A 57,671-nucleotide genomic window follows, 5' to 3' on the forward strand; every position below is an offset into this window, starting at 1 on the left:
GGTGCTGGCGGCGGGCCTGATCAGCGAGCGGCGCACGGTCCGTAGGCATCGCGCCGTACCGGATCTACCGGACGATGACGGCGTCGGGCCCATCGGCGGGCGGGTCTCGACGGTCATCACGGCGTCGGATGGCGTAGCGCTGTACGTCGAGGAGACCACCCAGGAGCCACGGCCGAGTGCGGCGGACGGCGCCGGTGCGCCGACCCTGGTCTTCGTCCACGGCTTCTGCGTGAACAGCGACTCGTGGGTGTTCCAGCACCGTGCGCTGCGGGATCTGGGGCCGATGGTGTTCTACGACCAGCGGGCACATGGGCGTTCCGGGCCGTCCGAGGCAGGAAACTGCACCATCGACCAGCTCGCCGCAGACCTGCACCAGGTGCTGACCGAGCGGGTTCCCACGGGGCCGATCGTGCTGATCGGCCATTCGATGGGCGGTATGACGATCATGGCGTTGGCGGGCACCCATCCCGAGCTGTTCCGGGACAGGGTGGTGGGGGTGGCGCTGCTGTCGACCAGCGCGGGCGATCTGCCCCGGCTGACCTTCGGTGTGCCGTCACTGCTCGCCGGAGGGGTCCATCGGGTGCTGCCGCCACTGCTGGGCGGCATGCAGCGTGCGCCCGTGCTGTTCGAGCGGGCGCGTCGGCGTGGCAGTGACTTCTCCTGGGAGATCACCCGCCGCATCGCCTTCGGCTCGACCGAGGTGCCGCCGTCGGTCGTCTCGTTCCTCGAGACGATGGTCGGGGACACACCGATCCCGGTGATGGCGGCGTTCATGTCCACCCTCCTCGACCATGACAAGGTAGCGGCCGTGGCGGGTCTTCGCGGCACCCCGACTGTCATCCTGGTCGGCGACGGTGATCTCATGACACCGGTCGAGCACAGCCGTGTCCTCGCCCGTCTGCTGCCCGACGCCGAGCTGCGGATCGAGCCCGGCCCCGGGCACGCGATCATGCTGGAATGCCCTGACGTCACCAACGAGGTCATCCGCGGCCTGGTGGAACGTGTCCGGGTACCCGCGGCACCGGGTCCCCGGGCAAGTGAGCCCGTGACCTGAGCGGTAGGCGCCCCGGGGTGCGCCGCCCGCCGCCCGCGCCGCACCGCCCGTGCTCGAACCGGCCGGGCCACGACCAGGAACGGACCCGACCCGATGACCACGCCCGCCACGCCCGGCACATCCGCCACGTCGGCGCAGCCGCCTCCCACGCCGGTCGCCCCGGAGATCGTGGCCGAGGATCCTGACGGCATGCGGGCGATCGGAGCACGGCTCGCACCGGTGCTGCAGCCCGGTGACCTGATCATTCTCGACGGTCCGCTGGGCGCCGGGAAGACGGTCTTCGTGCAGGGCCTTGCGGCGGGCCTGGGGGTTCGGGGGCAGGTCACCTCACCGACGTTCGTCCTGGCCCGAGTCCACCCGGATGGCCGTCTGCCGCTGGTCCACGTGGACGCCTATCGGCTGGGCGGGGTGGCGGAGGTGGACGATCTCGACCTGGACGCCGACCTCGCACGGTCGGTCACCGTCGTCGAGTGGGGCTCCGGGTTGGTGGAGCAGCTGGCGGGTGCCCATCTGCGGATCGAGATAAGCCGGCCCGCGGGTGACGAGGCGGGCGAGGTACGACGGGTGCGTCTGCGCCCAGCCGGGGCCGACTGGGCGCGGCGTCTGGCTTCGCTCGGCCTGGCGCCGCGCTGACCTGCACGTTCGTCCCAACCCGCGGAGGCAGCCCCTCCCTCCGCGGGCGTTAGCCGGCTGGTGCCATCGGCGGGACCGTGTGGACGTCCGCTCTGCGGGGGACCTGCTCTGGTGCCCGTGTTCGTCCGGGTCAAAGTCGTCGACCTGTTGACGTCGGGTGGTCGGCTGCCGCGGTGGGCCGGTCGGCGCCTGCCGGGCGCCGGGCGATGCGGAGAGGAAGCGCCTCGCCGCGGCGTGCGGCGGCGCGACTCGGGCTACGTGCCGCGGGCGGCGCAGCCCGCGAAGTAGTCCATGCCGTGGCGTCCTGAGGGCGCCCGGCGGCGGCGGATCGGGGGACTGACCGGTGTCGAGGCCCTCGGGTGCGGTGAACCGGGCCGCCCGCGCGGGCGGCACCCGCCGGCCCGGGGTGGCCCGCCGGGGCGGTAGCACCTTTTCGGGTGGGCATGTTCGGGTAAGCGGGAAAGTGATTCCGGGAACATTCGGCCTTCTTGCCGGTAGTTAATCCCCGACGAGTTCCGGAATGAGGGCTGTCACCGCAGGTGAACCATGGCTCAGCGCTCGGTGTCCTAGATCATGTTAAGATCGCGTATCCCCCGGTTAATGCCCGGTCCAGGCCTGCTCCCCATACCGCCTCGTGGCTGGTTGTGTCGCGGCAAGCGGCCCGTAAGGACAAACAGTCAACGTTCCGTAGTTGATGAGTTGTTCCGCTATATTGGCGGCGTAGGCGCGAAGTTCATGCATGCGGCGGCCCACCCGTGTCATGACCGCGAGGATCCGTTGATGGCCAGTTGTGGCCGTGAGAGGGGCGCGCGTGCGCAGCAGCACCGCTGTCGACCTTGTAGAGGCTCCGGCTGAGCGCTCGGCCCGGTCCCGTAGGACCCGAAGCGACTTCCTGGCCAGCCGGCGTGACCTTCTCGACGCGGTGGGGCGACTCCTCGCGCGCAACGGACGCCGTTTCAGCCTGGTGGATCTCGCGGCCGAGGCCGGAGTGTCGACGGCGACCGCCTACCGGCACTTCACAGACGTCCACGACGCACTGGACGTCTACTACCTGCAGCTCATCGACGTCCTGGTGACCGACATCCGGGCCCTGTCGACCGGCGACGACCACCTCGGCAACTTCGAGGTGGTCTGCGAGGTCTGGGTCCGCTCGGTCGCCCGGTGGGGGCGGGCCGCGGTGCACGTGCGCTCCGCGCAGGGCTACCTCGCCCGGCTGCGGGGGCAGGACGACCTGGTCTCCAGGCTGCACGAGGTGCTCGCACCAGTGCTGGTCGGGCTGGCCGAGACCGGCGTGCTGCCGCCGCAGGAGGCCGAGTACGCGGTCCTGCTGTGGGCTTCGGTCTTCGACGAGCGTGTGATCGTCGACCTGCTGGACACTCTCGGCTGGTCGGTGGAGCAGGTCGCGCAGAAGCTGACCGCCTCGGCGCTGCGAATGCTCGGCTACACCGGCTGGAGCCCGTTGCGATCGTCGTTCCCGCCGGCGCCCGGCGTTCCCGCGCACAGCCCGGCGGCACCGCAGCTGCCCGCCGTCGCGGCGCCCACCGTCGCGGCGCCTGCCGGCCCGCTGTCGGGCTCCGCTCGCCTGGGCCGTCCGCCGCGGACCACGGGCGTTGTCACCTCGTCGGTTCACGGCCGTGCGGGTCTGCCGCCGATCGCGGGCCTGCCGTCGATCGGCGTCGATCCGCGGATCCGGCACCGTCCCTCGGGTGGCCCGGCCCGCCGCAGCCACTGAGCCGGGTACACCGAGGCCGGCACACCGGCCGCCGACCGTCGGCCGGTTGTCCGTTGTGATTTCCTGGATCGGTCGGCGGGGGGCGGACCGCTCCGCGTGCGGCGGCCGGTCGCGGTTCGTTCACGGCTCGCCCGCGTTCAGCGGCGGCGTCTCGCACGGCATTCTCTGAATTTCCGCAGATATTCCTGACGGTCATATCCTTGTTTTCTGGCCGTGCCGGTGTGCGTGGATGTTCGGAAACGCGCTCCCGGCGGTCGGCGGAAATTCCTGCGGATGGCGTCGGCCGGCCCGTGTTTCGGGCGCCGTGGGAAGTCGGGGCAGGCGCCCGGAGGTCCTGGTACGCCGGCGGCCGGGTAGATGGTTCGGGTACGGATCGATCGGGTGCCCGGGCGCCGGGCGTGCCGGGCGCCAGGGGTGTCCGGCGGGTCCGTAGTCTGGACCGATGCTGGTCCTGGCGCTGGACACCTCGACGGCGGCCTGCACGGTCGCGCTGGTCGAGCTGGGCGCACCGGCCTCGGTGGCCGTCGGGTCGGGGCCCGAGCGGGTGCTCGCGCAGAGATGTGTGTGGGACGCCCGCCGCCATGGTGAGCTGCTGGCGCCCATGATGAGCGCCGTCCTCACCGAAGCCCGGGTCCGGCCGCCCGACGTGGCCGCGGTCGTCGTCGGCGTGGGCCCGGGGCCCTTCACCAGCCTTCGGGTGGGCATGGTGACCGGGTCGGCCTTCGCGGCGGCGCTCGGTATCCCGGCACACGGCGTCTGCTCGCTGGACGGAATCGGCCTCGGGACCGCGGGCCCGGTGGGAGTCGTGACCGACGCCCGCCGTCGCGAGGTGTTCTGGGCTCGCTACCAGGATGGAGCGCGCCAGGGGGAGCCTGCCGTCGGCGCGCCCGCCGCCGTCGCGGCGGATCTGCTCGCTGCAGGGGTGCGCCGGGTGGTGGGTCCCGGTGTCGCGCTGTATCCCGAGGCCTTCGCCTCCTTCGAGCCCGTGACGCGCCTCGTCGGTGAGTCCGGTCAGCCCGATGCCGGTCCGGCTGGTCCGGCTGGTCCGGCCGGGGCGTCGATCTGTCCGGCGCCGCCGCTACTCGTCCGGGTCGCGGCGGCGGCCATCCTCGATGGCCGTGCACCGGGACCGCTGGTGCCGCTCTACCTGCGGCGGCCCGACGCGGCCGAGCCTCGTCCGCCCAAGACCGTCACGGCGGCAACGGAGGCCGGGGCTGGCGACCCGGCGGCCGCCGGGGCGACGGTGGGTTGACCGCGGTGGCTGTGAGTCCGTCTCCAGGCACCGGCGACGTCGAACTGCTGCCCATGCGTTGGTGGCATCTGGCCGGGATCGCATCGATCGAGCGGCGGGTCTTCGACCTCGATCCGTGGTCGGCCGAGCTCTTCTGGTCCGAGCTTGCGCAGGGTGACAGCCGGAACTATCTGGTGGCGGTCTCGGCCGGGTCGATCGTCGGATATTCGGGTCTCGCCCTGCAGGGGGACGAGTCCTACATCCAGACCATCGGTGTCGTGCCGGAGATGCGTGGCCGCCGTCTCGGAGCCCGGCTGATGATCGCCCAGCTCCGGGAGGCTCGCCGTCGTGGTGCGCGCAGCTGCGGGCTGGAGGTCCGGACGGACAACGTCGCGGCCCGCGCCCTGTACGCCAGCCTGGGCTTCGTGGATCTCGGTGTCCGCCGGGGCTACTACCAGCCCTCGGGTGGGGACGCGTATGTCATGAGGGCCCGCCCGATCGACACCGTCGGGTATGGGGCGTTGCTGGACCGCATCGAGGCGACGATCGCCCGGGACAGGGCGGCATCGTGACGGTTCGCACCGGGGTGACGGTTCGCACCGGGGCGGTGGGTCGAACCTGGGTGGTGGGTCGAACCTGGGTGGCGGTTCGCTGGGTGGCCGGTCGCGCGTCGGCGCCGCCGGTGGTGGTGGGAGGCGAAGGATGACGAGCAGGGACAGCCCGCTCGTGCTTGGCATCGAGACGTCCTGCGACGAGACCGGGGTCGGCCTGGTCCGCGGCGGGGTCCTGCTCGCCGACGCGCTCGCGTCGTCGGTCGACGAGCACGCCCGCTACGGAGGTGTCGTCCCCGAGATCGCGGCCCGCGCGCACCTGGAGGCGATGGTCCCGACGATCGAGCGGGCGCTGGGCCAGGCCGGCCTGCGGCACCGCGATGTGGACGCCGTCGCGGTGACAGCGGGACCAGGACTGGCCGGGGCGCTGCTGGTGGGCGTCGCGGCGGCGAAGGCGTATGCGCTCGCCCTCGGCGTCCCGCTGCACGGCGTGCATCACCTCGCCGCCCACGTCGCCGTGGACACGCTGGAGCACGGCCCGCTGCCGCGTCCGTCCGTGGCACTGCTGGTTTCCGGGGGGCACAGCTCGCTGCTGCTGGTACCCGATCTCGCGACCGAACCGGTGGTGCCGCTCGGTGCCACGGTGGACGACGCCGCGGGCGAGGCCTACGACAAGGTCGCTCGCCTGCTCGGCATGCCGTTCCCGGGGGGCCCGCCGATCGACGCGGCGGCTCGGGCGGGACGGGCGGACATTCCCTTCCCCCGCGCCAAGGCCGGGGACGGAACCTTCGATTTCTCCTTCTCCGGCCTCAAGACGGCCGTGGCGCGCTGGGTCGAGGCACGGCGGCGGTCCGGGGAGCCGGTGCCGGTGGCGGACGTCGCGGCGTCGTTCCAGGAGGCGGTCGCGGACGTGCTGACCGCGAAGGCGGTCGCCGCCTGCCGTGCGCACGACGTCGACACGCTGGTGATCGGCGGGGGAGTCGCCGCGAACAGCCGGCTGCGGGCGCTTGCGGCCCTGCGGTGTGAGGCCGCGGGAATCACCCTGCGGGTGCCGCGGCCGGGCCTGTGTACCGACAACGGCGCGATGGTGGCCGCGCTCGGCTCGCTGCGGGTGGAAGCAGGTGTGGCACCGTCGTCGCTGGAGCTTGCGGCGACCTCCGCCCTGGCGCTCTGAGCGGATCTCCGGATGGCGACGGCGCCGGGGCGACTGCGAGGTTCCGCCCGGATCGCGGTCCTGCCTGGACCGCGATCCGCCGGCGGAAGGTCCGGTCTGTGGCGGCGACGGCTCAGTCGCTCGTGGCGCGGCGCCGGGCGGCCTGCTCGGCGGAGTCGAGGGAAGCCGCGAAGAGGTCCTTGAACTCCGCGAGCGCCGGGTTGACCGGCGCGAGGGTCATCACGACGGTGATGAACTCGATGTTGTCGGCGCCGAGGGCTTCGAAGGCGTGCCGCAGGTAGGGAACCTGGTGGTCCCAGCCCTCCTTGGGGGTGCCGGGCGCGTAGGAACCACCCTGCGCGGTCACGACGGTGACCTTCTTGCCGGCGAGCACACCGCCACCGGCCTCACCGGGCGTGGTGCGCCCCATGACGATGATCTGGTCCAGCCAGGCCTTGATCGTCGACGGGTACGAGTAGTTGTACATCGGGACGGAGATCACGTACTCGTCCGCCTTCTCGACCTCGCCGAGGTACTCCTCGCGGACCCGCACGGCCTCGGCCTGCTCCGGGGTGAGCTGTTCGGGGTCGGTGTAGCCGCTGGACACCAGCGTCCAGCTCAGGTGCGGGGGAGGGGTGGCGGCCAGGTCGCGGTGCGTTACCGAACCTTCCGGGTTGTGCTCGCGCCAGGCCTCGACGTAGGCCGCGGCGACGCTTCGGGAGACCGACCCCTGCGGCGCGAAGCTGGAGTCGACGTGAAGCAGATTGGGCACCAGGAACTCCTTGATCGTCATTGCGTGGATCGGGGTGGCTACCCCGGAGCGCCGTGGCCGGCGCTCGCGCGGTGAGGAACGACTGGCGACGGGCTCCCGGGCAGACGCGGACACGTCGCCCGGGCGGCTCCGCGCCGGCATGGCACGTCTGCGCCGCTGCCTCCGCCCTGCCGTCTGTCGCGTAGATGTCCATGCAGATGATTGCTCCACCAAATAATCTGTGTCAACACCTATCTGCGTGGCAGACGAGTCGTTGATGATCGGCTAGGCAACTGATCGGGGTACTGTGTGAGCGTGGAGCGGTCGTTGGGTGGTGCCTCCGCGGTGCCTTCGTCGGCCGATGCACGGTGCTCGGAGTCGGCTACGGACCGGCTGGAGGTCGGCCCGCCTGCCGGTGGCTCCGGCTGTGCTCCGCGCGATGACTGCGGTTCGGCGGATGGCGCCGATCTTGATCTGCCTGCCAGCGTGCGCCACGACCTGCGGTGGATCGTCGGTCAGATCCACCACGGCTACCTGGCGGCCTCGGTGGCCGCGGTCGGTCAGCTTCCCGGTGGCATGAAGGGGTTCTACGTCCTCGAATCGGCGGTCGAGGGGGTGGCCCACAACCAGATCGAGGTGGCCCGCCGCTTCAACATCGACCGGACCGTGATGGTGCGGCTCATCGACGAGATGGAGCGCGCCGGGCTGGTGGAGCGGCGTCCGGTGCCGACCGACCGGCGGGCGCGGATGATCGTCGCCACGGAGCTGGGTGTCGGCGAGTACCACCGGGCGCGGGGCGCGTTACGTGCCGTCGACGACCATGTTCTGGCGCCGCTGGCACCTGCGGACCGGGATGCCTTCGTCGCCTTCGCGCGCCTCGTCTCGGAGCATCTGGTCGCGATGGACCCGACCAAGGGGGCCGCGGCCTGTGTGGCCGCCGAGGCGACGATGCGAGCCGCGGCGGCGACCGAGGGTGACGCCTGCGAGCCGGCCCCTGATTCCGCCGGTGGCGGGCCCCGGGCGCGGGGATGACGGCCTGGGCATGGTGACTACGACCTGGATGTGGGAGGCCCGCGCGGCGGAGGGCCGATTGGCCGACCTCGAGGCCTGGGCCCTGGGTGCCGTGCGTGACCAGGAGGCCGAGATCTACCTGGGGCGCGAGGCGTCGGCGGGTCTTGTTGTGATCCTGCTGCACGTCGGTGGCGGTGGTCCGGAAGCTGACACGGTCGGGCCGCCGTTGCCGGACCCTCCTGTCGGGCTGGTGACAGGCACGGTGCACGCCTGGCAGTTCGAGCGGGCCGATTCCCGTCTTGACAGATCCGACCGTCTTGGTTGACGTCCGTGGTGCGGGTGCTAAGTTGGCACTCGGCACTTGCGAGTGCCAGCGACAGGCGCCTGTTCACCCGCGACGGCAGGCCGCCAGGGTCGCTCTCTCATCCAGCGAAGGAAGGGGGAGGTCGATCGTGACGACCACCGCCACCAAGGTTGCAATCAAGCCGCTCGAGGACCGGATCGTCGTCCAGCCTTCGGACGCCGAGACGACCACCGCGTCCGGCATCGTGATCCCGGACACGGCGAAGGAGAAGCCCCAGGAGGGGACTGTCCTGGCCGTGGGCCCGGGTCGTTTCGAGGACGGCAAGCGCGTCCCGCTCGACGTCAAGGTCGGCGACGTCGTGCTCTACAGCAAGTACGGCGGCACCGAGGTCAAGTACTCCGGCGAAGAGTACCTGGTGCTCTCCGCCCGGGACGTCCTCGCGATCATCGAGAAGTAGGACTGGTCGCCGGCAACAGCAGGCGGGGCGTGTCCCACCGGTGGTCCCCGGTATCCACCGGGGCCCCGGCGGGGCACGCCCTTCTTGTTTCGCCAGGCCGCCGTGTCGGAGGGACACGCAGGTATGCCGAAGATTCTGACGTTCAACGAGGACGCGCGCCGCTCGCTTGAGCAGGGTGTCAACGCCCTCGCGGACGCCGTCAAGGTGACGATCGGTCCGCGTGGCCGCAACGTCGTCATCGACAAGTCGTACGGCGCGCCGACGATCACCAACGATGGTGTGACGATCGCGCGCGAGGTCGAGCTGGACGACCCCTACCAGAACCTGGGGGCGCAGCTCGCCAAGGAAGTCGCCACCAAGACCAACGACGTGGCCGGTGACGGCACGACGACCGCGACGGTGCTGGCCCAGGAGATGGTGCGCCAGGGCCTCAAGCTGGTCACCGCGGGCGCCTCCCCGCTGTCGCTCAAGGCCGGCATCGAGGCGGCCGTCGAGGCTGTCTCGTCGGCGCTGCTGAAGGCGGCGATCGAGGTCGACTCGAAGGAGACGATCGCCCAGGTCGCCGCCATCTCGGCGCAGGACGTCCAGGTCGGTGAGCTCATCGCCGAGGCGATGGACAAGATCGGCAAGGACGGTGTGATCACCATCGAGGAGAGCCAGACCATGGGTCTGGACCTCGAGCTCACCGAGGGCATGCAGTTCGACAAGGGCTACATCTCGCCCTACTTCGTGACCGACCAGGAGAGCATGGAGGCGGTCCTCGAGGACGCCTACGTGCTGCTGCACCCTGGCAAGATCGGCGCCCTGAACGACATCCTGCCCCTGCTCGAGCAGGTGGTGCAGGAGCGCAAGCCGCTGCTGATCATCGCGGAGGATGTCGAGGGCGAGGCGCTGTCCACCCTCGTCGTCAACGCCGTGCGCAAGACCTTCACAGTCGTCGCGGTGAAGGCCCCCGGCTTCGGGGACCGCCGCAAGGCGATGCTGCAGGACCTCGCGGTCCTCACCGGCGGTCAGGTCGTCGCTGCCGAGGTCGGCCTCAAGCTCGACTCGGTCACGCTGGCCGACCTCGGCCGGGCCCGGCGGATCGTCGTCGACAAGGACACCACCACCATCGTCGACGGTGGTGGCGACGCCGACACCGTCGGTGAGCGGGTCCGCCAGATCAAGCAGGAGATCGAGCTCTCGGACTCCGACTGGGACCGGGAGAAGCTCCAGGAGCGGCTGGCCAAGCTCGCCGGCGGGGTCGCGGTCATCCGCGTCGGCGCCGCGACGGAGGTCGAGCTCAAGGAGAAGAAGCACCGCCTCGAGGACGCGGTCTCCGCGACCCGTGCCGCGGTCGAGGAAGGCATCGTGGCGGGCGGCGGGACCGCGCTCGTGGACGCCGCCGCCGTGCTCGAGGGCGACCTCGGGCTCACCGGTGACGAGCGGTCCGGCGTGCAGATCGTGCGCCGGTCGCTGGACGCGCCGCTTACCTGGATCGCGCGGAACGCCGGTCTCGAGGGCGCGGTGATCGTGTCCAAGGTCCGCGAGACCGAAACCGGTGTCGGCTTCAACGCGGCCACCGGCGACTACGGCGACCTCGTCGCAGCTGGTGTGGTGGACCCGGTCAAGGTCACCCGCTCCGCGGTGGCGAACGCCGCGTCCATCGCCGCGCTGCTCATCACCACCGAGAGCCTGGTGGCGGAGAAGCCGGAGGCGCCCGCGGCGGCCCAGGGCCACTCCCACTCCCACGGTGGGCACGGGCACTCGCACTCGCACGGGCCGGGCTTCTGACCCGTCCCGGCAGCAGCGGGTCGCCCACCCGCCGGCACCGGCGAGGTAGCACCGTGGCCGAGGCCCGGTCGGTCATCAGGACCGGCCGGGCCTCGGTCGTTCTCCGGTGGCTATCGCCGGTGTGCACGAGCGCCACCGGTGCGCACGAGCAAGGTCGCGCCGGGCGCCACCCGGGTCAGGCACCCGACACCTGATCACGGGGCGCTCACCCGTCGCGGGTGGTCGCCGGGGATGGGTGGTGATGTCCGAACAGGGGGCAGCCAATCGGCCAGCCGAGGGCCGGGGAGTGCTTCTGTGGCAGGAGTGCTTCTGGCTCAGGGGAGTGCACCGGGGCCGTGGGGTTCCCTGGAAACGCGAGATCCCCGGGCCCGTCCTGGCGTGGCATAGGACGGGCCCGGGGATCTCGGTACTCGGTGATCGAACCTTTCAGCAGGCCGGTGCGAGACCGGGCCGCGCCGTCGTGTGACGGGCCGCGCCTCGCCGGGTGCGCCCGGTCAGGACGGCCTCCCGTTCGGACTCACTCATTCCACCCCAGACGCCGTACGGTTCCCGGGCCGCAAGGGCATGCTCTCCGCAGGCCCGGATGACCGGACAACGTGCGCAGATGGCCTTCGCCGCGGCTTCCCTCGCGGCTCGGGCCGGGCCGCGCTCGCCCTCGGGATGGAAGAAGAGCTCGGTGCTCTCGCCTCGGCAGGCGCCGTGGAGCTGCCACTCCCACTTCTCCGCACCGGGGCCTGGAAGTCGTCGGACGTCGGTCATAGGTCTGACCCCCCCTTTCGACCTGAGCGGCTGGCGCCGCGACTACCCGGTCACCGTAGCCGCCCGCCGTCGACTGGAGATCTTGGAATTTCACCCGGTCGGCCGGCGCCGCGCCCCCGCTGCCGCCCGCTTTGCCCGGTATCTGGTCTGCCTGGCAACTGGCCTGGTCTGCCTGGCATCTGGCCACGGGTGGACTACCGCGGTGTGATCCGCGCCTGAGCAGCCGTGGCCCGCACGTGCACGGACGACGACCGCCGGTGGCGCCGACAGGGAACGCGAGGACGGCACGACCAGGTCTGACCCGTGGACGTCCGACCGCCGGCACCGACGACGACACGAGACCACCATCGATCACGGGTGCCTCGCGCTCCGCCGGCAGCATCGACCTACCCGCCAACCGGGCGCTAACACGAGCTGACGTCGAACACGAGCCGACGTCGGGATTCACCTGACTTGCCGGGAGAGGTTCGCTTGGGAGAGCGAGAGGTTCGCCTGGGAGCGCGCCAGCTGCTCAGGGCACGCGCGCACGCCCGCCTGGCCTGGCCAGCGCGGACGAAGGGCGACTGGCATCTGTGCCGGCCAGGACAGGGCCCGGCCGGCATGCGGGCGGCATCGGTCGGCACGGGCTGGCTGGCCACGAGGCCCGCCAGCGCGGCCGCCTGGTCAGCGGGCGGCTGAGCCGGTCACCGCGTGTCCGCCTCGGACGCGGTGGAGGCCTCGTAGGCGCCATCCGCGAATCCGCGTGCGTAATCCCAGCTCACGTAGCAGGCGGGATCCGGAGCGTAGGCAGGCTCGTGCACCCGGGTGCGGCCCTCGTCGAGAAGGTGCCGCAGGTTCCCGGCAAGCAGGTCCCAGTCGAAGTAGTGCGGCTCGGCGCACCCCTCGCAGTCGACGACAAGTCCCCGGAAGCCACGCGGTTCGAGCAGCGTCCGGAAGACGTCGAGGTCGCCCAGCTCGGCGAGGATCTCTTCCCGCTCACGGAGGGACAGCGGTTCAAGCAGGTCCAGATCCTCGGCGGAATCGAGCTGCGCGAGCTCGGCCGCCGGGTCCTCGGGGTCGCCCGCGAAGGGGTCGAGGGGCTCGTTGCTCACGAGGAACACGCTACGCTTGTAGCCCCAGCTTAGTGGTCCCGATACCGAGTCCGGCACCGACGTGCGGGGCATTCGTCCAACATGCCCGAATCTGTCCGGTCCTGGATGGCTTCCAGTGGTGCTCGCGCAGCTGGTGAGATGTGTCTGTGCGGCCTCCGGTGGTCTGGTCTGTGTTCGGCCTGTCTGGCCGCAAGGTTCGTGTTTCGCGAAACCCGATACGGAAACAAGGTCATTGTGGTAGGGGCTTGCTGATTTCGTATTCAGCCACCTGAACTTCGACGGACCGGGTACGGAGCGGTCCGCTCCCGGCGTCGAGTCGGCGGCGCGTGGCATCTGTGGTGCTCTCGGTCACGCAGGGGAGTTCGGAACGGTAGGGGGACCTCTACGATGGGGGGCATCACCGTCGCTCGGCCGGCGGGCCGCGCACTCGCGCGGCGTGCTCGACACGTCGCTCCGGGCGGTACATCTGGTCATATGGATGTGCCCCCAGGGTTTGCCGGCTCGTCCGGTTTCCGGGCGCGGAACCCCCACGCGCCGCGGGGAAGCCACCGCCGGCGCGGGGCCGACGCGAACGGAAAGGTGCCATGGACGGTTCCGCCGCCATCCCGACGACCCCGACCACGCGCGCGGGCGGGGAACCCGACCTCGACTCGGCGTTCGGTCAATCGGCCGATGCCCGCTTCACCTCCGCGGCTCCCGGCGCTCCCGGCGCCGAAGGAGCGGCCCTCCCGCCGAAACTGGCGATGCTGGGGCTGACCTACGACGATGTGCTGCTCCTGCCGGCGGAGTCCGAGGTGGTGCCGGCGTCGGTCGACACGGCCACCCGCCTGTCGCGCAACATCTCGCTGGCCATCCCGCTGGTCTCCTCGGCCATGGACACCGTGACCGAGGCGCGGATGGCGATCGCCATGGCCCGCCAGGGCGGCGTCGGTGTGCTGCACCGCAACCTCTCGGTCGACGACCAGGCGCAGCAGGTCGACATGGTGAAGCGCTCCGAGTCCGGCATGATCACCGCGCCGATCACCTGCGGGCCCGAGGCGACGATCGAGGAAGCGAACGTGCTGATGGCGCGTTACCGCATATCGGGCGTGCCGGTGACCCAGCCGGACGGCCAGCTCCTCGGCATCGTGACCAACCGCGATATCCGTTTCGAGCGGGACTACTCGCGCCGGGTCCGGGACGTCATGACCCCGATGCCGCTGGTCACCGCCGCGGTCGGTGTCTCCGCCGACGACGCGCTCGGCCTGCTGCGGCACAACAAGATCGAGAAACTGCCGATCGTCGACGAGGCGGGCCGGCTTCGCGGCCTGATCACGGTGAAGGACTTCACCAAGCGTGAGCAGTACCCCAACGCCACCAAGGACGCGGACGGCCGCCTCGTGGTCGGCGCCGCGATCGGTGTCGGTGAGGACGCGTTCAAGCGTGCCCAGGTGCTGGTCGCCGCGGGCGTCGACTTCCTGGTCGTCGACACGGCCCACGGCCACCACCGCGCGGTGCCCGACATGATCGCGCGGATCAAGACGGAGATGCGTGCCGGGGCCGACGGCCGTCCGCTGGACGTCATCGGCGGCAACGTGGCCACCGCCGCGGGCGCGGCCGCACTTGTCGCCGCCGGTGCCGACGCCGTCAAGGTGGGTGTCGGGCCGGGGTCCATCTGCACCACCAGGATCGTGTCCGGCGTCGGTGTCCCGCAGGTCACCGCGATCTACGAGGCGGCGCGGGCCGCCCGGGCGGCCGGCGTGCCGGTCATCGGGGACGGCGGCCTGCAGTACTCCGGTGACATCGCGAAGGCGATCGCGGTCGGTGCCGACACGGTGATGCTCGGCAGCCTGCTCGCGGGCGTTGACGAGAGCCCGGGCGAGCTCATCTTCATCAACGGCAAGCAGTACAAGTCCTACCGGGGGATGGGCTCGCTCGGCGCCATGCGCAGCCGAGGCGGAAACCGGTCCTACTCGAAGGACCGTTATTTCCAGGACGACGTGCTGTCCGACGACAAGCTCGTCCCTGAAGGGGTCGAGGGCCAGGTTCCCTACCGTGGCTCGCTGGCGGGCATGGCGCACCAGCTCATCGGCGGGCTTCGGGCCGCGATGGGGTACACCGGGTCGGCGACGATCCGTGATCTCCAGGAGCGCAGCCAACTGGTGCGGATCACCTCCGCCGGGCTCACCGAGAGCCACGCCCACGACGTCCAGATGACGGTCGAGGCGCCGAACTACACCCGGTGAGCCCTTTCCGTCATCGGTTCGGACCTGCGGCATCCGTGACCGTGGGCCGCGAGATGGAAGCGGCTCGGTGATCCAGGTACCTGTCCAGCATCGTTCCTGCCGCGGCCAGCTGTCCGTCTGGTAGGCAGGGTGGTTGGCGGAACTACATTAGTTGACCAGGAGGCCGGACGCGGTGGCTGACGTCGAGATCGGTATCGGGAAGAACGCGCGGGTGGCCTACGGCCTGGACGCCGTGGGCATCGTTCCGTCGCGGCGAACCCGCGACCCAGCCGACGTCTCGCTCGGCTGGGAGATCGATGCCTACCGCTTCGGGCTTCCGATCGTCGCAGCGGCCGCCGACGCGGTCACCTCTCCCGCGTCGGCGATCGCCCTCGGGCGTCTCGGTGGGCTCGGGGTGCTGCACCTGGAAGGCCTGTGGACCCGGCACGAGGATCCCGAGCCGCTCCTGGCCGAGGTGGCGGCGCTCGGCGCCGAATCCGGTGCGGTCGCCGCCACCCGGCGTCTGCGTGAGCTGTACGCCGCACCTGTGCAGCCCGAGCTCATCGGCGCGCGTCTGCAGGAGATGCGGGAGGCCGGGGTCGTCACGGCGGCCGCGTTGCGGCCGCAGAAGCTGCGGTCCCTGTGCCCCTATGTGGTGGCTGCCGGTGTCGACCTCCTGGTCGTCCATGGCACGGCGGTGTCGGCGGAGCATCAGTCGCGTCGTACCGAGCCGCTCAACCTGAAGCAGTTCATAGGACAGCTCGACATTCCGGTGCTGGTCGGCGGCTGTGCGTCCTTCTCCACGGCGCTGCATCTGATGCGTACGGGGGCGGCCGGTGTGATCGTCGGAGTCGGCGGCGGGCTGGGTGACGACACCGCCTCAACCCTCGGAATCGGTGTACCGCTGGCGACGGCGATCGCCGACGCGGCGGGTGCGCGAATGCGCTACCTCGACGAGTCCGGTGGTCGTTATGTCCACGTCATCGCCCACGGCGATCTCCGTACCGGCGGGGACGTGGCGAAGGCGGTGGCATGCGGAGCAGACGCCGTCATGGTGGATTCGCTGCTCGCGCAGGCGGTGGACGCTCCCGGCCAGGGTGCGGCCTGGTCGATGGAGATCCTTCATTCGGACCTGCCTCGTGGGCGCTGGGCACCGGTGACGACGTCACACTCCGTGGCGGAGATTCTCACCGGCGGTGGTGTCACGGCCGACGATGGTGTGGCGAACATCGCCGGAGCGCTGCGCGCGGCAATGGCCACAACGGGCTACGCGACGCTGAAGGAATTCCAGAAGGCAGAGGTCATGATCGCGGCCGGAGGCTGAGCCGGCCAACAGGGGCCGGGCCGATGGCGCGTGGCGCCCGCGCTGTCGACCCGGGCGCCTTGCGTGCGGTTCGTCGTGGCACCCTGGGATCCGTCCGTCTCCGGATCGAAGGATGACCGATGCGCCTCGACGAGAACGGCCGCTGGGTCAGCGACGACGGCGCCTACGTTTGGGACGAAACCGCCCAGACCTGGCGGCTGGTGAACGCTGCGCCGCGTCCTGACGTGCCCGCGGCGGTTCCCTCAGCGCCCGAGGGAACCGCCGCCGGGTGGCGTGCCGAGGCCGCGCGCCCCGTTGCCGGCCACGCGGTGGGCGCCGCGGGCTCCGTGGCTGCGGCTGGTGAGAGCACCGCGGCCTTCCGTGCCCGCGTGGCGGACTCGGCGTCCGCGAGTCCGGTCACCCGCATGTCCATCGATGCCTGGACCCCTCCCGAAGCGGGCCCGGCCGTTCCCGCGGCCGACCGCGCGACACCGACCGGTCCGATCTTCACCGGTGAGGCGTATACCGGGCCGACCCGGACTGCCTCGCCCTTCACGGGCTACGGGAGCTCGACCGAGGCGCGTGTCGGTGGGAGTCCCGCGGAGGTCGTGGGTACGAATCTGGTCAGTCCTGGACCGGTCGGTGCCGACCCGATTCAGGTCGATCCGGTCCGTGTCGATCCGATACGCACTGACCCGATCGTCCGTGCCGATCCGGTCGTCGGTGTCGATCCGACTCACACCGATCCGGTCCGATTCGACCAGATGCGATTCGACCAGATGCGGGGCGACCAGACGCGGGGCGACCAGACGCGGGGCGACCAGACGCGGGGCGACCAGACGCGGGGCGACCAGACGCGGGGCGACCAGACGCGGGGCGACCACGCGCGGGGCGACCACGCGCGCGGCGTGCAGGGCGACAGCGGGCCGCGTCGCTCGGACGGTGCGGGCGCGGATCCGGCCCGGGTCGGTGGCGACAGCACAGATCCGCTTCCCCTGCCCACGGCATCCCAGGGCGCCGCCGGCGGGTCCGCCTGGGCGGCGCCGGAGACCGCGCGTGATCCCGCTGAGAACACCGACGGCATTCCCCGGCGCACCGCGCCCGTCCGGCCGACGTCGACGACAGGCCCGGACGTGCGCTCGGACCCCGCCTCGGATCCGGGCGACGAGTGGATTCCCGACGCCGACGGCTGGTACGGCACGTCGGACACACCCGGCGGCCATGATCCCGGCGATGGCCGTGAGGGGCGTGACCGTGCGGCGGCGCGGCGGCGCGGGAGCAGGCCTCGTCCGGTAGGCGTGCTGGACCCGAACGGGGACTGGGAGGCGGGCGCCGAGGACGGCGAGCCCGGCTTCGACGGCGCTGTCGTGGGCGGGGTCGATCCGGCGCCGGGTCTCGCGGGTCTGACCGGGCGGATCACGGCGATGCTGCGTCGGCCGACGGCGATCGCGATCGCGACCGCCGTCGTGCTCGTCGTCGCGCTCGGGGTGGCCGGCTTCGTCGTCCTGGGGGGCGGTGACGACAAGAGCACAACCGCGACCGGCTCCGCTGTACCGGAGGGTCGCTATGACACCACGGTCCGTCAGACCTACATCGACGCCTGCCTCGGTGTCAGCAACGGCAACGAGCGTTACTGCACCTGCACGCTGCAGAAACTGGAGGACAAGTACAGCCAGGAGCAGTATCTGGCCTTCAGTCGCGATGTCGAGTCCGAGGACTCCCAGCGCATCGTGCGCGAGGTCTACACGGCCTGCCGTACGCTGCGGTGAGAGTGTCCGTGTACAGTGTGATGATCCCGTTTACGGCCGGTTCACGTCTTATCGGTTCGGCGGCTCCCGGGGGTCGTGGGAAAGGTCGTGGCCACATTCGCGGTCGCAGTCATGGCCTCACCGACGAGGGCGGTCGATGAGCGGAATCAATGAGGCGACAACGATGGGCGCGGGCTTGGCGCTGGCACGTGAGCCCAACCCTCGTGGCGGCAGGCGGGTGATTGATCCGTGACAGCAGGCAGCACGGACCGACCAACCGGCGGTCGTCGCGACGATGACTTCTTCGCCGTCGAACGTGTCGGGGAGCCGGAGGAGTCGACCACCTACCGGCCGCCCGCGGCCGCGGACGTCGGCTGGGATGTCACACCCTGGCGGGACGTCGACCGCGATGTGAGCGGCGGCTCCCCGCTGACAGGCGGTCCGGTCGTCGATGGTCCGGTCATCGGCGGGCCCATGGTCTCCGGTGGCACGTCGCCCGGTGGTGGTTCTGCGGTCGACGGCGGTCCTGTCGTCGGTGGCGCCGCACCTCGCAGCAGTGATCCGTTCGATGTCAGCTCCACCTGGAGCGGTGGCGTGCCGGCGGTCGACGTCGGATCAGTCCGACCGGATCTCGACCCACAGCGGCCGGCCACCGGCGGATTCCCGGTGCCTCCGAGCTACCGGCCGGCCACACAGACGTACGTCGAGCCGACACCACCACCGCGGTACCCGACGGAGAGCGGGGCCTTCCCGCCGGTTCGTCCGATCAGCCCCGACACCGGATCGGTGCGTATCGGCGGCCCGGACCCGGGCACATCCTCGCGGGGCTGGCTTCCTGCCGGTGACAGCACCGGTTCGTCGGGTGGACTCAACCCCGCCACCGGAAGCTTCGCTCTTCCGTCGGCCTATCCGGCACGTCCTGCGGAACAGCCCGCGCCGCTGGACGGGCCGGGCCGCGGCGCCGAACCGGTCGGATACAACGGCTACCAGCCGCCTCGTCCGAACACGTCCGACCTGGCGCCGCCACCGGCGCAGAGCGGGCCGAGGAGCGGTGCGCCGCTGCGGCTCGATCAGACGGGTGGTTTTCCCAGGCCGGTGACCGGCTACCCGGCGCGGCCCGACAGCGGTGCCGGGGCCGGCGCGGCGGGTGCTGCTGGTACGGCGGGGCAGAACACCGTGGACCCCTGGAACGGGCACGGGTCGGGTGCGGGGCAGCAGATGGGTGCGTCGCTGCCGCCCCGCGAGGCTTCATCGACCGGTGGTCACTCTCGGCAGGGCCCGCCGACCGGTGGTCACCAACGGCCGGGCCCGCCGGCCGGCGGGCAGCTGGGCCGCGATCCGCTGACCGGTGACCGTCCGCGGCAGGGCCCGTCGACCGGCGGGCATTCCCAGCCGTCGCAACGACCTCACGATGGCTACCAGGGCCGTGCTGACACAGGCTGGAGTCAGCACACGCCGGCACCGGCTGCCGGCCAGTACGGTTCTGCCGGCCTGGAGACGAGCTACCGCCTCGGCGGCCCAGGCGGCTATGGCACCGATCCCGGAGCCGCTCAGGGGCCGGGCGGATTCTCCCCGACCCGCGGTGCGCCGGCCGGTGGCCCGTCAACCGGTGGCGTGGCGGCCGCGCCACCGGCCGGGAGCACTCCTGCGCGCCCCCTGGCAGCGCAGGCCCCCACGGCGACGTCCGGTCACCATCCCGCTGTCGGGCGGGGCGATCTGGAGCGGTCCGCACCGGGCACACCGCCGCTCCGTTCCAGTCCGGCGGGCCTTGACCCCGGACCGACAGGGTTGCCCGGTCAGCCGGCGTTGCCCGGTCAGCCGGCGTTGCCCGGTCAGGCGGCACCGTCCGGGCCGTGGCGTACGCCGGCGGCACGCCCGGCGGTCGAGGACACCATCACCACGGGACGTCCTCCGTACACAGGGGGCGTTCCGGCGCTGCCGCCGGGGCGTTCCGGCGGGGCGGGCGCGGAGTCGGGCGTAGTCTCCCCGTCCCAGGCGCCGCGGCCGGATAGCGGAGCCGGAACCGGTCCGCGGGCGGCAACGGGCCCGAAGGCCGGCCCGGTGACCAGACCGGGCAGGGAACGGCGGCCCGAGAGCGCGGTCGAGATGACGTCGCTGGTGACGCGCCGCGGGCGAGGGGGAGGCACGCCCGACGCAAGCGATGATTCCGGGTGGCAGCCGTCCCGGTCGGTACGCCGGACGGGCGCACGGGGAGTGCCGGCTGACCGTCGGCGCACCCCGAATCCGGTGACGGACACCAACAGCCTGCAGGCGGTCTCCGCGCCTTCGCAGCGGCGAGGCCCCGCGCGTTCCGAGGAGAGCCCCGCCGACGCGGCCCCCACCGGTCGGTTCCGCGCGGCACGCGCGAACAAGGCCGCCAGTGGTGCGCCGGAGGTCGAGGATCCGCCGTCACCCAATCGCCGGTCGGCGGCGCGCAGCGCCGGCAGAGCCGGCCGCGACGGCGACGGCGCGGGCCTGGCAGGCAGGTCGCGGGGGGATTCTGCCGACAGCCTCGACAGTCGGGGTGGCCACGGCGAGCCCGGCCGTGGCGGCCGTGGCGGTCGTGGCCGTGATGGCGGCACGGCGGGCGGTGGCGGTCGTGGCCGTGATGGCGGCACGGCCGGTGGTGGCGGTCGTACCGGCAGCGGTAGCGCTGGCGGTAGCGGCACGGCCCGTGGCGGCGCCGCCGCCGATCGGCGCGCGACGCGTGCGGTCGGGGTGCTGGAACCGGCGGATTTCGACGACGAGCCGGACGAGCCGAGCCTGCCGCAGGACCGGCTGGCCTGGCTGCGGCACGGGTGGATCGGCCCGCTTGGTATCGCGCTGGTGGTTTCGCTGCTGGTCGTCGGCCTCTACACCGTGCTCGTCGGAGGCGGCGGGGAAAAATCGCCTCAGGGCGCGGAGACGACGACGAATCCCAGCTCGGCGGCGCAGGTTGCGACCTCACAGGAGGCGATCGCGGGAAAGGCCATGGTCAACGGCACCTGGCGGTGCCGTCTGCAGAATGAGAGCGCCACTAATGGCGACATGCTTGGTGACGTGCTCCCGGATGTGCTTGTCGTCCCTGCGGCGGGACTGACATACACGTGGAACGATACGCCGGGAACGTACACGATATCGCCGTCTGAGGGCGACCGGTCGGGTTCGAAGATCTCTCGGGTCGAGTTCACCGGCGGGCCGCTCGCCGGGGTGTCGGCCGATCATCTCCTCTCCGAAATGAACGGTGGCGCCGCCCAGGGAACGCTCTACCTGGCGCCCGTGGCGAACGATCCGAGCAAGCCGCGTCGGTACTGCTACGTGAACTGAGTGGTTCCAGGCCGGCGCGGCGGCTGCCCGGCGGAGCGCACGCTGACGAGTGCGGCACCCGCTGTGCGGAATGCGAGTGCGAGGGCCGAGTATCGGCGCTTCGCGGATCGCGGCACAGATCATTGTTGGCGGCACGGATCGAGCCTGCTGCCCTCCGTGAGGGCTTTCGGTAGAAGTCCGACATAAGGGGCCGCCTTGCCCACTGGCGTTCGCGGCGGAGTTGGAGTGGGATGGACCCGGTGAATTCCATTTTTTGGTCATGCGGCAGGATCGTGTGTCATGTTCTGGTCTGACCGCGTTGCGGGTGCCAGGCGGCGGGATGCCGCCCAGGAGGTCTCGGTCAACGGAGGTGCCGGCCTCCCCGATCCGATCGGATCGGCGCCGGACACGGCACCGCCGGTCCAGGCTGCCCCGCGGGTCGAGATGCGTCCGGAGGGCTGGCGGCTGGTTGATCGTCGCGGCATTCTCAAGGTGGCCGGGATGGCGGCGGCCGCGGCGCCCGCGGCGGCCCTGCTGGCGGCCTGTGGCGGCGGTTCCGGTGGCGGCGAGGCCCGTAAGGTGCGCATCGGCATGGTCAGTCCGCGCACCGGGGCGTTGCGAAGCTACGCCGATGTGGACTCCCACGTCGTCGAAAGCATGAACACCATCTTCGCCGACGGCACCCGGGTCGGGCGCAACACGCTGCCGGTGGAGATCTTCGTTCGGGACGGGCAGTCCGACCGGAACCGTGCGGCCGCGGCCGCGGCCGATCTGATCTTCGTCGACAACGTGGACATCGTGCTGGTCGGTGGCGGCGCGGACAACGTGAACCCGGTGTCCGACGTCTGTGAGGCACAGGGCGTTCCCTGCCTTTCGACCTCGGTGCCCTGGGAGGCGTGGTTCTACAGCCGCGGCGGCAAGGCCGAGACACCGTTCTCTTGGACGTACCACGTCTACTGGGGGATGGCGGAGCTCCGGGGGGCCTACCGGGCGATGTGGCGGGCGCTCGACGTCCCGCACAGCGTCGCCCTGCTGCTCCCCAACAACCAGGAGGGCGAGGCCTTCAACAACTCCGTCTACGGGTTGTCGAAGCTCACCGACGATGGTTTTCAGATTGCCGGTACGCACCGCTACAACGTCGGCGACCAGTCGTTCGGCGAGTTCGTCAACGGTATCGTCTCCAACAAGGTGTCGATAATCGCCGGCAACCCGAGCATCACCGACTTCTCGGCCTTCTGGAAACTGCTCAACGAGAAGGACTACAAACCGCACATCGTCACCCTGTCAAGCACCCTCCTCTTCCCGACGGATGTGGAGGCGCTCGGTCTCGCGGCCGACGGGTTCACGACAGAGGTCGGCTGGTCGCCCAAGTTCCAGTACCGCAGCTATCTGACGAAGCGGACGGCCGAGGAACTGGCCAACGAGTTCGACATGGGCACCTGGTCCCAGCCACTCGGTTTCATCCATGCACTGTTCGAGATCGTCGCGCAGGCGCTCGAGAGCGTCGACTCCATCGATGACCGCAGTGCGGTTGCCGCAGCGATCGCCGGAGTGCAGGCGAGCACGATCGTCGGCAACGTCAGCTTCAACAACGCCCCGAACACCGGAATCCCCAAGAACGTCGCGACAGTTCCGCTGGCCGGCGGGAAGTGGACGAAGCAGCAGTCCTCCAGCGTCCCCTACGCCCTGCATGTCGTCGAGGCCAACGGGCTGAATCTCGCCGCGGATTCCGACAGCACCGGGATGGTCGACCTGCAGAGCATGAACACCTGACCGGTGGACTACAGCTGACTGGGGGCGGCGGGCCGCGGCTTCACCGAGCCGCGGCCCACCGCCCCCAGGTCGGTTTTCCGCTCGTCCGCTTTCCACCATTCGCGACGTCCACGACAACGGCGTGGGGGCGCTCCCGATCACGGGAGCGCCCCCACGCCGTTGTCAGTGCCGGGCACCGGGCCCGCGAAACCGCTGGCCGCGGGTCAGGTCCGCGCCGCCGCGCGTGACATCGTGTGCTCGACGACGGCGATCAGCGCGCTCTTGGTCGAGTCGCGGTTACGCGCGTCGCAGGTGATGATCGGAACGGCCTGGCTGATCTGCAGCGCCTCCCGCACATCCTCGATGGAGTGCCGAAGGACACCGTCGAAGCAGTTCACCCCGATGACGAAGGGAAGCTGACGCTGCTCGAAGTAGTCGACCGCCGCGAAGCAGTCCGCGAGGCGCCGGGTGTCCGCCAGCACGATCGCGCCGATCGCACCCCGGACGATGTCGTCCCACATGAACCAGAACCGGTACTGCCCGGGGGTCCCGAACAGATAGAGGATCAGGTCCTCGTCCAGGGAGACACGGCCGAAGTCCATCGCCACGGTCGTGGTGGTCTTGTCAACGAGATGAGTGAGGTCGTCGACGTGTGCGCCGGCCTCGGTCATGACGGCCTCGGTGCGCAGCGGGACGATCTCGGACACGGAGCCCACGAACGTCGTCTTGCCGGCGCCGAACCCGCCCGCCACCACGATCTTGACCGATGTGGTGGCGACGGCGGAGTTGACCCGTCTGTGGTCAGAGCTTTCGAAGGCCACTGAGAACCCTTTCGAGCAACGCGAGATCCGGCGCCTCATCGCGGTCCGGCTGCTGGTGGACGCGGACGAAGCCTTCGTCCGCCATGTCGCCTACCAGGACGCGGGCGACCCCGAGAGGCACCCTCAGACCGGCGGCGATCTCAGCGATTGACCGCACCTGCCGGCACATGGCAGCGATGGTCTGCTGCTCCAGGTTGAGGCTTAGTGCCCGCTCCTCACCGAGCGGGGTTGTGAAGACGAGTGCCTCTATGGCGAGCTCGTAACGGGACCGAGTCCGCCCACCGGTCATCGCGTAGGGGCGGACGACCGGTCCGGGCGCGTTCTCGGGATCGATGCTCACCCTGACTCCCTGGACCTACCCACATTCACCGCGGAAGCGTTCCCTGCAGCTCGGCTCGCAGAGCCGGCGTGAGGACGTCCTTGGCACGGGTGACGAGCAATGCCATCTCGTAGCCGACCAGGCCGATGTCACAGGACGGCGCGGCGAGTACCGCCATGCTGGCCCCGTCGCTGATGGCCATGATGAACAGGAAGCCGAGTTCCATCTCGACGACGGTCTGCGTCACGGCTCCGGCCTCGAACACCCGGGCGGCGCCGCCGGTGAGGCTCACCAGCCCAGAAGCGACCGCGGCGAGCTGGTCGGCCCGGTCCCGGGGGAAACCGTCCGAAACAGCCAACAACAGTCCGTCGGCGGAAACCACCACGGTGTGGGCGACGCCCGGAACCCGGTCAACAAAGTTGTTGATCAACCAGTTGAGGTTCTGAGCCTCGGTACTCACGGGTGTCACCGTTCCTCCTGCGCGTCACGTCGGGGGTTCCTCGTGGTGTCGACTCCGACATCACGTCCCTGCCGCACGCCCTGGTAGAAGCTGGCGAGCCGTCCACCGACAGCCTCTGGCGAGCGTGTCGTCGGCTCGGGGGGACGCCGGCGGGGCGCTGGTTCGGCGCTGCCGGGCACGAGATGGGTCATGGGAACTCGAACCGGAAGTCCGGACCGTGTGGTGCCGCCGGTGCTGGGCTGACGGAGCTGCTCCGCGGCCTTCCAGCCCTCGTCACCCGCGGAAGACCAGGAGCCGTCGGCGGTCTGGCCGGCGGCCGGCCCGGTGGGGGTCAGGCGCTGCGGCCCGGTCTGCGGCATCGGCCGCGGCGCCTGTGCCGCCGCGGGTGCCGGAATCCCGGCCCCTGGGCGGCGCATCCCCCGAGCGGGGGATTCGAGAAGGGGTTCGCCCCGCGTCGGTACCCGCGGTGCGGCCGCCGGTGGCATACCCGGGCGGGCTGGTGCCTGCGGCTGGGGCCGCCGTGGCAGAGGCGTCCCCGACACCGATGCGGCCGCCGGTCGGGCCGGGCCCTGACCGCGGACCGGGCCCGGCCGGACCGGGGCCTGCTGGCCGTTGGCCGCGCCGTCGGCGGGCTCGGGCGTCCGGCGCTGGAACCAGGCCGAGACCGAATCGAAGATCGGCGTGGTGAGGGCGTCATCCCCCTCCTGCTCGTCCGCGACGATCTCGCCGGTGTCCTCTCCGCGCCCGAAGGCGGTCCGGGCGAGCGGGCCGCTCTGCGTCGGGTCCACCCCCCGGTTGCTCCGGAAGGCCGCGGCGAGGTTCGGGCCGGTCTGGGGGAACGCGTCGTTCGGTTCGGGGCTGGGTCGGCTGGGCGCCCGGTTGAAGACCCCGCCCGGCCGCTGCAGAGCGTCGGTGTCCGGCTCGCTGTACATCTGGGTGGGGCCGGTGACCGGCCCGACGGGCAGCGGACCGGACGGCGGTGCCTCGTCGTAGCGGCCATCCATGAGGGGGAAGCCGCCGGTGTCCGTGGAGAAGCCACCGGTGTCGAGGGAGTAGCCGCCGGTGTCCGTGGAGAAGCCACCGGTGTCGGCGAGGTCCGGGCCGGGCTCCGGTGCCTGCTCCAGCTCACGTCGCCCCGTTGGAGGCGCGTAGGCGCGGGGCTGCTCGCCGGAGTGTGGCCCGCCGTAGCCGGCGCCGTCGCGGTAGGGCAGCGGAAGCGGACCGGAGTTGAGGGCCTCCAGGGAGAACTCGCCGGAGTCCTCCGGGCCGCGCCCGTGCATCGGGTAGGCGCCGGTCGAGTCGCCGCCGCCTGGTTCGGCACCGGCGGGAGCCCGGTCAGAGGTGTTGTCCCGGTAGCCGCGAGGGTCACGCGCGTACTGGCCGTTGCGGTCGGACCGGTCGGAGCGGTCGGACCGGTCGGAGCGGGAGCCGTCGAACAGCGACGCCCCGCCGGGGGTGGCGAAGCCCCCGCTCGTCGGCTGCCCGAAACCGGGGTCCCGGCCGAGCCCGTTGCTGGCAGGCGCGTACGAGGAGCCGCCGGCCGCCGAGGCTGCCGCAGGATCGACGACGGGGCTGAAGTTCGTGGTCTGCAGGCCTGCTCCCAGCCCGTTGCGCTCGGGGGCGGGGGGAAGGGCGTTGCCGCGCGCGGGCGCGAGGGAGGGGTTGCCGGCGGCGTCCCGACCACCCGTGCCCGGGCTGAGGGCGGCCGGGCGTGGGCCGCTCGGGGTGGCACCGCTGTCACCGGTGACCAGCTTCGCGGGCAGCCGGACAACCGCGGTGATGCCGCCGGAGGCGGACTCGCGCAGCTGGACGCGGATGCCGTGCCGGCTGGCCAGCCGGCCGACGGCGAACAGACCCATGGTCCGGGAGACGGAGACGTCGACGACCGGCGGGTTGGCGAGGCGGTCGTTGACCCGCTCGAGCTCCTTCGCGGGCATGCCGATGCCCTGGTCCTCGATCTCGATCATGGCGCCGGCACCCGGGCCGAGTGAGTGGCTGGAGACCAGGACGTCCGTGACCGGCGGCGAGTAGGACGTGGCGTTCTCGAGCAGCTCGGCGATCAGGTGGACGACGTCGCTCACACCGCTGCCGGCGATGGAGACCGGCGCGGCACCGGTCTGCTTCACCCGGGTGTACTGCTCCACCTCGGAGATGGCCGCGAGGACGACCTCGTTGACCGGGACGGGGTGGGTCCACCGCCGCGCGGTGTCCGTGCCCGCGAGAACCAGCAGCGACTCGTTGTTCCGCCGCATACGGGTGGCGAGGTGGTCGAGCTTGAAGAGGTTGGCTAGCTGGTCCGGGTCCTGCTCACGGTTCTCCAGGTCGTCGATCAGGCGGAGCTGCCGCTCGACGAGTCCCTGGCTTCGCCGGGAGAGGTTCACGAACATCGCGTTGACGTTGTTCCGCAGGACGGCCTGCTCGGAGGCGAGCCGGACCGCCTCCCGGTGGACCGCGTCGAACGCCCGCGCGACTTCACCGATCTCCTCGTCGGAGTCGATACCGATCGGCTCGACGTCGTCGTTGAGGGTCTGATCACTGGAGTCGCGCAGTCGGCGGACGGCCTCGGGCAGCCGGCGGCCGGCGACGTCGAGTGCGGCCGTTCGCAGCGAGAGCAGCGGCCGGACCAGCGACCGGGCGACGACCACGGCCGCCAGCAGGGCGCTGGCGAGAATGAAGACGATCAGCAGACCGGAGAGCAGTGCGCCGCGCTGAATGCTGCCGCGCAGCTCGTCCACCCGATCATCGATGTCGTTGAACAGGGTGGCGTCCACCTCGGAGCTGAGGTTGATCCATTCCTGGGTGGCTCGAGCCCACTTCTCTGACGGCGGAGACGCGAGCTTTTGGCCAGTGGTGGCCTCGAGTATCTGCTCCGTGTAGAGATCAGTGCTCTTGATGTCCAGGCTCTCGTCGGGGTTGAGCTTCTCCCGGAAGCGGGCGAGCTGAGCGGGAGTTGCGTCTTCCTCGAACGCGCGGACCAGCTCGATCCGCTGTGAGTGAGCGGTGAGGAACTCGCGGTAGTCATCCGTCGAGAATGGATCAGCGCTCAGGATGACGCTGTACGCGAGGGTCTGCGTCGTCGCGATTTCCTCGTTCGCGCGAACGAGGTGGTCGGCGGCGTTGACGCTGCGCAGCAGCGCCGGATCGTCATTTCCCTGGGGGATCAGGACCACCAGATCGATCAGGGAGGTGATCAGGGGCGAGTAGGCGGCGCGCACCGAGCTCGGGTCCGCCATGGTGGTGCTGGCCTTGCGCAGGTTGGCCAGATGGCCCAGGGCGTTGGTGGTGTCACGCAGCGAGTTGCGGACCTCGGGCCCGAAGGACCCCTCGTGCCGCTTGACGATGTTCTGATAGCTGGTGAGCGCGTCGTTCGTCGCCGTCTGCCGGGCGGCTACGGACGCCACGGCACTGCTCCCGCTGCCGCCACCGCTGCTGCTGCCGCTGGAGGCGATCCTGCCGGCGGTGTAGGTCCGCTCCTCCTGCAGGGCGTGGACGAGGGTGGACGCCGATCGGTTGATCTCGATGAGGTCGCGGATCCGGTTGACGTCCCGAGTGCTGGTCAGCACGGAGGCCGCCTGGATCGAGGAGTTGACCAGGATGGCCACGACGGGCACGGCGAGAATCGCGATCAGCTTGGTGCGTACCCGCCAGTTGGTCGGGTCGGTCACCGTCTGACGAAGGCCGCGCCCACCGGCTCGTTCCGGTCGTGGCGGCGTCGGGGGCTGGTCGCCGTGGTGTCCGTTGTCTTCCACGGACGAACCAGCGGCAGCCATGGGCGGCTGGTCTGTGGCCATGCCCGTGCTGCTGGCCATCGGTTGTCTGCGCACGTACCTTCGCAACCTCTCCGCCAGCCTCCCGGAACAGGTCGTACCAGGATGGCTCGGTATCGGGCCCGGATGTCCCTCACAACGCACCTTAGCGGGACGTAGTGAGCATCCGAAAGGCGCCCACCGTACGCCCGTTGTGGGTCACGGGCCAGTTGTGGGCGGTTTGCGCCCGAGTTTGTCACCGATGCCCATCTCGGTGGGCACTGTGGGTCGAGCTGATCCATGGGTTGGCCGCATCGATCGCGGGTGAGGACGTTCATGGACCTTTCGATCGGATCACGCATCATGGACTTCGCGAGTCCTTCGCCGGTCGGTTCGTCCGGACGAGCCGAAGACGCCTCCAATGTGCCGCCGCCGGGCGGCGCGTGCCACCCGGCACGCATCCGCGGCGGCGTCCGTAGGCTTGATGAGTGAACGAGTCACCTCGTGGCAGCTATGGCTCCACCGATGCACATCCCGGATACGACACCGTTCTTGTGATCGACTTCGGCGCGCAGTACGCCCAGTTGATCGCTCGCCGTGTGCGTGAGTGCCATGTGTACTCGGAGATCGTCCCGTGGGATATGCCGGTCGCGGAGATCCTGGCTCGCCGTCCGGCAGCGTTGATCCTTTCGGGTGGCCCGAAGTCGGTCTACTCGCCGGGCGCCCCGCGGGTCGATCCGGCCCTCTTCTCCGCCGGGATCCCGGTCCTCGGGATCTGCTACGGCCACCAGGTGATGGCCCAGGCGCTGGAGGGGACGGTCGCGCGTACCGGCACCGCCGAGTACGGGGCGACCCGCCTGCAGGTGAGCGACCCCGGAGTGCTCTTCGACGGGCTCGCCGTCTCCCAGCAGGTGTGGATGTCCCACGGTGACTCGGTGACGGCGGCGCCCCCCGGGTTCAGGGTGACCGCCTCGACCCCGTCGACGCCGGTCGCGGCGTTCGAGGATCCCGATCGTCGCCTCTACGGCGTGCAGTTCCATCCCGAGGTCGTCCACAGCGAGCGGGGGATGGACGTCCTGCGTCACTTCCTGCTCGCGGGAGCGGGATGCCGGCCGTCCTGGACGATGCTCAACATCGTCGACGAGGCGGTCGCCGCGGTGCGCAAGCAGGTGGGCAGCGGACGCCTCATCTGCGGTCTGTCTGGCGGCGTCGACTCGGCGGTGGCGGCCGCGTTGGTGCAGCGGGCCGTCGGGGATGCGTTGACCTGCGTGTTCGTCGACCACGGCCTGCTCCGGGCGGGGGAGGCCGAGCAGGTCGAACGCGACTTCGTCGCCTCGACCGGCGTCGAACTGGTGCATGTGAAGGCGGCCGACCGGTTCGCCGCGGCGCTGGCCGGTGTCATCGATCCCGAGCAGAAGCGGAAGATCATCGGCCGCGAGTTCATCCGGGTCTTCGAGGAGGCCGCACGCGAGCTCGACGCGCGGGCCGAGGCCGAGGGCGCCAGGATCGGATTCCTTGTGCAGGGCACGCTGTATCCCGACGTCATCGAGTCGGGCTCGCCGACCGCGGCAAAGATCAAGTCCCACCACAATGTCGGTGGCCTTCCCGACGACCTGCAGTTCGCGCTGGTCGAGCCACTGCGCACGCTTTTCAAGGACGAGGTCCGCCACCTAGGTGAGGAACTCGGGCTCCCCGAGGAGATCGTCTGGCGCCAGCCTTTCCCCGGGCCCGGGCTCGCCGTGCGGATCATCGGCGAGGTGACGCCCGAGCGGCTCGACATCGTGCGTGCCGCCGACGCGGTGGTCCGGGAGGAGATCCGCCGGGCCGGGCTCGACCGCGAGATCTGGCAGGTCTTCGCGGTGCTGCTCGCGGATGTTCGATCGGTGGGGGTCCAGGGCGACGAGCGGACCTACGGTTGCCCGGTGGTACTTCGTGCCGTGACCAGTGAGGACGCGATGACGGCCGACTGGGCTCGGCTGCCCGCCGCGTTGCTGGAGCGCATCAGCAACCGGGTCGTCAACGAGGTGCCGCAGGTGAACCGGGTCGTCTACGACATCACGTCGAAGCCGCCCGGCACGATTGAGTGGGAGTAAAGGCGATCGGTTTCGGTGTGGCCGGCGGTCCGCCGGCTACACCGCTGGACCGCTGGTGGGCGGCCTTGGCGTCAGGTGTTGGGGGTTACATGTCCCAATATTGCGGTCGGGTGTCGATCGTCGTTGGTTTTGTGTCGTTTCGTGACTGTTTGTGGGTTCGCAGTGGCCCGTCGGCATGACGCATGGGCGCCGATGCATTCCGCAGATGTCCGTCTGGAGGCTCTCCGGGGGTTGACCTCGGTGCGGACTTCATAGACCTTGTCCGGCCTAGTCCGGTGCCATCGTGAGCCACCCGCACTCGGTCGAGACATAGGTTTGGGTGCGCTGGCGGATGGTATTCCGGCTCGGATGTTCGAGGCGACTTCATACGATCCCGGCGGCCGGTGTTTTGTGTCGGGGAGTTGCCGCTCGGTGGCGATAAACCGCCGAAGCGATCCGGCGATTCACCGCGGGGAACATAACGAACCGGACATTACGGATATTTAGTGGAGTATGAGGTGCTGTCTTCGGCTCACAACGGCGATCCCGTCGGAGTGGAACCGCCCGGTGTCGGGCTGGTCGCGGACGGCTCTGTCGCCCGGGCGAAGCGTCCCCTGCCGGCCGGCCGGTTTGACTACGTCCGCGCCGCGGCGCACTCTGGAGGTGTGCCGCTGTTCCTCATGGTGATTACGTAGGCGCGCGACCGCCCGAGAGGGTCGCGCGCCAAGCCCTTCCGCCCATCGGCGGGGGGCTTTTTTGTTTGCCGCGGCCGCACGCAGGGGTGAGGTGGCCGCCGAGCCGCCAGGAGAGTGTCGATGACATCACCATCCGTAAGAAGGCCGCCGGCTGATGGCGCCGGGTCGTCCCGCGCGGACGACCCGACCGACGCCGACGGCGCCGGAGAACGCCAGGGCGGGGCAGCGGGGGCCCTCGCCCGGATCAGTCCGCAGTCAGCCGTGCCGGCACCGGAACGCGCCCGAGGCACGCTGCCCGCCCGCCGCCCGTCCGGTGGGCGTACCGCTCCCCGAGCCCGCGGTTGTGACGTGGCCGGGCTGCGCCCGGCTGGCCTGGCAGGCAGCTCGGGGCTGGCCGGCGCCGCTGGGCTGGCTGGTACCGCTGGGCTGGCTGGTACCGCTGGGCTGGCTGGCAGCTTCGGCCTGTCCGGCGCTCCTGTCCGCTCTGGCGTTTCCGGCCTGCCGGTCGATCTCGCCGAGGTCACCGCGGCCGCCGGGCGGCTGGGCGGTGTGGCGCGCCGTACCCGGGTCGTGCCGGCGGCCGGGAGTCTGACCGGGCATGTCGGTGCGCCGGTCTGGCTCAAGTGCGAGCACGAGCAGCACACCGGTTCCTTCAAGCTGCGGGGCGCGTTCAACCGGATCGCGACCGCGGGGCCGCGGGCACGCGCGCGGGGAGTCGTCGCGGCGAGCGCCGGCAACCACGCCCAGGGCGTCGCCTTCGCGGCGGCTCGTTTCGGCGTCGCCGCGACCATCTTCGTGCCCGAAGGTGCGAACCCGGCCAAGGTCGCGCGTACCCGCGCGCTGGGCGCCCGCGTCGAGCACGTACCGGGGGGCGTCGACGCCGCGCTGCGAGCCGCCGACGCCTACGCCGCCGCCAGCGGTGGCCTGCTGGTCCACCCGTTCGACGACGTGGCTGTCATCGCGGGCCAGGCAACGATCGGGCTGGAGCTCCTGGAGCAGGTGCCGGAGCTCTCGACAGTGATCGTCGGGGTCGGTGGTGGGGGTCTGCTGAGTGGTCTGGCTGTGGTGCTCAGGGGCCTGCGGCCGGACGTCCGCGTGATCGGCGTCCAGGCGGCCGCCGCGCCGGCGTTCGCGTCGTCCTTTCACACCGGCCGCCGTCTCGTCGTCCCACCGGGCGCTGCCGGTACCGGCGCGGGCTCCGGCACCGATGCCGGCCAGGCCGGGGCAGCCACGGGAACAGTGGCCGACGGCATGGCGGTCGGCGCGCCCGGCCGGCTTACCCTGGCACTCGCCGAACGGCTGGTGGACGACGTCGTCACGGTCGACGAGGACGCGTTCTGGGAGGCGATGGTCGCGCTGCGGCGGTCGGGCCACCGGGTGGAGCCAGCGGGAGCCGCCGGTGTCGCGGCCCTGCTGCGGATGCCCGAACTCGCGGGCGGTGTCACGGCGGTCGTGCTCTCCGGCGGCAATCTCGACCCCGCGGTGGACACCAGGGTGGCCGCGCTCGCGGCCGGCGCGTCCGCGGGCGCTCGGACGAACACGCCTGGGTGACCGCGCCTGGGTGACCGCGTCCGGGTGAAAGCGTCTGGGTGAAAGCGTCCGGACCCGAACGCCGACCCGCGGGCCGGGCATGGAAGTGTCGGACCCGCCCGGCATCATGGCGCTGTGGTTGAGCTGGCCACCGCGTCGGGCGGTTCGTCCGTCGAACGTACGATCGAGGTCTGATGAGCACTCTTTTCGACGACACCTTTGGCCCTGAATCGCTGGTCGACGGTCTGGCACCCCTTGGCGGCGCGGGCTCGCGGGAGGGCGCGGCGGCCGGCGGTGCGGCGCGCGGCGGGGCCGCCGGCGGCGGTCGGGCGTCGGGCGGCTTCGGCCCGGCGGTGCTCGAGGCCGGGGCGGGTCGCCCCAGGCCGCCTCGGCTCGACCCGGGCGAACTGCTGGAGGGGCTCAACCCGCAGCAGCACGCGGCGGTGGTGCACGCGGGCGCGCCGTTGCTCGTCGTCGCCGGTGCGGGCTCGGGCAAGACCCGGGTGCTGACCCACCGCATCGCCTATCTGCTCGCGGCGCGTGGCGTGCGGCCGGGCGAGATTCTCGCGATCACGTTCACGAACAAGGCCGCGGGGGAGATGAAGGAGCGCGTCGAGGCGCTCGTCGGCGGGCGGGCCAGAGCGATGTGGGTGAGCACGTTCCACTCGGCCTGCGTGCGCATTCTCCGTTCGGAGGCGGCGCGGCTCGGGTTCGCCTCCTCCTTCTCCATCTACGACGCGGCGGATGCCCAGCGCCTGCTCACGTTGGTCACCCGCGATCTCGACCTCGACCCCAAGCGCCACACCGCCAAGGCGCTCGCGGTGGCGATCAGTGCTCTGAAGAACGAGCTCGTCGACTGGGAGACCGCCCGGGACCGGGCCGCGAGCCACATCGAGCGAACCGTCGCCGAGGTGTACGGCTCCTACCAGCAGCGGCTCGCACAGGCGAACGCGCTGGACTTCGACGATCTGATCATGATGACGGTCAACCTGCTCCAGGCGTTCCCCGACGTCGCCGAGCACTACCGGCGGCGGTTCCGCCACGTGCTTGTCGACGAATACCAGGACACCAACCACGCCCAGTACGTCCTCGTCCGCGAGCTGGTCGGCCGCCCTGGTCCGGCCGGGAGCACGGGGGCGGGGGCCGAGCCGGCGGCGGTGGGCCAGCACGGCACGGGCGGCGAGGACGCTGCCGGGCTGGCGGGAGCGGAGCACGGCGGTGGCGGTCCGGTCCCCGCCTCCGGCGCCCTGCCGCCGGCGGAGCTGTGCGTGGTCGGGGACGCCGACCAGTCGATCTACGCCTTCCGCGGGGCGAACATCCGCAACATCGTCGAGTTCGAGCAGGACTACCCGAACGCGGCCGTCATCCTGCTGGAGCAGAACTACCGGTCCACCCAGACGATCCTCTCCGCGGCGAACGCGGTGATCGCGCGCAACGCCCAGCGCAAGGCGAAGCGCCTGTGGTCGGATGCCGGTGACGGGGAGCGGATCGTCGGCTTCGTCGCCGACAACGAGCATGACGAGGCAGCCTTCGTCGCGGAGGAGATCGACCGGCTCAGCGACGACAAGCTCGCCCGGCCGGCCGATGTGGCGGTCTTCTACCGGACGAACGCCCAGAGCCGAGTGTTCGAGGAGATCTTCATCCGGGTCGGGCTGCCGTACCGGGTGGTCGGCGGCGTCCGGTTCTACGAGCGCCGCGAGATCCGTGACCTGCTCGCCTACCTGCGGGTGCTGGCGAACCCGACGGACACGGTGAACCTGCGGCGGATTCTCAACGTTCCGCGCCGCGGGATCGGTGACCGCGCCGAGGCGATGATCTCGGCCTTCGCGGAGCGCGAGCGCATCCCGTTCGCCGACGCGCTCGCCCGGGTGGACGAGGTGCCCGGGGTGGCGACCAGATCGGCCCGGTCGGTCCGGGACTTCGTGGCGCTGCTGGGCGATCTGCGTGACCTGCTGCCGAGCGGCCCACTGGCCGTGATCGAGGCGGTGCTGGAGCGGACGGGCTATCTCTCCGAGCTCGTCGCGGAGGACACCATCGAGGCCCAGGGGCGGGTCGAGAACCTGCGGGAGCTCGTCGGGGTGGTCCAGGAGTTCACCGAACGGCGTCCCGACGGCAGCCTGGCCGAGTTCCTGGAGCAGGTCTCGCTCGTCGCGGACGCGGACCAGATCCCCGACGACGACGGCTCCGACGGCGTCGTCACGCTGATGACGCTGCACAGCGCGAAGGGCCTGGAGTTCCCGGTCGTGTTCCTCACCGGGCTGGAGGACGGCGTCTTCCCACACCTGCGCACGCTCGGGGATCCGACCGAGCTGGAGGAGGAACGGCGGCTGGCGTATGTGGGCGTCACCCGGGCCAGGGCACGGCTGTACCTCACCCGGGCCCAGGTCCGCAGCGCCTGGGGGCAGCCGGCCTACAACCCGCCCTCCCGGTTCCTCGGCGAGGTTCCGGATGCGCTCGTCGAATGGCGCCGGCTGCCCGAGCCGGCTCCGACCACCAACAGCGGGCGCTTCGCCGGCTCGGGCGCGGGCTCGAGCGGGGCAGGCGGCTTCGGTGGCGCCGGTGCGAGGCCGGTGAACTCCCCGTTCGGGGCGAAAAGCTCCCGGCCGGCCGCGCGCCCGATCATCGACCTGAATCCCGGCGACCGGGTCACCCACGACACGTTCGGCCTCGGGGTCGTCGTCGCGACGAGCGGGGTCGGTGACTCCCGCCAGGCCAAGATCGACTTTGGCTCCGACACCGGGACGAAGGATCTCCTGCTGCGGTACGCGCCGGTGGAGAAGCTCTGAGCCGAGGCCTCCGGCCACGCGGCCCCGGCCCCCGTGCTGCCGCGCCCAGCGCGGGCGGCAGCGGGGTCGGGGGCACGGCTCAGTACGTGACCCCGTGGCCCGCGAGCCAGGCGAGGGGGTCGACCTTCGTCCCGTACTGCCCGTTGAGGCGGACCTCGAAGTGCAGATGCGGGCCGGTGGATTTGCCGGTGTTCCCCTCCAGGCCGATCTGCTCGCCGGTGTCGACCTCCTGGCCGACCCGGACGTCGATGCGTGACATGTGGCCGTAGCTGGTCACCACGTTGTTCTCGTGCATGATCTGCACGAAGTTTCCGTAGCCGGTCTCCCAGCCCGCGTAGATGATCGTCCCGCGGTGTGCCGCGTGGATGGTCGTTCCGTGGGGAGCGCCGAAATCCACGCCGATGTGGTGGTTCGAGCCGCCGAATCCCTGGGTGACGCGGGCCTCGATCGGGCGAACCCAACGTGCCGCCGCCACCCGTTCCGCCTCCGCGGCGGCCGCGGCGTCGCGCTGGGCCAGTGCGACGGCTGCCACCCGGGTGGCGACCAGGTCCTTCGCCTCGAGCAGCTCGGCCATCCGGCGTTGGTCGTCGGACACCTCGGTGTCGATCGGCCCGCTCAGATCATCCGCGCCCGCCGTGGACACGACCTGCACGGTGCCGGACTGGCCCGCCGATGCTCCGCTCGCGGACGCCGCCAGCGTGCTGCCGGTCCGTCCCGGCTGGTGCTGGGCCGTGGTCTCGGAATGCGCGATGCCGGTGGCATTGATGAGCACGAGGCCGATGGTCGAGACGACCGCGGTGGCGGCGCCCGTACGTCGCAGCTGTACGGAGACGAAACCCGATCTTCCGGGTACGGACTCGTCCCACTCGTCGGCGACTGAGGCGCTCCGACGTGGGTGCGTTCCGTGCTCGGATCTCGGGAACGGCGGTCGTGTCAACACGCACTCCCCTGGTCACAAGGCACCCGTCGGACGAACCAGCCGGGTGGGAGGGCCCTTAAACCGATGAGGAGGTTACACCGTCTCTTTCTGGCAGATAGTTCCAACTAGCCGTAAAGATGTGGCACTTTCGGGCTGGTCCGTCGCCAGACCTGTCGCCGCCGTTGCCTGCGGCGCTCCCGCTACGGGTGCCGCCGGTGCCGGTACGGCTGGTGCTGTCGGCTGAGCCGGGGTGAGCCGACGGCTGGTCAGCTGCGCCACCGCGCCGCAGAACGGAAGACCGTGGTGCCCGACGCCGTCCACCAGGACGTTCTCGGTGTGCAGGTCGGGGTGGTCGAGCCTGGCCTCGTCCGGTCGCACCACCGTGTCCAGGCCGCCGGCGACGGCGACGAACCTGGTGCGAAGGCCCGGGGCCGGTTCGGCGAGCTCCTGCAACAGGGCGGACCCCGGCCGCAGCTGGGCCAGCACCCGGTAGGCGACCGCCCTCGGCAGGCGGCTGGCGAGCCGGGTGCCGTTGTGGGGCGACGCCAGCGTGATCAGAGTGCGCACGTACTCGTCCCCGCCGAGTCGCTGGACGTAGTAGCGCGCCACCAGGCCACCGAGCGAATGGGCGACGATGTTCACGTCCGGGTGGCCGTGCCGCCGGACGGCCTGCTCGACCGCGGCCGCGAGCGCAACGGCTGCGGCCTCGACGCTGGTCGCGAACAACGGCACGTCCACCGAGGTCACGGTGGTGAATCCGCGGCGGCGCAGGGAACGCTCAAGGCGCGCGAACACCGACCGGTTGTCCACCAGGCCGTGGACGAGCAGGACGGGCGTCCCGGCAGTCGCCGGATCGCCGACGATCAGGCCGCGTTGGAGCGGGGTCAGGTCCGCCAGGCGATAGCGGTCGGTGGGGCCTTCGTCGCGGCGCCGCCCGACCACGGCAGCCGGGTAGAGGGCTGCGTGCGTCGCGATACAGGCCGCCTCGACCATGAGGCCCTTCACACCGTCGAACTGCGTGGCCCCGAGTCGGGTGAACAGTCGGGTGTCGATGACCGTCCCCTTCGTGAGGACCTGTCCTCGTGGCAGGTTGGGCAAACGACGTTACTGAAAGCCAACCAAGCCTGTCGACCATTTGTCATGCCTTGCCGCAAGACGGACATCCGAGTCACGAAGAGTGAGGTCGAGCAGAAGATCGGCGACCCGTAGTGCCAGCCCGGGCAGGTCAGCGTCACAGCGCTCCAGGACGGCATCGGCGAAACCCAGGGCGAGCAGGTCGTCGGGCCGCAGCCCCGCGCTGTCCGCCGCCGCCGCGAGGTTGATGCGCAGGGTCGTGGCCGCACCTTCGGGCGCCAATGCGGTCAGGTACCCGTCCGGCGAAACCAGGACGACATCGGCACAGGCCGCCGCGAGCGCCCCGCCGGAGCCGCCCTCACCGACGATGATCGAGATGGTCGGGGAGGGACAGGTGAGCACCGCCGCCATGGCCGCGCCGATCTGGGGCGCGATTCCCGCGGCCTCGGCGGCCGGTCCGCAGGCCGCACCCGGGGTGTCAACCAGGGTCAGCAACGGCAGGCTGAGCCTGCCCGCGAGACCGGCCGCCCTCGAGAGCAGGCGGTAGCCGTCCGGCCCTGGCGCACCACCGCGCTGCGCGGCCACCGCCACGCCCACGGCCGCGAGCCCCGTGGGCAGCAGCCCGATCCGGGCCCGCACCGTCCGGTCCGGCCCAACCAGGTCGACGCCGGCCGCCAGCAGGTCGGCCAGGATCACTCCGGCGGGTCGGCGCGGCCCCTCCCTGGCCGCCAGCACCTGCTCCCAGCCGCTCCGGCGCGGGCCCGGTGCCTCACCCGCGAGCGGTGCCCGGCCGGCGGGTGCCCGATCGGCGGGTGCCCGATCGGCGGGTGCCCGATCAGTGGATGTCAGATCGGTGGGTGTCAGATCGGTGGACGTCTGGCTGGTGGATGTCCGATCGGCGGGAGCCTGGCCGCCGGGAGCCCGATCGGGTGGTGCGACCGCGCGCAGTGCGTGGCCGAGCCAGCTGGCCACGGCCGACGGCTCCACGGCGGCGTCCACCAGGCCGGCGGCCGCGGCGGCCAGTGCCGTGTGGCTGTCGCTGGGCGGAAGCGTGCCGGTCACGGCCGCCACGACTCTGGGCCCGGAGAAGCCAACGGTCGCGCCGAGGACCGCGCAGCGCAGATCGGCCTGGGAGCCGACAGTCACCCACATGCCGCCGGTGGTGGGCTGGTCGGAGACGGCGATGTGCCCGAGACCCGCCGCGGCCAGCTGGCCGAGCGCGATGGACACCCGGGCCAGGCCGACCAGGCCGGCGACGCCTTCCTGCAGCCGGGTTCCGCCACTTCGCACGAGCGACACGAGCGGCCGGCGGGCCGCGATGGCCGCGTTCACCGCCGCGGTGAACGCGGTCGCGTCCGCCTCGCCGAAGCTGCCGCCGTGGATGGTGAAGTCCCAGACCGCGACCACGGCCGGTACACCCTCGACGGGGCCGGCGCCCCACCACATTGCCGGGCGGCCGTCGTAGTCCGGCCAGCCCAGGCGGTTGGGCGCCGCCGGGCCACCCGGCTGGCGGACCACCTCGGCCAGCAGGTCATGCCGCCAGTCCCGGGGCGGCGTGGTCGTCTCGCGTCGCGCCATAGCCACAGATCTTCACCGGCGCGGGGGCCGGCGGCGCGCTGACGTGTGGGATCGCTCTCGCCCACACCCGTGCTGCCTCGGGGCCGTGCTGGGCCGTCCGGAGTGAGCCTCTCAGCGAGCCTTCTGGATCCTCGGCGCTGGGCGGACGAGATTGTCGCTGCTAGTCGCGGACCGCGTCGTCGAGCGTCATATGGTTCGGAATAGTCTGGTCTGCTCTGCTCCTGGAGCGGTCACATCGCGCGGGCCGGACAACGGCCGGATACAGGGCCAGGTAGAGGGGAGTCATGCTCACACCGCTGACGGAGGAAGACCCGCGGCAAGTCGGTCGGTATCGGCTTCACAACCGGATCGGCGCCGGCGGCATGGGGACTGTCTACCTGGGTTTCACGCCCGCTTCCGAACCGGTCGCCGTGAAGGTCGCGGCCGCCGAGCTGTCAGAGGACGAGGAGTTCCGCTCCCGCTTCGAGCGGGAGGTGCGGGCCGCGCTGCGGGTCCGCGGCGGCGCCGTGGCCAGCGTCCTCGACGCGGACACGACCGCGTCCCAGCCGTGGATGGTGACGGAGTACGTCGAAGGCGTGAACCTGGCCGACGCGGTCCGTCGGCGCGGCCGGCTGGAACCCCATCTGGTCCGTGGCCTCGCGGTCGGCCTCGCCGACGCGCTGGTGGCGATCCACGCGGCGGGCGTCGTCCACCGGGACCTGAAGCCCTCGAACATCCTGCTCGCCTGGGACGGCCCCAAGGTCATCGACTTCGGTATCGCCCAGCTCACCGACAGTGCCACCCTGACCAGGAGCGGCCATGTCATCGGCACCCTGGCCTGGATGGCGCCCGAGCAGATGCGCGGTGAGTCGGCCGGAACATCCGCGGACGTCTTCGCCTGGGCAAGCTGCGTGACCTACGCGGCGACGGGGCGCCATCCCTTCCACGCCGACGCCCCCGACCTGCTGGCGCAGCGCGTCCAGCGCGACGATCCCGACATCGACGGACTGCCGGGGTACCTCCGCGAGCTGGTCGCCCGGGCGCTGTCCAAGGAGGCGCGGGACAGGCCTGTTCCAGCGAGCCTGCTCGCCGCACTCGTCGGGCACGAGGTCCGCGGCGTGGCCGAGGCCGACCGGGCGGCCGGATCGATCCTGGAGCAGACCTGGACCGGCCCGTCCCCGGCATTCGGCATCCCGGAGGCGCCGACGCCACCGCGGCCGGGTGGCGAGCATCGTCGGGCGGAACGCCCGGTGACTGGTGGCTCGCCGGCGGGATCGTCGCCGCAGGGGCCCGGCCCGTTCGGTCCGCCGCCGCCGGCGTCGGCCTTCCGCGCGACGTCCGGCCCGGGGGTGGCCCGGCGAGGTCCGAGCGTGCCGGGCAGCCCGTCCCGGCCGGTCCCGCCAGGCCATCCGGTCCCGCCAGGCCATCCGGGGCAGCCCGTGCAGCCCATACAGCCGGCGCAGCCCGTACCGCCGGTGCAGCCGGTGCAACCGGTGCCACGGAAGCCGCAGGTGTCCAGTCCCCTGGCCGCGCCGCCGGCCTGGGCTGGCTCGGGCGCCGACGGCACGCGCGAGCGCTGGGAAGCGGCTCGTCCCGGTGCGCCTGGCTCCCGGGGGTCGGCCGATCCCACCTTTCGCCCGGCTGACCCGATGCCTCCGGGAGCACCACCGGATCCACGGTCGTGGCCCGCGGCGAGGGGCACGGGGGCATTTCCCCCGGAATCGCGTCCCCCGGCGCCGCCCGGGGCCGGCTACCCGACCGCTGGTGCGTCCCCGACCGCTGGTGCGTCCCCGGGGGCTGCGGCCGCGCGTCCTGCCGGAGTGCGGCTGATGCTGGCAGGGCTGCTTGAGCAGTGGAACCTCTGCGCGTTGCTCTCCCTCGCGCTGGGCATTCTGTGGATCTTCGGGGTGGGCAGTGTCGCCGCGGTGGTGCTGGGCCTCGTCGCCCGATGGCAGCTTCGCCGCCGGCGCCAGCGGGGATCTCTCGCGGCGACGGTGGGCATCGGCCTGGGCTGCCTCGGTATCGCCGCCACCGCGGTGGTCGGCGCTCTGGTTCGGGCGATTTTCTGAGAAGCCACGAGCGCGCTGGTGGCGTTCGTCTCGTCCGTAGGCTGATCAGCGCTCGGTTTAGTTGTGTGAGATCGGACATACCTGAGTCCGGCTCGGGGGTGTGAGACCATCAGCGCTTCGCGCACGTCCAAGGGCGGTCACTGTCCGCCACGAGGCGCACTGCTGCGTGGCGCCCCTTCGGTTGCCGGTGTCGGCTGCCGCCGCGGGCTCGAATAGCGCAGGATCATGCCTGCCTGACGGCGGTTCTGCGCGTCCGACCACCGCCACGAAAGCGCCGTCGTCCGCAGTGGTGACCGCGTAGCGCAACGGGGTCGGTCGTGGCCCGGCGTCGGTCCGGAGGTGACCGGGATCAACTCAGGGTCACGGTCGAGGGTCGAGCGTCGGAGGGGCCTCGTCAGTAGGCTCGCAGGCGTTCTGTGCATCCCCTGACCGACCGCATCCGACTGGACGGACCGTGGATCTCTTCGAATACCAGGCGAAGAAGCTTTTCGCCGAACATGGCGTACCGGTACCAACCGGGAAGGTTGCCACAACCCCTCAACAAGCGCGTGAGATCGCGACCGAGCTCGGCGGCAAGGTGGTCGTCAAGGCTCAGGTCAAGGCCGGCGGTCGCGGCAAGGCCGGCGGTGTGAAGGTCGCCGACGGCCCGGACGACGCCTACGAGAAGGCGTCGGCCATCCTGGGGATGGACATCAAGGGCCACACGGTCCACTCCGTCCTCGTCGAGCAGGCGAGCAACATCGCGGAGGAGTACTACGCCTCCTTCCTCCTCGACCGTGCCAACCGCACCTTCCTGGCCATGGCCTCCCGCGAGGGCGGCATGGAGATCGAGGAGGTCGCGGCGACCAACCCGGCCGCCCTGGCCCGGATCCACATCGACCCGCTGACCGGCGTCGACGCCGCGAAGGCCCGCGAGATCGCGGTCGCGGCCAAGCTGCCCGAGGCCGCGCTCGACGGCGCGAGCACGCTGCTGGCAAAGCTGTGGGAGGTGTTCGTCAAGTCCGACGCCACCCTGGTCGAGGTCAACCCGCTGATCCTCACCGGTGAAGGCAACGTCGTCGCGCTCGACGGCAAGGTCACCCTGGACGAGAACGCGGACTTCCGGCACCCGGAGAACGCCGAGCTCGTCGACGTCGCCGCGGTCGACCCGCTGGAGCAGAAGGCCAAGGAGAAGGGCCTCAACTACGTCAAGCTCGAAGGCCAGGTCGGGATCATCGGCAACGGTGCCGGCCTCGTCATGTCGACGCTGGACGTCGTGACCTACGCCGGTGAGGAGTTCGGCGGCCAGAAGCCGGCGAACTTCCTCGACATCGGTGGTGGCGCCTCCGCCGAGGTCATGGCGAACGGCCTGTCGATCATCCTGGGCGACCCGTCCGTCAAGAGCGTCTTCGTCAACATCTTCGGTGGGATCACCGCCTGCGACGCCGTCGCCAACGGCATCATCCAGGCGCTCGACATCGTCGGGAACGTCACGACCCCGCTGGTCGTGCGCCTCGACGGCAACAACGCCGAGGAGGGCCGCCGGATTCTGAAGGAGGCCAACCTCTCGGTGGTCAAGCCGGTGGACACGATGGACGGCGCGGCGAAGCTCGCCGCCGAGCTCGCCGCGGCCGCGGCCTGACCTGGGTCGGAGGACACAACCGATGGCTATCTGGCTCGACGAGAACAGCCGCATCGTGGTGCAGGGCATCACCGGCGGCGAGGGCAGCAAGCACACCCGGCGGATGCTGGCATCGGGCGCGAAGGTCGTCGCCGGTGTGAACGCGCGCAAGGTGGGCCAGCAGGTCGAGGGCGTACCGGTCTTCGGTTCCGTGGCAGACGCCATGGCCGAGACCGGCGCGAACGTATCCGTGATCTTCGTTCCGCCGAAGTTCACCAAGGACGCCGCGATCGAGGCTGTTGACGCAGCGATCCCGCTGGCCGTGGTGATCACCGAGGGTGTCCCGGTTCACGACACCACCGAGTTCTTCGCGTACTCGAAGTCAAAGGGCACGACCCGGATCATTGGGCCGAACTGCCCGGGAATCGCCAGCCCCGGCGTCTCGAACGCCGGCATCATCCCCGCCGACATCACTCCTGGTGGGCGGATCGGTCTTGTCAGTAAGAGCGGCACGCTGACTTACCAGATGATGTACGAGCTGCGTGAGTTCGGTTTCAGCACCTGCGTCGGTATCGGTGGTGACCCTGTCATCGGTACGACACACATTGACGCGCTCGACGCGTTCCAGGCGGACCCCGGCACCGACGCGATCGTCATGATCGGCGAGATCGGTGGCGACGCCGAGGAGCGCGCCGCGGCGCACATCGAGGCGCACGTGACGAAGCCCGTGGTCGGCTACGTCGCCGGTTTCACCGCGCCGGAGGGCAAGACCATGGGTCACGCCGGGGCCATCGTCTCCGGCTCCTCAGGCACCGCGCAGGCGAAGAAGGAAGCTCTGGAGAAGGCCGGCGTGCGCGTCGGCAAGACCCCGAGCGAAACCGCGCGGCTGATGGCTGACATCATGCGGTCGTTGTAGCACTGTTCGCGGGGGGTCTTCTTCCACCACGAGGGAGACCCCCGCGTCTGGGCGGTCGAAGGAGTTTCCGGTCGCCGGGGGCGGGGCGCGGACGCGAACGAACGCGAACGCTTTCCGTCTCGCGGTCTTGCTGCGAGACTCCTGCTGTGGTCAGGATGGGCCGTGGGATGATGGTCGGCCCACCTGACCGACCGACCAGACGAAGTGGGGATTTCAGTCGTGGTACAGATCGGTGGTCGTAGTGTTGCGACCAACGACGTCGGGGTCATCGGCGCCGGCGCCGTAGCGTTCATCTTCAGTTTCGTGCCCTGGTTCTCCATCAAGAGCACCTACTACGGGGCCTCGTATTCCAATAGCGCCAACGGGTGGAGCACGGATCTCGGCGGCTATTTCTGGGGCTGGCTGGCCATCCTCCTGCTGCTCGCGGTCGCCGGTCTCACCGCGGCGCTGACCTTCGGGAACGTCCGGCTGCCATCGCTGCCGCTGCCGCTTCCGATCATCCTGGCGGGTGCTTCGGGGCTGTCGATACTGTTGATCCTCATCCGCTGGCTTGCCTACCCGGACATCCCGAGCGGCATCGACGGCGGCGCCTCGTTCGGTCTTTTCCTCGCGCTCATCGCGGCCATCGCCCAGACGGTGTTCAACGTGCTGAACCTGCGGGCGGGCACCGGCGTCGCGGGCAGCCCTCCGGCACCGCCGACCAACTGGCCGGGTCAGGGCCAGCCGCCGTACGGCCAGCCGTATGGCCAGCAGCCGCCGCAGGGCTATGGCCAGCCCCCGCAGGGCTACGGCCAGCAGCCGCCGCAGGGCTATGGCCAGCAGCCCGGATACGGCCAGCCGCCGACCGGTGGCGGGTATGGCCAGCAGCCGCCGCAGGGCTATGGCCAGCCGCCGCAGGGCTACGGCCAGCAGCCGCCGCAGGGCTATGGCCAGCAGCCCGGATACGGCCAGCCGCCGACCGGTGGCGGGTATGGCCAGCAGCCGCCGCAGGGCTATGGCCAGCCGCCGGCGGGCCAGTAGTTCGACCTGTGGGGCGCCGCTCGCATCCGGCGGCGCCCACCGGTACGTGGATCTGACAGTCAGGTGAGGCCAGTGGCGACGCCAGCGGGGGATCGGCCCACCCCGGATTCGGCCAGGGCCGGAATTCTGACCGGTGGGCTCCTGATCCTCGTTTCCGGCTTCCTGCCCTGGTTCACCCCGGTCGACAGTTCCTACCGCTCGGCCGCGTCCTGCTGGTCACTCGGACCGGCGGCCGCAGCGGTGTTCGTGCTCGGCCTCGGTCTGATGTTCGCGGTCGTCCTGCCGCTCGTCGTCCGGTGGTTCCCGTCGTCCCGGCCGTCGTCCGCACGCCTGGTGGCGCTCCGGGCGGCGCGGTCTCGGGTGGTGTGGCCCGGGGTGGTGCGGCGGCTGCGCCCGCCTCGGCTGACCGTCGGCGTGTCCGTCGCGGTGGCGGGTGCGGCTGTGCTCGCGGTGCTGGCCGGGTGGCTGATGGCCCCGTCGTTCACCGATCCAGCCCTGCCCGGCCCCGGGCGGGTCGCGGAAGCGGGTGTTCTCCTGCCGTGGCCCGGTAGCGGGCCGGCGATGCCGGCCGTACCTGGGGCCGGTCTCTATCTCGCGCTCGTCGGGACCTCGATCGAGCTGGCCGCCTGCGCGTGGGCGTCGCGGCGATCGGGGTTCGGGGCGGCCCTGCGCCCGGGCGGCTGACCCCCGCGCGGGCGGCTGACGTCCGGGCCGGCGCGGGCCTGTCCACGCGCGACGTCCGTTTCAGGGCACCGCGTCCGTTTCAGGGCGCCGTGTCTGGTTTCAGAGCTCGGCGTCCGCTTCGGGGCACGGCGTCAGCTTCAGGGCACCTGGGTGGGGCTGGCGCGGAGAAAGACCTTACCGAGCTGCCGAGTTGGGCGCGTGCCTACTGCGTGTCCTGTTACCGACGTGGGTCGTTCTTGGATATCTCGGCGTGTTGTCCCGGAAGTGGTCCTCCGCCCGTGCAAGCCTGCCGGCGTGGGTACTCCCGTGCAGAACTCCGGCACTGTCACCGGGGTGAGCCCGGGAGGCCGGGCCGGAGCTCACGTGGTCGACGAACGGATCGCCCCGGGGCCACTCACGGCGCTCTGGGTGCGCCTCGGACGGCCCGTCGTGAGCGCCGTCGCGACCAGCGCCGCGGGGCTGGTCGTCATCCAGTTCATCGTGCTTGTCGTGTGGGGGACGGACACCAGCTCCGCGGCCGGTCCGGACGATGCCGCCCGGGTCGGCGCTGATCTCTGGCTGCTGGCCCATGGCGCCACGATCCATCTTTCGGCCGGATCGGTCGACTTTCTCCCGGTGGGCCTGGCCGTGCTACCGCTGCTCGCCGCGACGACGGCGGGTCACCGGCGGGCGGCCGGCAACGTCGAGCGGCTGCCGGCATCGGCTCGTGGCAGGCGTCCGCGGGGTCCCCGGCCGGAACAGTCGGGGCAGCCAGGGGAGCCGGCACAGCCAGGGCACCCGACACAGCCAGCGGGGCCGGCGCAGACGGGGCGGTTGTCCCGGGCCGAGATACCGCCGCCCTGGAGAGCCGTGATCCGTGATGTGGCCCTCGTGGCGGGTACGCAGACTGTCTTCGTACTGGTGATCGCGCTGATCGTGTCCACACCGGCGGCGCGGCCGGACGTCTTCACCGTGGTGGTCGGAGCGCTGGCGTTCAGCCTGTCGGGAGCGGTGATCGGCGTGCTGTCCGGCTACGGGGCGCTGCGTTCGGCCTGGCGGGCACTGCCCGCTTCGGTGCGGGTGCCCGCCACGGCCGCGCTGACCGCGTTCACCTCGATGCTTGCCGCGGCGGCGTTCGGGGTGGCGCTGGTCCTGGCCGCCACGCTGCCCGAGATCGCGGCGACAGATCGCGGGCTCGGCGCGGGAGTCGTCGGCGGAGTGGGCCTCGCGGCCATCCAGCTCGCGATCCTGCCGAATCTCGTCCTGTGGGCGCTGGCCTACACGCTGGGGCCCGGCTTCGCCGTCGGTGGCGGTTTCGTGCGGCCCGCCGAGGTGCAGTCGGGGCTGTTCCCGGATCTGCCGGTGTTCGCCGCGCTGCCGCCCGGCCCGCTGCCGCGTCCTGGATGGCTGGTGCTGGCGGTGGTTCCCCTGATCGCGGGGACGATGCTCGCCCTGTCGGTGCGGCGCGGGATGGTCGGGACCCCCCACCGTGATCGGTTGCGGACCACCCTCGTGGCCGCGGGTGTGGGCGGGCTGCTGCTGATGGTCGTCACGCAGCTGTCCGCGGGCCGGCTGGGCAGTGGGTCGGCGAGGTTCGGGCCCTCCGGGTGGCTGGTGGGTCTGGCGGCGGCGGCGGAGCTCGCGGCGGTGGCTGTCGTGGTGTCCGGCGTCGCGGAGCTGGCGTCGCGGCGGGCCGGTCAGCCCTTCGAGGTCGGGTCGGTCCGGACCGCGTCACTGAAGCGGCGGCTGCAGTCCTCGAGCTCGGCGTCGGAACGGGCCACCCGCCGACATTCCTGATATTGGTGCAGGTCGTCGCCATGCCGTTCGTAGAAGACCCACATGCCGCTGGCGATGGTGAAGGCGATCAGCAGCGAGAGCGCGCCGAGCGCGAGCCCTACGGTGCCCGCCCCACCACCGGCACCGCCCCGGCGGGCCTCGGCCCGGGCCCGCATCCCGACCACGATGGCCGCGATGCCTACCACGCCGCCGACGACCGCGAGGCTGGTCACCAGGGCCAGCGCGCCGAGGGCAACGGCCACTTGCCCGGCGCGGCGGCCGGGTGGCGACGCCTGGCCGGTGGCCTCGCCGCGGCGGATGAAGCGGGCGGTGAGCCGGCCGGGGTACGCGGGCTGTGTCTCGTGGTGGCCCGCCCACCGCGGGCCGGAGCCCGGCGCGGAGGCAGGGTCGTGATCAGGCCGCTCGGACACCGTCTCTCCGTCTCTCCGTCTCGGCGCGTCTGGCGTCGCTGCGCGCGCCCGGTCGCCCGGTCGCCCGATAGCTCCGCCGTCGTCTGCTCCCGGTGGTTCCCCTCACGCGCCTGGACGACATCGTAGAAGTCGTGGGCACGTGAACCGGGCTGGCGGGAAATGTCGGCCCTTTCCGGTACGGTCCCGCCCGGTTCATCGACGTCGGGAGGTCCCATGCCCCGTCCCTCGAAGGCGCTGCGGGCCGAGTCGGCCCGGCTGCGTGACCTCGGCTGGAGCTACCGCCGGATCGCGGCGGAGCTACGGCTGCGTCATCGTGTCAACGCCCGTGTCGCATACCGCCTCGCCCACGGGTGGACCCAGGAGGAGGTCGCTCACCAGTGGAACGAACGCTGGTCCGGGGCGGGATCCGTCGTCAAGACCGGAAACCATGACACGCGAACGTACCCCTAGTGAGACCGTGACGTGTAGGGCACGGACGGACATTGATGCCCGCCGGCTGACACTCGCCATGCTCGCCGCGTTGGCGACGATCGCTCACGGTTACGCCCACTCCCGCGAGCAGTCCGCCGGCACCATCCACCCAGACGCCCGGATCGCCTACTACGGCGACAGCGGCCCCCACAACCGGCTGCACGGCGGCACCGTCGGTGCCCTCATCCGCCGTGGCCTGGTCGAGCACACCGACTCCCGGACGATCGGCGCGTGGGACGTCACGACGCTGGCCCTGACGGATGCCGGGTGGTCTGCGCTGGCCGCAGAGCACGGCGCCTATGTGCGCCCGGAATGGGACCGGCCGGACTTCTACACGGCACCGCTCACTGATGATGAGCTGACCTTGCTCGACCTTGCCGCAGAGACCAGCCTGGTTCACCTCGTCGAATCGGACCGCGAGACGGCCCGCCGGCTGGAAGCGCGCGGGCTACTGGCATGGGCGATGGGCCGGAGGACCGTCACAGCGGCCGGTAGGCGCGCGCTCGACCGCCCGCCCACGGCTGACGGCCTGTGGCGTCCATGGGAAGGACTGACCGACCGGCAGGCGGACGGCATGGCATGTGTCGTCTGCGGCGTCGACTACATGGCCGTGACGGTGCCGTCCGTGCCCGTCGGTACCGGCCCCGGTGGGCAGGTGTTCGCCTGTCGGGACTGTGCACCTCCAACGGTGCCGCCGGAACGACCGGCCCGCGTAGCAGCGAAGCTGCCCGACCTCGACCCGCACCCTGTGATCGTCCGTGGTGGTGACGGCGGACGCCTGGTCGAGTGGCCGGACGACGTGGCCGCAGATCTGACCAGGTGGGCGGCCAGCCACATCGACGACGGCCTGATGCCGTTCTCCGACGAACCGATACCGGTGGTCGTGCTGCCGCGTAGTCGGTGCGGCAGGGACAGCTAGCCCCAGACACGAAAGCGGCCCCCGGGAGAACCCGGGGGCCATGCACCCGCGCGCCAACGCGGGCACCAACCACTCACTTCGAAGGATACAGCCGTGGGGTTCCACCACACCCGCGCGGCATGGTCAGCCATGCCCGCAGACCTCAGCACCGGTGAACGCCTGGTGCTCCTCGCCCTGGCCGACGACTGCCGGTCGTACACCGACCTTGCCAGCCCCGGGCATGCACTGCTGACCGAACGGACCGGCCTACGCCGGTCTCAGCTCTCGACGGTGCTTGCTCGTCTCGCAGGCCGGGGCCTGGTCGCCCTGCACAGTGCCGCCCGCCGTGGGCGGAACGCCGTCTACCGGCTCATGTTCACCAGCCCAGAGGTACCAGACGACCGGACCCAAACTGCCCCAACTGGTACCGATCACGATTCGGATAGGGCCCGGCCCGCCGGGCCCCTCCCTGTAAGTGCTTCTCCCAGAAAGAACACCACCGCGCGGACGCGCGGGCTGGCATCGAAGATCAGGGGCAAGGGCGGGGCGGACTACTCGGCTACGCCGTGGCGGGCACCGTCCAACGCTCCGGACAACCCGCTCAGGCCGTCGCCACGGTCCGCCCCGGGCGTTCTGACGGGAGACGAGACCAGGGCCCGTGTCGCTGCCCTACGGGCGTCGCTGGCCCGTTCGGCTACTCGCGGATGAACGTCTCTTCCAGGGCGTAAACGTCGGAAAGGATCTCGACGCGGGTCAAGGTCGGGTCGTCGACCAGGGCCTGGCGGGCGGCGTCCGGCAGGTCGATCAGGCGGTTCAGCCATTCCGGGACGTGGTAGAGCGTCCCGGCTTCGTTCTCGGCGCTCACGACGTTCAGGTAGGGCATGGCACGCCCCCGGTGTCCGCGAGGGTCTCGCCGTTGGGGTCGAGGATGCGTACCCGTTCGGCCATCGGCACCGTGCCAACCAGTTTGGAGGCAAGTTCCGGAAGGTTGGCATGGCGGAGAGCCTCGGGGTTGAGGACCGTCACACTGCGTTCCCGCTGGTCGAGGTACGTCATTATGAACATCATGGGCTGTTGGGGCTGACCGGATCGGCGATACCCAGGAAGGCGCGTTCGCGGCGTGCAGCGCTCCCGGCGATGGGCTTCTCTCGGGCGATGATCCGCGATCCTGCGTCGTCCTGGAGTTCGACGGACCGGACGCCGGGCTCTGACATCGCCTCGGTAACGATCTTCTCAAGGCCCATGCTCACGGCCTGCGGCCAGGTCAGAAAAGTGATCTCCGGTCGCCCCTCTGACCCTCTGCTCACCCGCACGTATGGCACCGCGGCCTCCCCTGGTCTCTCGCGGTAGGGGCCCCCGGGCGCACCGGCGTCGGCGGCGGCAGCGCACCCAGGGGCGTCTAGATGGGTGCCCCGGTCGTGTGTGATCCGGTCGGGTGATCCCCGGGGCGCCCAGATCAGACCCTGACAGGCCACCAAGCGTGACGGAACGGCCACACGGTCCCTGTGTCGCGATGCCACATGGCGCCACTAGGCCATAGCGCCCTACCTTGGTGGGGCCTGCGTACCCTTGCGGGTAGGGAGGGTGAGGCCATGACGGACGTCGGCACACGACTGGCCCAAATCCGCAGACGACGGAACATGACCCAAGAGGAGCTAGCCGAACGGTCCGGCGTAAGCGCGGACGTCATCCGTCGGCTAGAGCAGGGACGGCGGAGCGGGGCGCAACTGCGCACCCTCGGCGCGCTTGCTCGCGCGCTAGACGTCCGGACGTCCGACCTTCTCAGCCCAGATACAGAACTCGATCATTTCGACAATGGGGACACGGCTTCCCTGCTCGATATCCGGCGGATTCTCTTCCCCGCGTTCGGGGCGGACGGAATACCGGACGGCGCGCCTTCAACGGCGGAAGGTCTCGCGGCGCAAATCGACAGGGTCCAGGTCGAACACAGTCGCGGCTTGTATCAGGCGAACCTCTCCGACCTCACGGACCTAATTCCGGCAGTTGAGCGTCATGTACGCGAAAATCCATCACCCGAAGCGGCGACGCTTGCGGCGCGCGCCTATAAGATTCTCGCCGAAGTCCTGATACAGATGCGCCACGATGATCTAGCGCAGGACGTGGTTAAAAGATCCATGGCGTACGCCGAGAATGCGAGCGATCCGGTACTCTATGCCCTTTGTGCCGAGAATGCCGCATGGATTATGATCCTTCACGCCCGTTTCGCGGATGCTGTCGCGACGTCATTGCACCTTGCTCGCCTGATTGAGCCGCCGATCTCCAGTACCGACCGGCAACGGCTAGACGCCTACGGGCGCATGTGCGTGCGAGCGTCGGCCGCCGCGAGCCGCAATGCCGATGCCGGCGCGACAGCGGAAGCGGAGTCGCTAGCCCGTGCGGCTGCTCACCGATTGGGCGGAGGCATGGTCTATCAGATGCGATTTGGTCCCGCGAAATTGGCGATAGCCGAATCCGAGAACGCTATCGTCATGGGTGACCCCGAAACGGCGCTTCGAATTGGTCAGGCCGTCCAGCTCCGGGGTACCCCCGGGAAGCGGCATCTACTGACAATGGCGGAGGCTCAGATTGCCACGCGGGACTACGCGGGGGCACTGGCGACGCTGAACGGCGCGCGGACTCTTGCGCCGGAGTGGCTGAAACACCAGCGTCTCGGACGTCGCATGGTCCGTGACCTACTCGACGTAGTGCCGATCCGCGCGGCCAGGGAGAACGGGCTAGCTGACCTTGCGGTCGACATGGGACTAAGGCCGTAGGCGGAACGGGCCCGTAAAGACCCCCAGGGGCCGCGTAGGCGAACGAAACAGCCTGCCGGACACTTTGCCCCCGGAACGCAAAAAAGCGGCACCCCCGGAATGGGGGTGCCGCATCTGTCTTGCTACAGCTCAGGCTTACGCGACCAGGACGCCAGTCACGCGAGCAAGCGCCTTCGGGTCCGGGATACCCAGGCCGAACCGGAGAGTGCCACGGACGCCGGTCAGGTGTTCCTTCCACCGGCTCAGACCGTTGTCCGTCTCGATCAGGGCGGCGTCCTGGACGTTGAACACGGCGTACAGACGCGATGTGTCCGCAACCCAGATGGACGAGGCGGCCGACGACGAACCCTGAGTTTCCGTCTGCGGAAGCGCACCCGTGACGAACACCGGCAGACCGAACAGGCTCTTACCCGTGGGCGACTGCACGTCGGCCTGAATCAGCGGCTGACTGTAGCCCGTCGCGACCTTGACCTTTCGGAGAGCGGCCCACGTGCCGCCGTTCACGAAGATTGCCGCCGGGGAACCACCGTCGTTCTCAACCGCCGCGATGGCGTCGGACACCGTGTCGAGGTTGGACAGGACCGCGCCGTTGGTGCCAGCGCTCACGGTGTGACCGCTCGGAAGCGTCGCCGAGTAGAAACCGGCCGGGCCGTTCGTGGTCGTGTTCCCGAAAACAGCCGCCTCGACCTTGCGGGCGATGCTCTCGACGATCGTCCGCCCGACCTCGTCCAGCACGGCGGGATCAGAATCCCCGACCAGTTCCTGTGACAGGTAGGCGAGTCCGGCAACCTTGTAGGTCGGGATGTTCACGACCGACCCGGTGAAACCGGTGGTCGACATGTCGGCGTTCTCGGCGACCCACGCGGCGGCGTGGTCGGTGTCGACCTTCGGCAGGTCGAAGGAATGCTTCCCGGCCGGGAGGAAGATGCGCTGTGGGCCGGACTGGAGAAAGGCGACCTTCGACCGCAGCAGGTCGAGGAATCCGCCGGAACGCTGCGCCGGAGTGAGCTTGCCCGCACCAAGGGCCGTGGTTAGCTCACCGGCGCGGAACTCCGCGGCGAACTCCGCGGCGACCATCTGCCCGAAGCGGTTCTCACCTTCGTACCGGAACTCCCGGTCACGCCCGCCAGGGCTAGCCACGCCACGCGCGTCGAGGTCGATGCCGCGCGCTGCAGCGTCGACCCGCAGACCGTCGGCCAGCGCCGTGCGCTGCTCACGCTCGACCCAACCCCGAATGTCCGCGTCCAGCGCGTCCAGGTGGGCAATGGCCGCGTCATAGGCGGCCCGGTCCTGCGGGCCGATGTTGCCCGCGCCGTCCGCGCGGTCGAGGATTTCCTTTGCGTTGTTCCACGCCCGGTTCCGCTGCTCAACCAGACGATCAACGATCTGAGACAATTTCTGTTTCCATTCACGGTCTGTCGCAGGCCGGAAGCGTCATCCGGACGTCGGCCGTAGCCCTAAAGGTGTCGGGTGGTCCGCCTGCGAGCACAAGAAAAGGCGCTCGACAGGATGTCGGCGCCCGATGGCTATTCGGTTGTGTGTTCAGTTGTCGTGCCGAGTCCCGCTACGCGGCGTCGGGCATGAGGACCGCCGGGGCAAGGTCGTAAGGAATCGGCATCGTCAGCAGCCGAGCAACCTCGGCATAGGCAGCGGCCAAGTTGTTGAAGTGCTCCGCCGTTCGCGGGTCGGCCTCGGCGTCCCGAGCAACGATGAAGAACCGTGCCCGCCCGTGGGCGGCGGCGGCGTGCTCGTTTGCGCCGGCCACCTGGTCGGGGCGGTTCAGCGAGCGAATCCGGTATGCAGCCGCTCGACAGCGGTCATCGCAGTACCGCCGTGGTCTCCCCGGGCCCTGGGCCCGGGGAATCTCAGCAGCGCAGACAGGGCACCGTTTGGTGATGATGATCGGCAAGTGGGGTCTACTTCCGGTGAGTAGGCGGGGGAACCGGCCTCGCGAAACGCCGGCCGTTCCCACTGGGCCCCCGATGCTTCGGGGCCCCTACCTGCGGTTATGTGGTCGCCAGCCCAATAACGTGACGGGACTTGTGTCGTGACCTCCATCACATTCGATCGAAGGTCGGTGATCGACGGTGGAAAGCACGCACCGACCGGACACCGGTCGGGGTCGGCCAGGGCAACGGGCACTGGTTGGGCCATGCGGAGGCACACGCGGGAGCCGAAAGAACCGGGGTCTCCGGGGGGCCGCTCAGACTCTCCCGTCGGGCGGTGTTCGAAAAGTGCAGCAACGGCACGACGAACGGTTCAGACGAGATCAGTTCATCGGCTGGACCGTGAGGAGTTACCGACGGTTCAGCGCACCGGCCTCCCCGGGCCGGTGCTGTTCGGTAGCTGTAGCTGTTAGGCAGGCAGCACCCATCGGGGGTGCTGCTGCTGTCAGTCGGTACGGATTGCAGCGCCCGATGGCGCTGCTGCTGTCCGTTCTGCTCTGTTCAGTGCAGCGCCCACCGTGGGCGCTGCTGACTGTCTGTCTGCCTGTCAGGCGGCCCCATCGGGGGCCGCTGTCAGACTGTCTGTCTGTTCAGCGCACCGGCCTCCCCGGGCCGGTGCTGTCTGTTCTGTTCTGCACTGTCTGTGAGGCGGCCCGGGGCCGCCTACAGAGAAGAGTAATCAAAGTCGATCATTGGTGCCCTAGTCGTAGCTTCCTGTCCTGTAGCCACGGCTTCCCTGGCATCCCTGCCCACCGTGGGTGCGTCGGCAGCTCCGCCATCGGTGGCACGTCGATCGGGTCCGGTTCGGGCCACCACCACCCGTCGGCATCCGTGGGCGAATCCCCGTGGAGTAGCTCGCCCGTGATCGGGTGGCGGTAGGGGTCGCCCTCTCGCGGGTCCGACCATCCGGCCGGGAACCGGTACCCGTCGCGCGGGTCGTGCCGGTACGACACGTCCCACTCTCCCCATCGCACCGGAACATCGGCCGGTACCGTCGTCTGCCATACCGCCGTCGCGTTCATATGCCGCCGGACGCAGCGAATCAGCCCCTGCCTGATCAGGAAGTTGATGTGTCGAGAGGCCACGGGCCTCGATAGACCAAACGACGTCGACACGGAGAACCGGCCACGGCCGGAACCGTGGTCGAGGAGTTCGGCGACCTTCACCGCCACCTGCCGTGTTGCAGTCCCCATCGGGACCGTGTCGACGTGGGCGAGCCACGCCGAGACGGGGCGAACATCCCGCGTCGGATTCCCGCCGTCGGGGTCGGCCTTCTGTGGTCGAGGCCCGGTCGGGGTGCGTTCCCGGTCGTCGCCGTCCGCCAGGACTACGGCGACGTTTCGCAGGATGGTCACGCTGTCTCTCCTCGAATGGGTTCCCACGGATAGCCCCCGTAAAGGGCCCTGGGAGGGCCGCAGAGGCCCGTTTACGGGCAGGGTGCAGCGAGGGGGGGGCGGGGAATGAGAAAACCCCCGGTGGGCGGCCGGGGGTGATGGATCGGACTAAGCGGCCCGCTGGCCGGTGGAACTGGCGGTGCGGGTCATGTCGGCAAGAACCGGGGGAGATGCTTCCGCCGCTACAGTTGCACCCATCGATATGAGTGCCGCCGTGACACGCGCACGTGCCTTGTCGGGCACCGGTGGCGCTTCCGCGAGCGTGGCCTCTAGCCATTCCTCCCGCGTGAGGACACGCGGTCCGGGGACGATGTCCGCCCCCGTCGTCAACCTGAGATGCTGCCCATCGTTTGAACACCTTCCCTGACAGAAACAGGCCACCGGCGGTGGTGCCGGTGGCCGTTGTCGGAACGCTAGCAGGGTCGAGTGATCAAACTGCCTTGCAAGGGGCGGTGCGCCACGTGCGCGGGGGAGTACATACGGGAACCTTCTACGGTGCTCCCTGGGAGTGGTCACGCCAGACCACCCAGACGCGGGAGACGTCTAGCCGCGGTGCCTTCTGTTCAGTCGGGCGAATGACGATTCCGGAAACTAGGGTGGTGAGGATCTGCCGCCGTGCGGCCAACCATTCCTGCCACTCATCCGACCCCCGCCCGCTGGCCGGTTCCGGCAGGGTCCACAGCCGCAGTGCTTCGCCGCCGTCGAGGGTCACCCTGTTCCGGTCCTCCCTCATTTGCTGGTCAACGAGCTTCGCCCGTTCGGCGCGCACGCCGGTAGCCATTGGCCCCGCGTCGTCCGGATGCAATGCGCCCTTGACCACGGAAGCCTGAATATCGGCGAGCCTGCCATCGAGGACAGCAATCTGAGCCGCGACAGTCGACGCCGCGTGCTCCCGCTCCCATTCGCGACGTTCCAAATAGGCGCCGAGTAGATCCTCGACCAGGCTGGTAACAGGATCCTCGGAGACTCCGACACGCCTGGCACAGTCCTTCCGGCCACCGTTGGCCGGATGTGGACAGGTGTACCGCTTCCGTTGCCCATCGAGCTTCATTTTGGTTCCGCAGGACCCGCAGTACAGGAATCCTGCAACCAGCCGCTTGACCTGGTTTCCCGTGGCGTGACGAAACCCGGCGCTGTTGATGGCCGCGCACATCTCCTCCCATTCGAGGAGTGCGAGAATCGGCGGGAAATCGGCATGCTCGGCAATCACGTTGCCCTTGTAGGTCCGCAGGCCGCAAAGGTTCGGGCGCATGAGGGTGTAGCGCAGTGATCCGTGGCTCCAAGCCTTGCCGCGCGGCGACGGTATGTCACGTTCGCGGAAGTCGCGGACGACGCGGTAGAGAGCCTCGCCGCCGCGTATTCGCCGGCACGCCTCCCGGATGACGTCAGCTTGCTCGGGATGCACTTCGTACGACGTGACAACCCTGTTGTTGACGACCTCGACGCGCTTCCGGAAGCCGTACGGGATTTGCCCGCCCATGTATCTGCCCTTGCGTGCCTGCCGCAAGTGGGCCCGCCGGATCCGTAGAGACTTCAACTCCGAGTCTGACGTGTTCTCCGATCCTGCCTTGTCGAAGCCGCCACGGCCGGTCTCTGTGGCGAGATCGTAGGAGGCCCCATCCACCTGCATGACCGTAAGGCCGATGCGCTCACCGAGGCGGATGACGTCGAGCCGCTGCTCTCGGGACCGGACGAGTCGGGACGAGTGAACACAGAGCACGTAGCGCCACTTGCCCGCCCGAAGATCACCCATCAGGCGTTCGTACTCGGGACGCTCTACCTTCGGGTTCCAGGCTGACCGGTCGTTGTCGGAGTAGATGTCACCCTCGACCAGGTCCGGCCGGTCCTCGATGTACTCCCGTAGCCAGACGATCTGATCATCGACTCCGATCTGTTCACCCGTTTTGTCGTTACTGATCCGTACGTAGATCGCAACGGGTGAGATGGGCATCAACCGATAGTAATCGACCTGCTCAGGGGGTTGGGCCAGCTTGACGACCCGGGGCCCCTTTGATGAAGATGTAAAGCGATCTCGTACTGGGAGGTGTGGCCGGGCCGGGGTGGGCGGGAGCCCTCCGCACGGACGTTGGCCCGGCTGGCCGAGATCTACCACTGCCGGCCAGGTGATCTTCTGGACGGGATGGACAGCGGCGATCTGGAGACCATGCCGGGGCGTGCGCCTGCGGCCGAGTCCTCAGGCCGAGGCGTGAGCAGGTATCGGCGCGAGGCCGGCGGGGCCTTCTCCGACTGTCGCGACGGGGCGGCCGGCGACGGTGCTGCCGGCGGCGGGGCGGGTGGCGACGAAGCGGGTGGTGGTGAGGTGCCCGGAGCGCGGCCCGAGCGGCGGCGCGAGTCGTTCGGAGGCTGCGACGGCCCGGATCAGGACGTGGACTGGGTGCGCGCGCCAGCAGTGATGATGGTGCATCAGAGCGGACCCGAGGACGTTGGCTGGGGCAGCCAGGCCGCCTGACCGGCGGCCGGCCCGGTGCGTTCCGTGCAGGTCCGGCGTGTCTGGAGCACCGAGAAAGTAGATTCGGACCGTCGTCGCTGGCCATCGCCCGCGGATTCCCGAGCTCCCGGCCGGTCGACGTCGGCCGGCCGACCAGTTCACGGAGGGGTCTGTGCCCGCTCGTCTAGTCGTCCTTGCCTCGGGGGCCGGCACCACCCTGCAGGCAGTCCTGGACGCCTGTGCGGACCAGGCCTTCGGCGCGCAGGTCGTGGCCGTCGGGACGGACCGGGTGGGCACCGTCGCGCAGCGCAGGGCCGAGTCCGCCGGTGTGCCGGTGTTCACGGTGCGGCTCGAGGACTGCGCCGACCGCGGCGCGTTCAACGAGCTCACCGCGGCCAGCATCGCGCGGTACGAGCCGGATCTGCTGGTTCTCGCCGGCTACATGAAGATCCTCGGCGCGCAGGTGATCCGGCGCTTTCCCACGGTGAACACG

At 70.6% G+C, this 57,671-nt stretch carries 47 protein-coding genes (2 of these 47 only partly in view); 30 read left to right on the top strand and 17 right to left on the bottom strand.

Annotated features, from left to right (window positions below; translation table 11 throughout):
* The 6 genes from ACG83_RS34510 to tsaD form a co-directional block, all read left to right on the top strand.
* Positions 1–1,054 carry the 3' portion of an alpha/beta fold hydrolase gene (locus ACG83_RS34510; protein ID WP_054570452.1) on the top strand. The gene continues 188 nt to the left of window position 1, outside the view, so the window shows 1,054 of its 1,242 coding nt (coding positions 189–1,242); its start codon lies off the left edge, out of view; the stop codon is at positions 1,052–1,054.
* A gap of 189 nt (positions 1,055–1,243) precedes the next feature.
* Positions 1,244–1,687 carry a tRNA (adenosine(37)-N6)-threonylcarbamoyltransferase complex ATPase subunit type 1 TsaE gene (tsaE, locus tag ACG83_RS34515; protein ID WP_054570660.1) on the top strand — a complete coding sequence of 148 codons (444 nt, stop codon included), beginning with the start codon at positions 1,244–1,246 and terminating at the stop codon, positions 1,685–1,687.
* Positions 1,688–2,498: 811 nt separating this feature from the next.
* Entirely contained in the window at positions 2,499–3,419 is a 921-nt protein-coding gene (locus ACG83_RS34520) for a TetR/AcrR family transcriptional regulator (RefSeq protein ID WP_054570661.1), read from the top strand.
* A 442-nt stretch (positions 3,420–3,861) separates the two neighbouring features.
* Entirely contained in the window at positions 3,862–4,671 is an 810-nt protein-coding gene (gene tsaB / locus ACG83_RS34525) for a tRNA (adenosine(37)-N6)-threonylcarbamoyltransferase complex dimerization subunit type 1 TsaB (protein ID WP_054570453.1), read from the top strand.
* Positions 4,668–5,222: a ribosomal protein S18-alanine N-acetyltransferase gene (gene rimI, locus ACG83_RS34530; protein WP_369812940.1), complete on the top strand. Its 555-nt coding sequence runs from the start codon at positions 4,668–4,670 to the stop codon at positions 5,220–5,222. Before tsaB ends, rimI begins: the two co-directional genes overlap by 4 nt.
* Before the next feature lie 130 nt (positions 5,223–5,352).
* On the top strand, positions 5,353–6,375 hold the full coding sequence (gene tsaD / locus ACG83_RS34535) for a tRNA (adenosine(37)-N6)-threonylcarbamoyltransferase complex transferase subunit TsaD (protein ID WP_054570454.1): 1,023 nt from the start codon (positions 5,353–5,355) through the stop codon (positions 6,373–6,375).
* A 112-nt stretch (positions 6,376–6,487) separates the two neighbouring features.
* On the opposite strand, the gene ACG83_RS34540 is transcribed toward tsaD, so the two are convergent.
* Positions 6,488–7,126 (bottom strand): FMN-dependent NADH-azoreductase, encoded by a 639-nt coding sequence (locus ACG83_RS34540; RefSeq protein ID WP_054570663.1) that lies wholly within the window; start codon positions 7,124–7,126, stop codon positions 6,488–6,490.
* A gap of 294 nt (positions 7,127–7,420) precedes the next feature.
* Between ACG83_RS34540 and ACG83_RS34545 the strand changes: the two genes are divergently transcribed.
* The 4 genes from ACG83_RS34545 (at position 7,421) to groL (ending at position 10,650) form a co-directional block, all read left to right on the top strand.
* Positions 7,421–8,137 carry a MarR family winged helix-turn-helix transcriptional regulator gene (locus ACG83_RS34545; RefSeq protein ID WP_235498396.1) on the top strand — a complete coding sequence of 239 codons (717 nt, stop codon included), beginning with the start codon at positions 7,421–7,423 and terminating at the stop codon, positions 8,135–8,137.
* Positions 8,138–8,147: 10 nt separating this feature from the next.
* Entirely contained in the window at positions 8,148–8,441 is a 294-nt protein-coding gene (locus ACG83_RS34550; RefSeq protein ID WP_054570664.1) for a hypothetical protein, read from the top strand.
* Positions 8,442–8,568: 127 nt separating this feature from the next.
* Positions 8,569–8,877 carry a co-chaperone GroES gene (gene groES / locus ACG83_RS34555; RefSeq protein ID WP_006541584.1) on the top strand — a complete coding sequence of 103 codons (309 nt, stop codon included), beginning with the start codon at positions 8,569–8,571 and terminating at the stop codon, positions 8,875–8,877.
* Between the two features lie 123 nt (positions 8,878–9,000).
* Complete coding sequence (gene groL, locus ACG83_RS34560; RefSeq protein WP_054570456.1) at positions 9,001–10,650, top strand: chaperonin GroEL; 1,650 nt, start codon at positions 9,001–9,003, stop codon at positions 10,648–10,650.
* A 426-nt stretch (positions 10,651–11,076) separates the two neighbouring features.
* Here groL and ACG83_RS34565 read toward each other — a convergent pair whose 3' ends face one another.
* Both ACG83_RS34565 and ACG83_RS34570 read right to left on the bottom strand, forming a co-directional pair.
* Entirely contained in the window at positions 11,077–11,409 is a 333-nt protein-coding gene (locus tag ACG83_RS34565; protein ID WP_006541586.1) for a WhiB family transcriptional regulator, read from the bottom strand.
* 683 nt (positions 11,410–12,092) lie between these two features.
* Positions 12,093–12,509 (bottom strand): DUF5319 domain-containing protein, encoded by a 417-nt coding sequence (locus ACG83_RS34570; RefSeq protein ID WP_035952132.1) that lies wholly within the window; start codon positions 12,507–12,509, stop codon positions 12,093–12,095.
* Positions 12,510–13,084: 575 nt separating this feature from the next.
* On the opposite strand from ACG83_RS34570, the gene guaB reads away from it, so the two are divergent.
* The 5 genes from guaB (at position 13,085) to ACG83_RS34595 (ending at position 22,813) form a co-directional block, all read left to right on the top strand.
* On the top strand, positions 13,085–14,725 hold the full coding sequence (gene guaB / locus ACG83_RS34575; protein ID WP_054570457.1) for an IMP dehydrogenase: 1,641 nt from the start codon (positions 13,085–13,087) through the stop codon (positions 14,723–14,725).
* A gap of 172 nt (positions 14,726–14,897) precedes the next feature.
* On the top strand, positions 14,898–16,028 hold the full coding sequence (locus ACG83_RS34580; protein ID WP_054570458.1) for a GuaB3 family IMP dehydrogenase-related protein: 1,131 nt from the start codon (positions 14,898–14,900) through the stop codon (positions 16,026–16,028).
* A 119-nt stretch (positions 16,029–16,147) separates the two neighbouring features.
* Positions 16,148–17,776 (top strand): hypothetical protein, encoded by a 1,629-nt coding sequence (locus ACG83_RS47810; protein ID WP_054570459.1) that lies wholly within the window; start codon positions 16,148–16,150, stop codon positions 17,774–17,776.
* 228 nt (positions 17,777–18,004) lie between these two features.
* Positions 18,005–21,061 (top strand): hypothetical protein, encoded by a 3,057-nt coding sequence (locus tag ACG83_RS34590; protein ID WP_054570460.1) that lies wholly within the window; start codon positions 18,005–18,007, stop codon positions 21,059–21,061.
* 279 nt (positions 21,062–21,340) lie between these two features.
* Entirely contained in the window at positions 21,341–22,813 is a 1,473-nt protein-coding gene (locus ACG83_RS34595; protein WP_054570461.1) for an ABC transporter substrate-binding protein, read from the top strand.
* Positions 22,814–23,016: 203 nt separating this feature from the next.
* On the opposite strand, the gene ACG83_RS34600 is transcribed toward ACG83_RS34595, so the two are convergent.
* Genes ACG83_RS34600 through ACG83_RS34615 form a run of 4 tightly spaced genes read right to left on the bottom strand, consistent with a single transcriptional unit; the run spans position 23,017 to position 28,057 of the window.
* The gene (locus ACG83_RS34600) at positions 23,017–23,613 is read right to left on the bottom strand and encodes an ATP/GTP-binding protein (RefSeq protein WP_035952152.1); all 597 of its coding nucleotides are present in this window, start codon (positions 23,611–23,613) and stop codon (positions 23,017–23,019) included.
* The gene (locus ACG83_RS34605) at positions 23,594–23,953 is read right to left on the bottom strand and encodes a DUF742 domain-containing protein (protein ID WP_006541596.1); all 360 of its coding nucleotides are present in this window, start codon (positions 23,951–23,953) and stop codon (positions 23,594–23,596) included. Before ACG83_RS34605 ends, ACG83_RS34600 begins: the two co-directional genes overlap by 20 nt.
* Positions 23,954–23,978: 25 nt before the next feature.
* Positions 23,979–24,401 carry a roadblock/LC7 domain-containing protein gene (locus tag ACG83_RS34610; RefSeq protein WP_006541597.1) on the bottom strand — a complete coding sequence of 141 codons (423 nt, stop codon included), beginning with the start codon at positions 24,399–24,401 and terminating at the stop codon, positions 23,979–23,981.
* Entirely contained in the window at positions 24,398–28,057 is a 3,660-nt protein-coding gene (locus tag ACG83_RS34615; RefSeq protein ID WP_235498366.1) for a nitrate- and nitrite sensing domain-containing protein, read from the bottom strand. Before ACG83_RS34615 ends, ACG83_RS34610 begins: the two co-directional genes overlap by 4 nt.
* Positions 28,058–28,626: 569 nt before the next feature.
* Here ACG83_RS34615 and guaA point away from each other — a divergent pair.
* From guaA to pcrA, 4 genes are all read left to right on the top strand, one after another.
* Entirely contained in the window at positions 28,627–30,231 is a 1,605-nt protein-coding gene (gene guaA / locus ACG83_RS34620; protein ID WP_054570463.1) for a glutamine-hydrolyzing GMP synthase, read from the top strand.
* A gap of 497 nt (positions 30,232–30,728) precedes the next feature.
* Positions 30,729–30,905, top strand: a complete 177-nt coding sequence (locus ACG83_RS45595) for a hypothetical protein (protein ID WP_158230774.1) — start codon at positions 30,729–30,731, stop codon at positions 30,903–30,905.
* A gap of 120 nt (positions 30,906–31,025) precedes the next feature.
* Entirely contained in the window at positions 31,026–32,456 is a 1,431-nt protein-coding gene (locus ACG83_RS34630; RefSeq protein ID WP_054570465.1) for a threonine/serine dehydratase, read from the top strand.
* 173 nt (positions 32,457–32,629) lie between these two features.
* The gene (gene pcrA, locus ACG83_RS34635; protein ID WP_054570466.1) at positions 32,630–35,221 is read left to right on the top strand and encodes a DNA helicase PcrA; all 2,592 of its coding nucleotides are present in this window, start codon (positions 32,630–32,632) and stop codon (positions 35,219–35,221) included.
* A 79-nt stretch (positions 35,222–35,300) separates the two neighbouring features.
* On the opposite strand, the gene ACG83_RS34640 is transcribed toward pcrA, so the two are convergent.
* The 3 genes from ACG83_RS34640 to ACG83_RS34650 all read right to left on the bottom strand — a co-directional run bounded on the left by ACG83_RS34640 (position 35,301) and on the right by ACG83_RS34650 (position 38,792).
* Positions 35,301–36,158 carry a M23 family metallopeptidase gene (locus ACG83_RS34640; RefSeq protein ID WP_054570665.1) on the bottom strand — a complete coding sequence of 286 codons (858 nt, stop codon included), beginning with the start codon at positions 36,156–36,158 and terminating at the stop codon, positions 35,301–35,303.
* Positions 36,159–36,233: 75 nt separating this feature from the next.
* Positions 36,234–37,238, bottom strand: coding sequence for an alpha/beta fold hydrolase (locus ACG83_RS34645; protein ID WP_054570467.1), 1,005 nt, complete (start codon positions 37,236–37,238; stop codon positions 36,234–36,236).
* A 6-nt stretch (positions 37,239–37,244) separates the two neighbouring features.
* Complete coding sequence (locus tag ACG83_RS34650; RefSeq protein ID WP_054570468.1) at positions 37,245–38,792, bottom strand: carboxyl transferase domain-containing protein; 1,548 nt, start codon at positions 38,790–38,792, stop codon at positions 37,245–37,247.
* Between the two features lie 284 nt (positions 38,793–39,076).
* On the opposite strand from ACG83_RS34650, the gene ACG83_RS34655 reads away from it, so the two are divergent.
* From ACG83_RS34655 to ACG83_RS34680, 6 genes are all read left to right on the top strand, one after another.
* Entirely contained in the window at positions 39,077–40,840 is a 1,764-nt protein-coding gene (locus ACG83_RS34655) for a protein kinase (protein WP_054570469.1), read from the top strand.
* 454 nt (positions 40,841–41,294) lie between these two features.
* On the top strand, positions 41,295–42,461 hold the full coding sequence (gene sucC / locus ACG83_RS34660) for an ADP-forming succinate--CoA ligase subunit beta (protein ID WP_054570470.1): 1,167 nt from the start codon (positions 41,295–41,297) through the stop codon (positions 42,459–42,461).
* Between the two features lie 22 nt (positions 42,462–42,483).
* A complete protein-coding gene (sucD, locus tag ACG83_RS34665) occupies positions 42,484–43,356 on the top strand; it encodes a succinate--CoA ligase subunit alpha (protein WP_006543493.1) in 873 nt (290 codons plus the stop codon).
* Between the two features lie 219 nt (positions 43,357–43,575).
* Positions 43,576–44,376, top strand: a complete 801-nt coding sequence (locus tag ACG83_RS34670; RefSeq protein ID WP_054570471.1) for a hypothetical protein — start codon at positions 43,576–43,578, stop codon at positions 44,374–44,376.
* Between the two features lie 72 nt (positions 44,377–44,448).
* Complete coding sequence (locus ACG83_RS34675; RefSeq protein WP_054570472.1) at positions 44,449–45,060, top strand: hypothetical protein; 612 nt, start codon at positions 44,449–44,451, stop codon at positions 45,058–45,060.
* Between the two features lie 363 nt (positions 45,061–45,423).
* Complete coding sequence (locus ACG83_RS34680) at positions 45,424–46,836, top strand: DUF6350 family protein (RefSeq protein WP_054570473.1); 1,413 nt, start codon at positions 45,424–45,426, stop codon at positions 46,834–46,836.
* Here the strand turns inward: ACG83_RS34680 and ACG83_RS43195 are convergent.
* On the bottom strand, positions 46,737–47,246 hold the full coding sequence (locus ACG83_RS43195; protein WP_083473834.1) for a hypothetical protein: 510 nt from the start codon (positions 47,244–47,246) through the stop codon (positions 46,737–46,739). The two genes, ACG83_RS34680 and ACG83_RS43195, sit on opposite strands and share 100 nt — an antisense overlap.
* A 213-nt stretch (positions 47,247–47,459) precedes the next feature.
* Between ACG83_RS43195 and ACG83_RS34690 the strand changes: the two genes are divergently transcribed.
* Positions 47,460–47,696: a hypothetical protein gene (locus tag ACG83_RS34690; protein WP_054570475.1), complete on the top strand. Its 237-nt coding sequence runs from the start codon at positions 47,460–47,462 to the stop codon at positions 47,694–47,696.
* 7 nt (positions 47,697–47,703) lie between these two features.
* On the top strand, positions 47,704–48,636 hold the full coding sequence (locus tag ACG83_RS45880) for a hypothetical protein (RefSeq protein ID WP_152991605.1): 933 nt from the start codon (positions 47,704–47,706) through the stop codon (positions 48,634–48,636).
* A gap of 673 nt (positions 48,637–49,309) precedes the next feature.
* On the opposite strand, the gene ACG83_RS34700 is transcribed toward ACG83_RS45880, so the two are convergent.
* From ACG83_RS34700 to ACG83_RS34710, 3 genes are read right to left on the bottom strand one after another with little or no spacing between them, the layout of a single operon-like run.
* A complete protein-coding gene (locus ACG83_RS34700) occupies positions 49,310–49,498 on the bottom strand; it encodes a hypothetical protein (protein WP_054570477.1) in 189 nt (62 codons plus the stop codon).
* On the bottom strand, positions 49,486–49,671 hold the full coding sequence (locus ACG83_RS34705) for a hypothetical protein (RefSeq protein ID WP_235498367.1): 186 nt from the start codon (positions 49,669–49,671) through the stop codon (positions 49,486–49,488). Before ACG83_RS34705 ends, ACG83_RS34700 begins: the two co-directional genes overlap by 13 nt.
* Before the next feature lie 8 nt (positions 49,672–49,679).
* Positions 49,680–49,937 carry a hypothetical protein gene (locus ACG83_RS34710; protein ID WP_152991606.1) on the bottom strand — a complete coding sequence of 86 codons (258 nt, stop codon included), beginning with the start codon at positions 49,935–49,937 and terminating at the stop codon, positions 49,680–49,682.
* Between the two features lie 270 nt (positions 49,938–50,207).
* Here ACG83_RS34710 and ACG83_RS34715 point away from each other — a divergent pair, with 270 nt between their 5' ends.
* Positions 50,208–51,389: a helix-turn-helix domain-containing protein gene (locus tag ACG83_RS34715; RefSeq protein ID WP_161934826.1), complete on the top strand. Its 1,182-nt coding sequence runs from the start codon at positions 50,208–50,210 to the stop codon at positions 51,387–51,389.
* Between the two features lie 135 nt (positions 51,390–51,524).
* On the opposite strand, the gene ACG83_RS34720 is transcribed toward ACG83_RS34715, so the two are convergent.
* From ACG83_RS34720 to ACG83_RS34735, 3 genes are all read right to left on the bottom strand, one after another.
* Positions 51,525–52,784 (bottom strand): phage major capsid protein, encoded by a 1,260-nt coding sequence (locus tag ACG83_RS34720; RefSeq protein WP_054570481.1) that lies wholly within the window; start codon positions 52,782–52,784, stop codon positions 51,525–51,527.
* A gap of 169 nt (positions 52,785–52,953) precedes the next feature.
* The gene (locus ACG83_RS34725; protein WP_054570482.1) at positions 52,954–53,154 is read right to left on the bottom strand and encodes a hypothetical protein; all 201 of its coding nucleotides are present in this window, start codon (positions 53,152–53,154) and stop codon (positions 52,954–52,956) included.
* A 2,065-nt stretch (positions 53,155–55,219) separates the two neighbouring features.
* Positions 55,220–56,680 (bottom strand): recombinase family protein, encoded by a 1,461-nt coding sequence (locus ACG83_RS34735; protein WP_054570484.1) that lies wholly within the window; start codon positions 56,678–56,680, stop codon positions 55,220–55,222.
* A 255-nt stretch (positions 56,681–56,935) separates the two neighbouring features.
* On the opposite strand from ACG83_RS34735, the gene ACG83_RS47205 reads away from it, so the two are divergent.
* Complete coding sequence (locus ACG83_RS47205) at positions 56,936–57,199, top strand: hypothetical protein (RefSeq protein ID WP_235498368.1); 264 nt, start codon at positions 56,936–56,938, stop codon at positions 57,197–57,199.
* A 151-nt stretch (positions 57,200–57,350) separates the two neighbouring features.
* On the top strand, positions 57,351–57,671 hold the beginning of the coding sequence (gene purH / locus ACG83_RS34745) for a bifunctional phosphoribosylaminoimidazolecarboxamide formyltransferase/IMP cyclohydrolase (RefSeq protein ID WP_083473836.1). Its footprint extends 2,064 nt past the window's final position; 321 of the gene's 2,385 nt are visible here — the first part of the coding sequence; it begins with the start codon at positions 57,351–57,353; the stop codon falls past the right edge of the window.

Origin of the sequence: Frankia sp. R43 (assembly GCF_001306465.1) — a bacterium.
Taxonomy (GTDB): Bacteria; Actinomycetota; Actinomycetes; order Frankiales; family Frankiaceae; genus Parafrankia; species Parafrankia irregularis.

Bases quoted from the DNA above. Each gene is read 5' to 3' on its own strand.
- ACG83_RS34550 (WP_054570664.1), top strand. From the start codon at position 8,148: ATGGTGACTACGACCTGGATGTGGGAGGCCCGCGCGGCGGAGGGCCGA.
- ACG83_RS47810 (WP_054570459.1), top strand. From the start codon at position 16,148: ATGCGCCTCGACGAGAACGGCCGCTGGGTCAGCGACGACGGCGCCTAC.
- ACG83_RS34630 (WP_054570465.1), top strand. From the start codon at position 31,026: ATGACATCACCATCCGTAAGAAGGCCGCCGGCTGATGGCGCCGGGTCG.
- ACG83_RS34650 (WP_054570468.1), bottom strand. From the start codon at position 38,792: ATGGCGCGACGCGAGACGACCACGCCGCCCCGGGACTGGCGGCATGAC.
- ACG83_RS34705 (WP_235498367.1), bottom strand. From the start codon at position 49,671: ATGACGTACCTCGACCAGCGGGAACGCAGTGTGACGGTCCTCAACCCC.
- ACG83_RS34735 (WP_054570484.1), bottom strand. From the start codon at position 56,680: ATGCCCATCTCACCCGTTGCGATCTACGTACGGATCAGTAACGACAAA.
- tsaD (WP_054570454.1), top strand. From the start codon at position 5,353: ATGACGAGCAGGGACAGCCCGCTCGTGCTTGGCATCGAGACGTCCTGC.
- ACG83_RS34655 (WP_054570469.1), top strand. From the start codon at position 39,077: ATGCTCACACCGCTGACGGAGGAAGACCCGCGGCAAGTCGGTCGGTAT.
- ACG83_RS34690 (WP_054570475.1), top strand. From the start codon at position 47,460: ATGCCCCGTCCCTCGAAGGCGCTGCGGGCCGAGTCGGCCCGGCTGCGT.
- tsaE (WP_054570660.1), top strand. From the start codon at position 1,244: ATGCGGGCGATCGGAGCACGGCTCGCACCGGTGCTGCAGCCCGGTGAC.
- sucD (WP_006543493.1), top strand. From the start codon at position 42,484: ATGGCTATCTGGCTCGACGAGAACAGCCGCATCGTGGTGCAGGGCATC.
- tsaB (WP_054570453.1), top strand. From the start codon at position 3,862: ATGCTGGTCCTGGCGCTGGACACCTCGACGGCGGCCTGCACGGTCGCG.
- ACG83_RS34595 (WP_054570461.1), top strand. From the start codon at position 21,341: ATGTTCTGGTCTGACCGCGTTGCGGGTGCCAGGCGGCGGGATGCCGCC.
- pcrA (WP_054570466.1), top strand. From the start codon at position 32,630: ATGAGCACTCTTTTCGACGACACCTTTGGCCCTGAATCGCTGGTCGAC.
- ACG83_RS34565 (WP_006541586.1), bottom strand. From the start codon at position 11,409: ATGACCGACGTCCGACGACTTCCAGGCCCCGGTGCGGAGAAGTGGGAG.
- groL (WP_054570456.1), top strand. From the start codon at position 9,001: ATGCCGAAGATTCTGACGTTCAACGAGGACGCGCGCCGCTCGCTTGAG.
- guaB (WP_054570457.1), top strand. From the start codon at position 13,085: ATGGACGGTTCCGCCGCCATCCCGACGACCCCGACCACGCGCGCGGGC.
- ACG83_RS34700 (WP_054570477.1), bottom strand. From the start codon at position 49,498: ATGCCCTACCTGAACGTCGTGAGCGCCGAGAACGAAGCCGGGACGCTC.
- ACG83_RS34715 (WP_161934826.1), top strand. From the start codon at position 50,208: ATGACGGACGTCGGCACACGACTGGCCCAAATCCGCAGACGACGGAAC.